The sequence below is a fragment of the Marivita sp. genome, from assembly GCF_965656765.1.
Lineage (GTDB): Bacteria > Pseudomonadota > Alphaproteobacteria > Rhodobacterales > Rhodobacteraceae > Marivita.
Map to the genome: position 1 here is coordinate 1 of NZ_CBFHLV010000007.1, position 56,261 is coordinate 56,261.

The following is a 56,261-nucleotide window of genomic DNA, read 5'->3' on the forward strand; positions in this document are numbered from 1 at the left end:
AAGGGTAACGGTGAACAAATGGCGAAATCTGCCTACGCCATGTCACTAGGAACAATCCAACATTGGCAGAACCGCGTGACGCGTCAATAAAAGATCCAATACAACCTATGGTATCGGCTTTTTCCCGCGCATACTGACGTGTGGTAAGCGGCATCATGCCCAATCCTCGTCCTCAAACGCCTCTGGGAACGACACACGCGCAACCGCTTCGTTGATGATCAACTGCGCCTCATAGCTGGCCGGATCAAAGGGATCGTCATGCGGCAGCACCTCGCGACCAAAAAGCCAGCTCAAACGCCCAGCATCAAGGTTGCCCCGCTCGAAAGGCTCATCCCCAAAATGCGCCCAGAGGGCTGCCATAAACGCGGCATCAGCCCGCTTATCGGGCGGACGCCGGTCGCGATAGCGTTCGCGCTTGATCAGCGGCGTCACCCCTTTGGGGTTGGGCCTGCGAATGACAAATTGGAAATCAGTACCGGGAAGCCGCCCCGGAAAGCCGCGATGCTTCAGCACGGGGCACCCCCGCTGCGCATCGTCCAAAAGGGGGCGAGCGCCTCGGCCCGCCCCGTTTTGAGTTTACTTGTACTTGCCTGTGTACACGGGCTCGTGGCTGATCGGCTCTGGGTCGATAACCACAAACTCTTCTTCAGCCTGTTTTTGTGCACACGCCGAAAGCGCTGCAAAAAGACCGACTGCGGCAAGAAGCTTGATGCTCTTTGACATCTAGTTCTCCTGTCAGGTTCAAAAAAGGACCCAACACGACCGGATGGTCCTGCCTGTCCTCGGTTCGAGGTAGTGACTGCTTGGGTGCAGTCCGTCCCAGAATACCCTGAAAACACGGCAAAAAGATATCCACAGCCGCCAACAACGCGACCCTGTGACTCAAAAGACTCAAACCGATCAAGGCCGGACCGGCGCGTCGCAACATGTGGTGGAAGCATCAGAAAAACTCCAAGATGCAGGTCTCGTTTTCGATGCGATATGCCTCAAAAAACTGCGTAACGTCTGCTGTGGCGACCCCGAATTCGGTCTCTTCCTGACTAAAGGAAATCACGATCTGGTTCGGTTGAGGCCCGACATCGGGTGACAGACGCGGGATCGCATAGGTCTCGCACAGATGGTGCATATCGACCTCGACATCCTCATATTCCCGACCTTCACTACCAATCTCGGGCGCAACAAACCGGAACCGATACACAAGCCCGTTGCCGGGCCTATCCCACAGCATCTCGTGAAACGTCACAGGTTGGCCAGAGGGGACATCCAGCGGTTCATTCGCAAAAACAGGCGGCGCTAGGAAAAGCGCAAAAACGCATAATACCTGCTTGCTCACAGAGGCCCAGTTCACCCAACGTGCCCGCGCCTTCGGATTGTGCAACACGTCTTCCAGACGCTGCCGTACCGACGCAGATTGGCTCGACGTGGGCAATCGCCCGCCCGCCGTCACGCGCATGCCATTGTCCATACGATCCACACGCACAACTGGGGAAAACCCCCGAACCCGTTGCAAGCTGCGCCACATATCCTGCCGCACCTGCCGCGCCAGACGGCCCGGATCACACAAAGGCACCTCGGCCTGCACCGACACATCAAAGCGCGCAGGAAGGTGCCGGGCCAAAGTCAGCCCGTCCTCATCACGCAGAATATGCCAGCCATTGCGAGCCATCAGGTCCCATCCGTTGGGTGCGTGATTTTACGCACCGCGCCTATTAAAGCGGAATATTGTCGTGCTTCTTCCACGGCATGTCTTGCTTCTTCGACCGAAGCGCAGCGAACGCCCGCGCGACCCGTTTGCGCGTGCTGCGCGGTTGGATCACCTCATCGATAAAGCCACGCTCTGCCGCCACAAACGGGTTGGCAAAGCGGTCTTCGTATTCTGCTGCATGGGCCGCGATCTTGTCCGGATCGTTCAGATCGGCACGGTGAATGATCTCTGTCGCCCCTTTGGCACCCATCACCGCAATCTCGGATGTGGGCCATGCATAGTTCACATCTGCACGTAGATGCTTGGACGCCATAACCACATAGGCCCCACCATAGCTTTTCCGGGTGATGACCGTCACCTTCGGCACAGTCGCTTCACCATAAGCAAACAGCAACTTTGCGCCATGCTTGATCACGCCGTTATATTCCTGCGACGTTCCGGGCAGGAACCCCGGCACGTCCACCAACGACAGGATCGGAATACCAAAGCAATCACAAAAGCGAACAAAACGCGCCGCCTTGCGGGCCGAGTCGATATCCAGAACACCGGCCAGGATCATGGGCTGGTTCGCCACCACACCGACAGTCTGCCCCTCGAGGCGAATAAACCCGGTGATGATGTTCTTGGCGAAGTCTTCCTGAATCTCGTAGAAATCGCCCTCATCTGCGATCTTGTGGATAAGCTCTTTCATATCATAGGGCGTGTTGGCGTTTTCCGGCACCAACGTATCAAGCGATTCCTCAACGCGGTCCACATCGTCAAAGAACGGCCGTGTCGGGCTGGGCTGACGATTGTTGAGCGGCAGGAAATCCACCAGCCGCCGCACTTCGGCCAATGCCTCCACATCGTTCTCAAACGCGCCATCCGCGACCGAAGATTTCTTGGTGTGGGTGGATGCACCGCCCAGTTCTTCGGCTGTGACCTGTTCGTTGGTGACTGTCTTCACAACGTCAGGGCCGGTGACAAACATGTAAGACGAATCCTTCACCATGAAGATGAAGTCAGTCATTGCCGGGCTGTAAACCGCCCCACCCGCGCAAGGCCCCATGATCACGCTGATTTGTGGCACGACGCCCGACGCCATGATGTTACGCTGGAACACTTCGCCGTAACCAGCAAGGCTGTCGACACCTTCCTGAATGCGCGCACCCCCGGAATCGTTGATCCCGACCACCGGAGCGCCGTTCTGCATCGCCATATCCATGATCTTGCAGATCTTCATCGCATGTGTGGCAGACACCGACCCACCCAGAACGGTGAAGTCCTGAGAGAACACATAGACCATGCGGCCATTGATCGTGCCCCAGCCGGTGACAACACCGTCGCCCGCAGGACGGTTCTTTTCCATCCCGAAATCGGTGCAGCGATGCGTGACGAACATGTCGTATTCTTCAAAGCTGCCTTCATCGAGCAGCAGTTCAACCCGCTCACGCGCCGTCAGCTTGCCACGGGCGTGCTGCGCGTCGATACGTTTTTGCCCACCACCCATGCGGGCATCCGCGCGGCGGGTTTCCAACTCTTGCAGAATATCTTTCATGGACCGTCCCTTTGTCGCTTTGCGGGGAACATACTGCGACATGGCACCATCTCAAGCGTTAAAGAGCAAATTTGCAAACTGTGGAAACGTGAAGAGTTGCAATTTGCAAAACTGCAAATTGTATCGTTACGCCTGTTCATATGGACATTCCCGCACACCGGGCGTAGCGATAGGTAATGAGTTACGCCTCTAAGGTCCGATTTCTCGACCGATCCACACCGCCGCATATTGTCACACTGATCCTGCTCGCAGGACTGTCGGCGCTGGTGATGAACATCTTCCTGCCGTCCCTGCCCAACATGACGGCGTATTTTCAAACCGAATACTGGCTGATGCAGCTGTCGGTGGCTGTCTACCTGGCCGTGAACGCGGTGCTGCAGCTGGTGATCGGTCCGATCTCGGACAAAATGGGCCGCCGCCCTGTGATCTTGTGGGGAATCGGTGGGTTTTGCGTGGCCACAGTTGGTTGCATCTATGCCCCAGATATCTACACATTCCTTGGCTTCCGTATGGCCCAAGCAGTGATCGTGACCGCCATGGTCCTCAGCCGTGCGGTGGTACGCGATTGCGTGCCCCAAGACCAAGCGGCCTCTATGATCGGCTACGTCACAATGGGCATGGCGGTCGTGCCGATGATCGGCCCCGCTTTTGGCGGCGTACTTGACCAGTATTTCGGCTGGCAGGCCAACTTCTGGCTCTTGCTGATCTTGGGGCTGGGCTTGTTCTGGCTCACATGGTCGGACCTTGGCGAAACGGCCGCTGTCAGCGGCCTGACCCTTGGGCAGCAATTCGCCCAATACCCGGAACTCTTGGCAAGCCCGCGCTTCTGGGGCTACGCCGTTGCAGCCGCTATGTCATCGGGCGCATTCTTTGCTTACCTCGGCGGCGCGCCTTACGTCGGCACCGAAGTCTTTGGCATGTCGCCCGCCATGCTGGGCTTTTTCTTCGGCGCGCCAGCCATCGGATACTTTTTGGGCAACTTCATCTCGGGACGTTATTCCGCCCGGATCGGTGTGAACCGAATGGTTTTGGTGGGCACGTTCATCAACTGCACCGGTATTCTGCTGTCCATGCTGGTCTTCTGGCTGGGCTATGGAACAGAATGGAGCTTTTTTGGGTTCATGACCTTCGTCGGCCTTGGCAACGGCATGACCATCCCCAATGCCACCGCAGGCATGTTGTCGGTGCGGCCTCATCTGGCTGGCACCGCATCCGGGCTTGGCGGATCAATCATGCTGGGTGGCGGTGCAGGGCTTTCGGCATTGGCCGGTGCATTGCTGGTCTCTGGGTCCGGCCCATGGCCGCTGCTTTGGATTATGCTGGTGACTGCGGTTTGCGCGATACTTGCGATTCAACTGGTGATCTGGCGCGCAGCGCAACTGGCAGGGCTGGACAGCGCGGGGTGAATTTGCAAACTCGGACCTGACAGGCTGCAAAGCTGCAAACACCCGAGGACGCAATGGCCACCCAGAAACTCTATGCCGGTGCCAAACTGCGCGAGATTCGCACCCGGCTGGGCATCACCCAACGCGACTTCGCCGCCAAGGTGGGGGTGTCCCTGCCCTACCTCAACCAAATGGAAAACAACAAGCGCCCACTGTCGACGACGGTCGTTTTGGCGCTGGCACAGGAATTTGGCGTCGATGTCACCGAACTTGGCCAAGGCGATGCAGAACGCATGATCTCTGACATGCGCGAGGCTCTGGCTGACCCCGTGTTTGCCGATATCTCGCCACCGATTGCCGACCTGCGCCTGACTGCATCGAACGCGCCGGGGCTGGCGCGGGCGTTTCTGGAGCTACACCGCGCCTATCGCCAAAACCATGAACGCTTGGCGTCGTTGGACGAAGCGTTGGGCCGTGAAGGCGCGCAATTGCAGCCTAGCCCGTGGGAGGAGGTGCGCGATTTCTTCCACTATTGCGACAACTATATCGACGCGGTGGACAAGGCCGCAGAGCGCGTGGCGACCAAGCTGACTGGCTCGGACCGCGTACGCGCTGCCATTCGCGGGCTCGAGGCCGAAGGACTGCACGTCCGCTTTACCAATATGCCGGAACTGCGCCGCTTTGATGAGCTGCGGCAGGAACTGACTTTGTCGTCGCTGGCCGCCCCCGAGACGCAGACTTTTCAAATGATGCTGCAACTGGCGCTGGCCCGGCATGGCAAGCTGTTGGATGCGACGCTTGATCTAGGACGGTTTCAGTCAGACGCAGCCCGTGACATCGCGCGGTTGGGGCTGGCGAATTATTTCGCGGGCGCTGCGGTCATGCCGTACGGTCAATTCCTACAAGCCGCCCATGATACACGCCACGATCTGGAACTGATGGCCCGCCGCTTTGGCGCGTCAATCGAACAAGTGGCACATCGCCTGTCCACGCTGCAACGGCCCGGCGCCAAGGGGATTCCGTTTTTCTTTGTCCGGGTCGATCAGGCCGGCACAATCACCAAGCGGCACTCAGCCACACGCCTGCAATTCGCGCGCTTTGGCGGGGCCTGTCCGCTCTGGAACGTGCACCGCGCCTTCGAAACGCCGGGCCGGTTCCTACGGCAGCTGGCCGAGACCCCGGACGGGGTGCGCTATATTTCACTTGCGCGGGATGTGTCGAAAACCGGCGGGCATTTTGGTGCGCCAGTGCGGCGCTATGCAATTGCCCTTGGCTGCGAAGTGAAACACGCAGGCGCTTTAATCTATGCCGATGGGCTGGATTTGAACCGCGATGGGGCGTTTGAACCGATTGGCATTTCCTGCCGGATTTGTGAGCGGTCGCATTGCCATCAACGGTCGGTTCCACCGCTAGAGCGGAAGCTGACGATCCAGACGCATCGGCGTGGCATTTTACCCTATGAACTGAATTGAGCGGCCGGACGATGCGTTGACGCATCGCGTATTTCCGTAAACGGAAATACTTGGGGGCTCTGCCCCCAAAAACCCCGAGGGTATTTGCAAACCAGAGAAGATCAGGATGCGGCGACGGGCCAGCGTTGTGCCAGATTGGCCATGATCGCACGGTCTGTATCATCAAGCGGACCTGAGGCGGACGGTCGGAACCGCAGGCGGACGCTGTGCAGCAGTGTTTCAAGGGGAACGTCGGCGGTGTATCCAAAAGTCTTGGCATTGGCTTCAAAATCGCCATCGCCCATGGCATCGGGCCAGATGGCAAGGCCTTGTCGTGCAAGACGTTGCCAGTCAAACCGCGCGCCGGGGTCGATCTTGCGACCCGGCGCCATATCGGAATGGCCGATCACCCGTTCAGGCGGGATCGCATGGCGATCCATGATCCCCGACATAAGCGCGTCGAGCGCATCCATTTGTTTTGCCGCAAAGGGTGTGCTGCCGGTGTTGGCGATCTCTATCCCGATGGACCGGGAGTTCACATCCGTGATCGGGCCCCACGACCCTGCCCCGGCATGCCAGGCGCGGTCTGCCTCATCGACGAGTTGCCAGACGGTGCCATCCGGCCCCAGCACGTAATGCGCTGAAACCTGCGCGTCGGTATGGCAAAGCCAGTCGCGCGCTTTTTCAGCGCAGTCCATTGCCGTGTAATGCAGAACGATCAGGTCAGGCCGCGCACCATCGCGGCGCGGCCCGCAATTGGGCGACGGATGCCAGAGCGGCGTCAGTTTCGCACCGCGCGGAACGGAGCCGGATCCCAGCTGCAGGCAAATCCATCGCCATCCGGATCCAGGTTCTGACGATCGCGTTCCGGGCCACCATTGGCGAGGAATTCCTCTTGAGCCAGGTCCGCCGAAGTGAACGCCGCGCAATTGCGCAGGTGGCGGTTTTCAGACGCCAGAGACGAGCGGCGGTAGATCGGCGCGCCTTTTGGATTTGTCGTTTGCAGCGCGTAAGCCACGATGTTGGGCGTGTTGCTGCCTGGGCGCGTTGGCAACGCTTCGGGGGCGATGATCTGATAACGCGCGCGGTTCTGAGCGATCAGGGCCGCGTCACCTTCGATTGAGCGGGTGTTAGAGACCGCGTTGAAATCGTTCTCGGACGAGATCCCGGCGGCGTTTTCAACGATCTGGGGCGCGGCATTGCCGGGCGAGGCCTGCACAGGATCAACCCCGGAATTGGCACGGCGCGCCTCAAGCGCGGCGGCGTCCAGTGGGCCTGTGGCGGACAGCGGTGCGCCGGTCACTGTCGGTGGTGCGCCGATGGTTGTTGGCGCCGCGCTCCCCTCAAGCACCGCCTCGCGGCGTTGTTGGTAGCTGTCGTATCGGTCAAAACCGACGCCTTGCGCGCTATCGGGCACGGGGCCCGCGCAAGCGGTGAGCATCGCTGCAGCAACGCCCACGGCAAGCAGTCGGAATACGCAATGTGTCTGGGTCATGTCCTGCCTCGTTTGGCGCGGTTTACCACCATTGGGAGGGCTTCGCCACAAACCCGGCCGCCTGTTCAAGCGCGTAGGCGGTATTCAGCAAATCACCCTCTTCCCAAGGGCGACCAATCAGTTGCAGGCCAAGCGGAAGACCTTGTTTGTCAACGCCAGTCGGCACCGAGATGCCCGGCAAACCGGCCAGGTTCACTGTGACAGTGAAGACGTCGTTGAGATACATCTCGACGGGGTCCGACACCTCTTTGCCCAGCTCGAACGCAGCGGACGGTGTGGCCGGTGTCAGGATCGCATCGACACCTTGAGCAAAAACGTCTTCGAAATCTTTCTTGATCAATGTGCGGACCTTACGAGCGCGGTTGTAATAGGCGTCGTAGAAGCCCGCCGACAGCACATAGGTGCCGACCATGACGCGGCGCTGCACTTCGGGACCAAAGCCTTCGGCGCGTGTTTTTTCGTACATATCGGTGATACCGTCGCCTTGCGCCAGTTTCGCACGGTGGCCGTAGCGTACGCCGTCATAGCGCGCGAGATTGCTCGACGCCTCGGCAGGGGCAATCACGTAGTAGGCCGGCAGCGCGTATTTGGTGTGCGGAAGCGAGATGTCTTTGATCACTGCACCTGCGTCTTCGAGCATCTTGCGGCCTTCGGACCAGAGCGTTTCGATCTCGTCGGGCATGCCGTCCATCGTGTATTCGCGTGGAATGCCAATGGTTTTTCCCTTGATGTCGCCGGTAAGCATCGCTTCGAAATTCGGCACCGCCAGATCGGCGCTTGTGCTGTCTTTCGGATCGTGGCCACACATCGCCTCAAGCATGATGGCGGCGTCGCGTACATCTTTGGTCATCGGGCCTGCCTGGTCCAGCGAGGATGCAAACGCGACGATGCCCCAGCGCGAGCAGCGGCCATAGGTTGGCTTGATCCCGGTGATGCCGGTAAATGCGGCGGGCTGGCGGATCGAGCCGCCAGTGTCGGTGCCGGTGGCGCCAAGGCAGAGGTCAGCAGCGACAGCCGAGGCAGAGCCCCCCGAGGAGCCCCCTGGGGTCAATGCAGTGTCATCATTGCCACGGCGCCATGGGTTGATTGCGTTGCCGTAAGTGGAGGTCTCGTTCGACGAGCCCATGGCGAATTCGTCCATGTTGAGCTTGCCCAACATAACAGCCCCCGCACCAAACAGTTGGCTTGTGACGGTGCTTTCGTATTCCGGCTTAAAGCCATTCAAGATCGCGCTGGCGGCTTGGGATGGCACACCTTTGGTGCAGAACAGGTCTTTGATGCCCAGCGGGATGCCGCAGAGGTCGGGCGCATCGCCTGCCTTGATCCGGTCATCGGCGGATTTCGCCTGCGCCATCGCCACTTCGGGCGTTTTATGGACAAACGCGCCCAAAGCGTCGGCAGCGTCGATGGCCGAAAGGCACGCTTCGGTCAATTCCACGCTGGTGACGTCGCCTTTGCGCAGCGCATCACGCGCGTCGGAGATTTTGAGTTTGGTCAGATCAGACATTATTCAACCACCTTCGGCACTGCGAAAAAGCCTTCACGCGCGTCCGGCGCATTCGCCAGAACCTTGTCCTGCATGCCACCATCGGTGACCACATCCTCACGCCGCTTGAGGCGCATCGGCTCCACGCTCACCATGGGTTCCACGCCATCGACATCAACCTCGTTCAGCTGTTCGATAAAGCCGAGGATATTGCTGAATTCCTGCGCCAAAGCCGGAAGTGCATCATCCTCGACGCGGATGCGCGCAAGCTTGGCCACGCGGGCGGCGGTTTCGATATCAATGGACATGAGGTGGGCCCCCTCGGTTTTGCTAAACGCTGATCTTTGGCAGCGTTTAGCGATACCTGTAGGTGGGTTCAAGTGGCCCGTCGGGTGCATCAAGACCACGTGACCTGTCCCGGTCGGTCAAACGTTGTAATGGCGTTTCCGGGATCACGGCGGCAGCTTTAGTCATTGCCGTCAAACACTGCACGCGGCACGGTCAAAGCGTGCGAGACACCCGCCTTGTTCCATTCGGTTTCCAAGCTGCCCTGCATTTGACGTGTTACAGTCAGATCAATCAACCGGCTGCCGAACCCTCGGTCAATCGGCGCACCTGCAATTTCGGGCCCACCAGTTTCGCACCAGTCGAGGTGCAGAGCATCGTCGGTCAGAGTGCCCGTGATACTGACGTGCCCGTCTGGAATGGACAAAGCCCCGTATTTTGCAGCGTTCGTGGCAAGTTCATGGATCACCAACGCCAGATCAGTCACTGCGCGCCCTGACAAGCCAAGGTCCGGCACATTGATCGCAACTTGAACGCGTCCCCCTGCCTGATGCGGTTGCAGCAGTCGGTCGATCAGCGCCGCAAGATCAATGCTGTGGGTCTTTGCATCCGGGTCTGCCAAGGCAGGACTGATCATGTCATGCGCCCAATCAAGTGCGGACAACCTGCCCTGCAGTGCCTGCGCCATCTCTGCCGGAGTATCAGAAGACCGGGCCGTCAATGAGATCATCCCGCCAACGATCGAGAACAGGTTTTTGACCCGATGGTTCAATTCGCGGGCTAAGGTTTGCATGGCATCGCGTTCATGGCGCAGTTGCAGTTCGGTTTCCAACATCGCCGCAAGATCGGTCAGCACCTCGACATCCTGATCGGTCCAGTCGCGCGGCCTGTCATTGATGGCGCAGAACGATCCGATGGGTTCGCCTTTCGGCGCGTGGATGGGCACCCCGAGATAGGCAATCACCCCCAGATCGGACACAGCCCCATTCGATTGAAGCAACGGATGATCGCGCGCGTCGCTGACGGCCAGCGTCATGTCATGCGCCACGACATATTGGCAAAATGAATGAGACAAGGGCGTTTCATACAAAGGGTCGCCATTCTGTGACAACCCACATTGCGCTTTGAAATACTGGCGGCGGTCATCGACAAACGACGCCAGTCCAACCGGAACACCCAGCATGTTCGTGGCAAGGCGCACTGTCCGGTCAAACACGTCCTCGGCTGCCGAATCCATTACACCGCTTTTATCCAGCGCCGCCAGTCGTACGGAATCTGACAGACGCGCGGCATGGTCAGGATGTGGCTGCTCTGGGAATGCAGCGCCGTCTTTCGGCTTATGAAAACTCACGCGTGCCGCCCTCCGTGGCGCAAAACGAAATGGCTTTGATTTACAACTGCCCACGCGCCTTTGGGCGCAGACAATGTGCAGCGGCCACGTGTTTTGGGATGCCAAAGACCCGCGACAGTCTTTGACTTTATCGTCCAAGCGGAACAGGGAAAACTGGTTTTTTATCGACAACGGGCAGCTTGCGCGATCTCACGCCTGATCAGCGGGCACGCTGTTCAGGCAGGATCAATCGTCAGCTCGAACGTGCAGACGTCATGTTGCGGCATCGCGCAACAGGCGACTTCGCGGCACGTCACACGGCTGTGGACCAATGTGCGGTACAGATGTTCGAAAACTGCAGCGTGCCAATGACAGAGCGGGACATCGCTGTGTTCGCCCTGCACAATTGGATTATGCGCAATCTCGAACCGCCAAGGCCCTTTGGCGACAAAAGCGCCGGACCCTGCAAAGGTCCAGGCGTGTTTGGTGATTGCTTTTGACAGGCTGCGCGCCGCCAGTTGGGCTGGCAGCGCCTTAAGCAACCATTGCACCGGCTGTGGAATACGGTGCGCAAGAATGTACTCCGCAGTCGCTTTGCCTGCCTCGGCAGCCAGTTCTGGTGCCATGTCCGGCTCATCGCGCCGCAACACCTGATGCAGGCGCGCGGCGTCACCTTCGGGGATCATCTGAGTTCCGTCAGGCACCTCGAATACCCCCGCCTCGGCCAGCATCTGCGCCACCCGGGCCTCACCGCCGATCCGTTCGATTTGCGGCAACAGTTGCAGGATGGCGTTCGGGCCGATCAGCGCGCCATGTTGGACTGCGGGGCGGGCATCCTCAGACGTCCTCCATTTGCTGGGATCCACCTCCGCAGGCTTTGACCTCGGCTCCGTTCGGCATCTTGAAGTCCTGCGTCCGTTCGGCTGACCGCTCTTTCATCTGCGCCTTGACCGCCTCGCGACGCTCCTTGGCCGCAGCGGCTTTGTCAGCAGAGGACACCCAATCCTCCATCTGTGCCTCGGCGATCGTGCGGCTGTCGTCAAAGTGGAAGTCCAGCTTATTCTTGGATTGCGGCCCGGTATAGCCGACCTTGCCCAGATCATAGAACGTGCGGCCGACACCTGCCTTGAGGAAGGCATAAAGACATCCCAGCAGGTACCGCCGGCGGAACCCGGTGCCGCGCCACGGATAATGGAACAGCGCCTTTTTCATGTAGAAGCGGCGGTAGTTGTTCATCACACCATCGAGCAATTCTCCCCGCTCCATCGCGGCAGGCTTCATGATCGGCGTGACGAAGTTATATCGACTGAAATCAAAGACTTCAACTTGATCCTTCAACTCTTGAAACAAGGGCGTAAAGGGCCACGGCGTGTACATCGACCAGTTCGCCAGATCGGGCTGCCAGTCCCACGCCATTTGGTAGGTCTCTTCGAGCGTTTCGGAGGTTTCGTTGTCCAGCCCCACGATGAACTGAGCCTCAACCAGAATGTCGGCTTCACGCAGCAGGCGGATCGCCTCCTTGTTTTCCTCGACCTTGGTTTCCTTGTTGAAGACATCGAGCTTCATCTGCGCGGCGGCCTCGGTTCCCAAGGACACATGGACCAGACCCGCCTTGCGATAGAACTTGAGCAGATCGCGGTCGCGGTAGATGTCGGTCACGCGGGTGTTGATCCCCCATTTGACCTTGTCCGGAAGACCCCGGTCGATCAGTTCCTGACAGAAGGCGACAAATTTCTTCTTGTTGATGGTGGGTTCTTCATCGGCAAGGATGAAAAAGCCCACACCATGGTTTTCGACCAAATCCTCGATCTCGTCGACCACGTCCTTGGGATCGCGGACACGATAATCGCGCCAGAACTTCCACTGAGAACAGAATGAGCAGGTGAACGGGCAACCGCGCGCAAGGTTCGGGATCGCAACCCGTGTGCCCAGCGGGATGTAGATATATTTGTCCCATTCTAGAACGGTCCAGTCGGGTTTGATCTTGGACAGGTCTTTGACCGTGCTCGCCGCCGGGGTTGCGACGATCTGGTCTCCGTCCAAGAACGCGAGGCCCTTGATCTTGTGCTTGTCGGCAGGCCAGCGCCCGTCTTCAATGGCCAGCATCAATTCGGTGCAGATTTCCTCACCTTCGCCCCGCACGATCACGTCGACCCAAGGGGCTTCAGAGAAAACCTGCTTGTACATGAAGGTCGCGTGTACGCCGCCCAGCATCCGCACGGCATCGGGCACCACTTCGCTAGCCACCTTAAGCACGTCTTCGGCGCGGTAGATCGACGGGGTGATCGCGGTCACGCCAACCACATCGGGTTTGATCTCTTCCATGCGTTTTGCCAAGTCGGCGTCAGAGACGTCATCTGTCATCGCGTCGATAAAGTGGATATCGTCGAATCCTGCCTGCCGCAGATGGCCTGACAAATACGCGACCCAAGCAGGCGGCCAAGTACCAGCGATTTCGGCCCCGCCAGAGCGGTAATTCGGATGGACAAACAAAATGCGCATGGCGACTCTCCCCGTGTATGTAAACTTACATTGACACATTGCATGTCCGCTTTGATTGACATGGATCAAAACAGTATCAACCCTTTCACACCGCGCCTACTGTGCTAGCCTTGTCTTGCAATTGAGGGGAGATCACAGATGAACATCATTTGGCTTGGACATGGCTCGTTTCGGATCGAAATCGGCGATCAAGTGCTGCTGATTGACCCGTGGATCAACGGCAACCCGATGATGGAAAATCAGGACAAAGACGCGGCCATCGCAGATGCGACGCATATCCTTGTTACGCACGGACATGGCGATCACACTGCCGATGTTGTTGAAATATCCGGCAAAACTGGTGCGCCCGTGTCGGGCATGGTCGAACTGGCCAAACACCTGCACGGGCTTGGCGCGAAAGAGGGCCACGCCTTCAACAAAGGCGGCACCATCACACTGGGCAATACAGCCGCAACGCTGGTTCCAGCCTCGCATTCGTCAACGATGCAGGTCGGAGACACACCGCGCTATATGGGGATGGAGACTGGGTTCATCTTGCGCGGCGATGGAAAGACGCTTTATTTTTCGGGCGACACGTCGATCATGGCCGACATGGATTGGATCGGGGATTACTACAAACCCGATATCGGCATCCTGTCAGCCGGCGGCTATTACACGATGGACATGGCCGGGGTCGCCTATGCCGCTAAGCGGTATTTTGATTTCAAAACGTTGATCCCATGTCATTACCGGACCTTCCCGGCGCTGGAACAATCAGCCGAAGGTCTGATCCGTGCGCTACCCGAGGTCGATGTGATCGAACCGCAGGTCATGCAGGCGATCAACATGTGATTGGCGCGGCAAGCCCGTTAACCGGGCTTGCCGCATTTTCAAACATGCGAATAGGCCCCCAATAGGGCCTTTCCGCTTACTTGACCGCATTCAGCGCTTTGTTCAGGTCGGCAATCAGATCCTTCGGATCTTCGATCCCAATAGAAATCCTTACGACGCTTGGGCCTGCACCCGCTGCTTCCTGTTGCTCCGGTGTCAGCTGACGGTGCGTCGTCGAAGCAGAGTGGATTACAAGGCTGCGTGTGTCGCCAAGGTTTGCCACGTGGCTGAAGATCTCGAGCGAGTCGACGAATTTCACACAAGCGTCATACCCCCCCTTGAGCTTGACCGTGAACAGGCCGCCTGCCCCTTTGGGACAGATCTTGTCGACCCGGTGGTTATAGGGCGAGGATGGCAGGCCAGCATAGGTCACCGCCTCGACCGCGTCATGGGTTTCCAGCCAGCCGGCCACTTCCATCGCGTTCTCGACATGCTTCTGCATCCGCAGCGACAGGGTTTCGATCCCCATCAGCGTGTAATGCGCGGCCTGTGGGTTTAGCGTCATGCCCAGATCGCGCAGACCGATGGCAATGCCGTGGAACGTGAAGGCCAAAGGCCCAAATGTCTCGGCAAACTTGAGACCATGATAGGCGGGCTCCGGTTCGCTCAGTGACGGGAACTTGTCGTTCGCGGTCCAATCGAACTTGCCGCTGTCGACCACTACACCGCCCGTAACAGTACCGTTGCCGGTCAGGTACTTGGTCATCGAATGTACAACCAGCGTCGCACCATGTTCAATCGGGCGGCACAGATACGGTGTGGCGGATGTGTTGTCCACGATCAGCGGAATGCCCGCCGCGTCCGAAATGGCCGAGATCGCATCAAGATCCGTGATGTAGCCACCTGGGTTGGCGATGGATTCGCAGAACACCGCGCGGGTGTCTTCGTTGATTGCTGCCTTGACGGCGTCGAGATCGTCGAAATCGACAAAGGTGGCAGACCAGCCAAAGCGCTTGATCGTCTGGCTGAACTGCGTGACCGTGCCACCGTAGAGACGCGTCGAAGCCACAACGTTCTTACCGGGCCCCATCAGTGGGAACAGCGCCATGATCTGCGCCGCGTGACCTGACGAACAGCAAACTGCGCCCACGCCGCCTTCGAGCGTGGCCATACGTTCCTGCAACGCTGCCACAGTCGGGTTGGTTAGGCGGGAATAAATGTAGCCGACTTCCTGAAGGTTGAAGAGCGCGGCGGCGTGATCGGCATCGCGGAACACATAGGCGGTTGTCTGGTAGATCGGCACCTGACGCGCCCCTGTGGCCGGATCTGGCCGTGCGCCTGCGTGGATTTGAAGCGTGTCGAAACCGTAGTCGGGTCCGTCTGTCATGGTTCTCTCCCCTTGGAACTGGTTGGTTGCGCACAGGATTAGGGCATCGCGGGGGTGCTCACAACTGCTGCCTTGCGCGAAAGAACAGAGCACCGCCTGTCAGTCATTCACCAAAGAACGGTGTTTCGGTTTCAGGCGCTGTCCGAAAACTCTGTTTCGCTGGGCTTGCAGTAGGGCCGCAATCTGCGACACAAGTAAGGCCAGTTTGACAGGAGACCTGATCGCCATGACCCTTCCCGCCACTATGACAGCAGTCGAAATCACCACCCACGGCGGACCGGAGGTTTTGCAGCCAGTTACGGTTCCGGTGCCGAGCCCCAAGGCGGGCGAGATCCTGATCAAAGTGGCTTATGCCGGGGTCAACCGCCCCGACGCCTTGCAGCGCGCAGGCCTTTATAATCCGCCGCCTGATGCGTCGCCCCTGCCCGGGCTTGAAGCAGCAGGCACGGTTGCCGCTATTGGTCCGGGCGTGTCACGTTGGCAGGTCGGCGATTCCGTGACGGCGCTGCTGCCCGGTGGTGGGTATGCGGAGTATGTAACCACCTTTGCCGACCACGCATTGCCCGTACCCGACGGCATGGCGATGGATCAGGCAGCGGCACTGTGCGAGACGTTTTTTACCGTTTGGTCAAATGTGTTCAAACGCGGTGGCCTACAGGCCGGAGAGCGGTTTTTGGTGCATGGTGGATCAAGCGGCATTGGCACAACCGCGATCCAACTGGCCAACTTGCGCGGTGCGCGGGTGTTTACCACCGCCGGGTCCGACGACAAATCTAAGGCTTGTATAGGTTTGGGCGCAGAGCAAGCGTGGAATTACCGAGAGGTGGATTTCGTTGATGCGATGCGCGCGGAAGGTGGCGCCAATGTGATCCTCGATATGGTGGGCGGCGACTACATTCCACGCAATGTAAAGGCTTTGGCCGATGACGGGCGATTGATACAAATCGCCTTTCTGCAAGGGCCAAAGGTCGAGATGAACTTCACCCAGATGATGACCCGGCGGCTGACCCTGACGGGATCAACCCTGCGCCCCCAATCGGTGGCAGCCAAAACCGCCATCGCGCGGGAGCTGGAGACCGAGGTCTGGCCGCATCTGGCATCCGGCCGGATCGGTCCGGTGATGGACAGCGAATTTGCGCTATCTGACGCGGCAAAGGCGCATGAGCGGATGGAAGGGTCGACGCATATCGGGAAGATCGTGCTGAAGGTCATTTAACGCCTGATCGAAACATTTCCCCAAACAAAGAAAAACGCCCCGAACGCGGTCGGGGCGTTTTGGTCTGAAAACCAGCTAAGATCACTCAGCAGGTATCTCCGCCGCCTGCCGCTCGCCAACAAGGTTGTCTGGCAGGACAAAAGCCACCAGAACAAAAACTGCCCCCAGCGCGATACCCAGAAGATCGCCCGAGATTGCCATCAGCCCGTCATAAGACGCACCCGGCACCGAGCCCAGTGTCACCTTGCCCCCTGCCAAATTTTCCAGCATGCCTGACGCCTTCCATGCCGGATAAGTCGCCATGTAAGCCGCGGCCCCTAGCAAGCCGCCAGCGATAAAAAAGAGCGCGTCCTTACGCCCTGAGGCGGCTGCGCAAACACCGGTGCCTGGGCAATAGCCAGATGCCGCCCAGCCTGCGCCAAGCATCAGCCCGCCAATGAACACACCGATATAGGCAGCCTTGACCGACATATGGCCAACATCGACCAGACCCAGCATTTGGCCACCGAACATCAGGATCGACCCGGTGCCGATGGCAAGAAGAATGGTCTTCATCAGGTGCAACCGCCGCAGCGTCAGCATGCCCCCGATCCAATTGGGGTTCGTCGCCCCGATCCGGTCCAGTACCGCACCGAAGGCAGCACCAATCAAGATTGCAAGAAGAATAGAGGTCATGGCTCAGCCCCTTTTGTACATAAGCATGGCAGTGGGAATAGCAGCGGCAAAGGCGCCAGCGGCGAAGATGTAGCCTGAAAGCGCGGTCTGCATCATACCGGACATCATATGTCCTGATGTGCAGCCCCCAGCCAGACGCGCGCCGTAGAGAACGATAAACCCACCTAGAAACGCCACCGCATAGCGCATCATCGGTGTGTCACCGAAGTTCTCCCGCCAGATCTCAGGCGCGGTCCGTTCCAGCTTGTCGATGCCGCCACGCAACCGGGCCGAGGCAAACGCCCCCAGCGCCATAGCGAGAACGAAAACAAAGCTGTAATTCAGAGGATTGGACGCATTGCCTGCGTATTTCCCATCCGATTTCGCCATATAGGCGTTGGTCGAGGTGTAACCTTCATCCGTTTGCGTGATGAAATCAGGTGAGACGACATCCGCCACGATCCCATCGAGGATCACGAATTGCGTCGACACCCCGATGGGTTTGACCAGCAGAACGGCGGCGAAAAACACCAGACCGAGCAGTAGTCCTCCGACCTTCCAATTGAGTACCATGTGTTGTGCTCCTTCATATTCTGAGTTCCGAATATCAAAGGAGCAACTACAGCGATTTGATCTGCATCAATCACATTCTGGAAGCGGAATTTGAAAATGCGAAAGGTGCTTTGGAAAGGCCAGCACTGCTTGGCGCGTTAACCCGCAAACCCAATAGTCGCATCAATTGCGCGTTTCCAAGAACCGTATTTGCGGTTGCGCACGTCCGCTGCCATGTCCGGCTCGAACCGGCCATCAACAGCCCATTGGGCGGCAAAAGCTTCCATGTTGGGCAGCACGCCCGCCTTGTACCCCGCGAGCCACGCGGCACCCATTGCTGTGGTTTCCAATACCTTGGGACGTTCTACCGGGGCATCGATGATGTCCGACAGGAACTGCATCGTCCAATCAGACGCGCTCATCCCGCCATCCACGCGCAGCGCAGTCTCAGATGTGCCGGACCAGTCTGCCTTCATCGCCTCAAGCAGATCGCGGGTCTGGTAGCCGACGCTTTCCAAAGCCGCGCGTGCGAATTCCTCTGGCCCCGAATTGCGGGTCAGACCGTAGATTGCGCCACGGCATTCGGCGTTCCAATAGGGTGCGCCAAGGCCGGTGAAGGCTGGCACTAAAACCACCTCTTGCGTGTCGTCAGCCTTTTCCGCCAGCGGCTGGGTCTCTTTCGCCTCGCGGATGATCTTGAGCCCGTCGCGTAGCCATTGCACGACGGCGCCCGCGATAAAGATCGAACCTTCCAGCGCATAGGTCGGCTTGCCGTCTAATTGATACGCAATCGTCGTCAAAAGACGGTTGGTCGACGTCACAGGCGTGTCGCCCGTATTTAACAGCGCGAAACAGCCCGTGCCATAGGTGGATTTCAGCATCCCCGGTTTGAAACACGCCTGCCCTACAGTCGCTGCCTGCTGGTCACCCGCAATGCCGCAGATCGGGATCGCACGGCCAAAGAGATCAGGGCGGGTTTCGCCAAAATCATCAGCGCAATCCTTGACCTCGGGCAGCATCGACATGGGGATCCCAAGCTTGTCGCAGATCGTCTTGGACCAACGGCCCTTTCGGATGTCGTATAGCATGGTACGCGCAGCATTGGTCGCATCAGTGACATGCACCTTGCCACCAGTGAGGTTCCAGACCAGCCATGTATCCACCGTGCCGAACACCAGCTCGCCAGCTTCGGCACGGGCACGCACGCCGTCTACGTTATCAAGGATCCAGGCCAGTTTTGTTCCACTGAAATACGGGTCTAGCAATAGGCCGGTGCGGTCGGTCACGACGTCTTCAAACCCTTCGGCCTTCAGGCTTTTGCAGACCTCGGACGTGCGGCGGTCCTGCCAGACAATGGCGTTAAACACGGGTTTGCCGCTGGCACGATCCCAGACCAGCGTGGTCTCGCGCTGGTTGGTGATGCCGATGGCAGCGATGTCTTCGGTCCCGGTGCCCGCCTTTTCGATGGCGGCACGACAGGTTGCAGCGGTCGTGGACCAGAGGTCTGACGGATCGTGTTCAACCCAACCACTGTTGGGGTAGTGCTGTTCAAATTCTTCCTGCGCCGACGCGACGGCAGTCAGGGTTTCATCAAACAGGATTGCGCGCGTCGATGTCGTGCCTTGGTCGATGGCAAGAATATGGGTCATGTGCGGCGGGCCTCCTGTGGTGACGTGTTCTGTCCGCCCACTGTTTCAGGACGGTGGCAAAGGATCAAATGGGAAAGGGACAAACGAAAATCGGGGCGCGGTCACCGCGCCCCAATCGTAAGGCAGCTTACTGCCAGGACTTGATCAGTTCGTCATATGCGACGGTCTGAGGTTCTTCGTCCTCGTTCTCGAGCTTGGCATACGGCGCACCGGGCTGGGCGAACCAGTATTCGGCATCACGCTCTTCGTTCATGACCGGACCGATATCGCCCTGAACACCTGCACGCTCAAGACGCTCGAGCACGCGCTCTTGGTCTTCGCACAATGCATCAAGCGCTTCCTGCGGGGTTTTCGAACCGGACATTGCATCGCCGATGTTCTGCCACCACAGTTGCGCCAGCTTTGGGTAATCCGGAACATTGGTACCGGTCGGCGACCATGCCACGCGTGCTGGCGAACGGTAGAATTCTACCAAACCACCCAGCTTGTCCGCACGCTCGGTGAAGCTGTCATGCTGCACAGTGCTTTCGCGGATGAAGGTCAGACCAACGTGGGACTTCTTCACATCAACAGTCTTGGACGTCACAAACTGCGCGTAAAGCCACGCGGCCTTTGCACGGTCCACCGGAGTGGACTTCATCAGCGTCCAGCTGCCTGCGTCCTGGTAACCGACCTTCTGGCCTTCTTTCCAGTAAACACCATGCGGGCTGGGCGCCATGCGCCACTTGGGTGTGCCGTCTTCGTTCATCACCGGCAGATCAGGCTTCACGGTGTCCGCAGTAAATGCAGTGTACCAGAACATCTGCTGTGCGATGTTGCCCTGTGCAGGGATTGGGCCTGCTTCGGAGAAGGTCATACCGGCCGCTGCGGGCGGTGTGTACTTTTCCAGCCATTCGATGGCTTTGGTGACAGCATAAACCGCTGCGGGCGCATTGGTTGCACCACCACGGGCAACGCAGGACCCGACGGGCTGCGAGTTTTCATTCACGCGGATGCCCCATTCGTCGACCGGAAGGCCGTTGGGTTCACCCACGTCTCCCATTCCAGCCATGGACATCCACGCGTCTGTGTAGCGCCAACCAAGGCTTGGGTCTTTCTTGCCGTAGTCCATGTTGCCAAAGACGTCGCCATCGACACCCATGTGGCTCAGGTCACGACCGGTGAAGAATTCGGCGATGTCCTCGTAGGCAGACCAGTTGACCGGAACACCCAGCTCGTAGCCGAACTGCTCTTGGAAGTCGGCTTTGTTCTTTTCGTCGTTGAACCAGTCATAGCGGAACCAATAGAGGTTCGCGAACTGCTGCGTGGGCAGCTGGTAGACCTTGCCATCGGGGCCCGTGGTAAAGCTAAGGCCAATGAAATCGTCCATGTCCAGCGTCGGAAGGGTTACATCCGCGCCCTCGCCCGCCATCCAGTCTGTCAGGTTGCGCACCTGCTGATAGCGCCAGTGCGTGCCGATCAGGTCAGAGTCGTTGATATAGCCGTCGTAGATGTTTTCGCCGGACTGCATCTGGGTCTGAAGTTTTTCAACCACGTCGCCTTCGCCGATCAGGTCATGCGTGACCTTGATGCCAGTGATGGCCTCAAACGCCGGTGCAAGAACCTGGCTTTCGTATTCGTGCGTGGTGATCGTCTCGGACACCACCTTGATTTCCATACCTTGGAACGGCTCGGCCGCGTCGATGAAGAACTGCATTTCCGCTTCTTGGGCAGCCCGGTCAATCGCCGACATATCGCCGATCTCGGAATCCAGGAACGCGCGCGCCGCGTCCATGTCGGCAAATGCCGGACCCGCAAGGATCAGCAACGCCGCTGTTGAGGATTTCAGGTTCAAGTTCATTAAGGTTCCTCCCAATTATTGAGAACTTGGATTAGATGGCGTCGCCCCTGATATCGGGATGACGCCGGGTTATTCGATTACACCCAGCGGAAGACCGCTGAGGCATAGAGCGCACAAACCGCCATCGCCCAAGGCTGGTTTTCGCCAACAAGCCCAAGCCATGCGAGGTTGATGAAAGCGCTGCCCAGAAGCGTGATGAACAACCGGTCACCGCGCGTCGTTTCGATCCGCAAGATACCCACGCGGGGCGTCTCGGGAAATTTGATTGCCAGGATCGTGAAGACGATCAGCAAGCTCGCGATCACCATGAAGAAGATCGCGGTCGGCCATGTCCATGCCATCCATGAGAGTTCCATCAGACGGTCCTCCGTGTGGTGTTGAGTGACATTCTGGGCGTATCAGCCGCAAACGCTCGGAAACGACGCGCTTCCATCACACCCTCCCCAGGGCAAAGCCCTTGGCGATGTAGTTGCGTACGAAGTAGATCACCAAAGCCCCCGGCACGATGGTCAGAATACCCGCCGCAGCCAGCACGCCCCAGTCAATGCCCGACGCGCCTTGGGTGCGGGTCATGATCGCTGCGATGGGTTTGGCATCAACCGTGGTTAGCGTCCGCGACAGCAGCAGTTCCACCCACGAGAACATGAAGCAGAAGAACGCCGCCACGCCGATGCCGCTTGAGATCAAGGGCATGAAGATACGGGTGAAGAAGCGACCAAAGCTGTAGCCGTCCAGATAGGCAGTCTCGTCGATCTCTTTCGGTACACCGCGCATGAAGCCTTCGAGGATCCACACGGCCAACGGCACGTTGAACAGGCAATGCGCCAAGGCCACGGCGATATGCGTGTCGAACAGGCCCACCGACGAATAGAGTTGGAAGAACGGCAGCGCGAACACGGCGGGCGGTGCCATGCGGTTGGTCAACAGCCAGAAGAACAGGTGCTTGTCGCCCATAAAATGATAGCGGCTGAACGCATAGGCTGCGGGCAAGGCCACGGCCAAGGAAATCACCGTGTTCATGACCACGTAGATGAGCGAGTTGACGTAGCCCATATACCAGCTTGGGTCCGTGAGGATCGTGCGGTAATTGTCCAGCGTCAGGTCACTGGGCCAGAGGGTGAACGAATTGAGGATCTCGGTATTCGTCTTGAGGCTCATGTTCAGCAGCCAGTAGATCGGCAGCATCAGGAACAGCAGGTACAGCCCCATCACGATGGCCGATCCATTGACCTTGGCGCGTTTCTTGGTGCCGCCCGCGGTCAGATCGCCGGGAATGCTGGTGGTGGTTGTCGCGTCAGCCATCGGATCAGCCCTCCCGCTTATCAAGGTTGGTCATCACGGTGTAGAACACCCATGAGATCAACAGGATCACGAGGAAATACATGATCGAGAACGCAGCCGCCGGACCAAGGTCAAACTGACCCAACGCCATCTTCACGAGGTCGATCGACAACAGAGTTGTGGTGCTTCCCGGGCCACCGCCGGTAACGACGAACGGCTCGGTATAGATCATGAAGCTGTCCATAAAGCGCAACAGGATCGCAATCATCAGAACGCCCATCATCTTAGGCAGTTCGATAAAGCGGAACACTTTCCAGCGTGACGCCTGGTCGATCTTGGCCGCCTGATAATAGGCGTCAGGGATCGATTGCAGACCAGCATAGGCGAGCAATGCAACCAGTGATGTCCAGTGCCATACATCCATCACGATGATCGTGACCCAAGCGGCAAATGGATCGCTGGTATAGTTATAATCGATGCCAATCGCGTCCAGAGTATAGCCCAGAAGGCCGATATCGACACGACCGAAGATCTGCCAGATTGTACCGACCACGTTCCACGGGATTAGGAGCGGCAGGGACATCACGACAAGACAAAAACTCGCCCAGAAGCCTTTCTTGGGCATATTGAGCGCGACAAACACGCCCAGCGGGATCTGGATCAGCAGAATGATGCCCGAGAACATCAACTGCCGCCCAAGCGCGCCCCAAAGGCGGTCGTCGTTCAGCATTTCCTCGAACCATTCAAGGCCCGCCCAGAAGAACTGGTTGTTGCCGAACGTATCCTGAACCGAATAGTTGACGACGGTCATCAAAGGGATCACCGCCGAAAACGCCACAAGGATGAGAACCGGCAGGACAAGGAACCACGCCTTTTGGTTGACTGTCTTGTCCATTACGCGGCCTCCCCAACCGGTTGCGATTGATCGGGCGCGACACGCCAGTCATTGACATAGATATTGGTCTGCGACGGGTCGAATGTGACGTGACTCATATCTGCTGTCACAACATCATCTTCACCAGCTATAGCGTTGATATCGTGACCGAAAAAATCCAAACGGATGATTTTGTGACGACCCACGTCCTCGATGCGCTTGACCTTGACGGGCAGGCCTTCCGATGCGCTGAGCCGAACAAACTCGGGCCGAACACCCAGTTCGACCTTGCCGTTCAAAGACCCGTATCCAGCGGCCAGCGGAATTTCGGCACCGCCGATATGCGCAGAGGCCCCGGCCACATCGACCGGCAGAACATTCATGCCCGGCGACCCAATGAAATAGCCGACAAAGGTATGTTCAGGCCGCTCAAACAACTCTTCCGGTGTTCCGATCTGAACAACGCGACCGTCATACATGACGACTACTTTGTCGGCAAAGGTCAGCGCTTCGGTCTGGTCGTGGGTCACGTAGATCATCGTGTGACCAAATTCGTGGTGCAGCGATTTCAGCTGCGTGCGCAATTCCCACTTCATATGCGGGTCGATCACCGTCAAAGGCTCATCGAACAACAGCGCGTTCACATCCTTGCGCACCATGCCGCGGCCCAGACTGATCTTCTGCTTGGCATCCGCAGTCAGGCCCCGCGCCTTTTTCTTCAGCATGTCTTCCATGCCGATCATACGCCCGATTTCCTGCACGCGGGCCGCGACGTAGGCTTCGTCATGGCCACGATTGCGCAGCGGGAAGGCCAGATTGTCCTGAACGGTCATGGTGTCGTAGACGACTGGGAACTGGAACACCTGAGCGATGTTACGTTCCGCCGTGGGCGCCTGGGTAACGTCCTGCCCATCGAACAGGATACGCCCCTGAGAGGGATGAAGAAGTCCCGATATGATATTGAGAAGTGTGGATTTTCCACAACCAGATGCGCCCAACAGCGCATAAGCCGCGCCATCGTCCCAATCATGGTTCAACTCTTTAAGGGCAAAATCGTCCTCTGAGGTCGGGTTGGGCAGATAGGAATGTGCCAGATTATCAAGTGTGATCTTTGCCATGTCCGTTCCCTCAAGCCGCCAGCGCGTAAGACGCGGGGGCGATCATTTTGCCCTGTTCGTCAAAGACATAAACATGGCGCGGGTCGAGCCACACAGTCAGGTCTTCGCCCAGTTTCAGGTCGTGGACACCGTGGATCAGTCCCACCCAGCGTTGACCGTGGTGATCAAGGTGCACAAAGGTTTCCGACCCAGTGAGCTCGGTCACAGTCAGATGTGTTGTGAACGACATAGCGTCCGGCGCGTGTTGGCCGATTTCGAGGTGATTTGGGCGGAACCCTGCGGTGTATTTGCCATCGGGCAACTCGGCTAAGCGACCCATCGCCTGTGTGGATTGGTTGTTGCCAAAGGTCAGTTTTGTGCCCGCCTTGGTGATCGGCAGGAAATTCATCGGCGGATCACTGAACACACGCGCGGTGGTCGCATCAACAGGCTGACGGTAGACTTCGGGTGTCAGGCCAAACTGTGTGACGCGCCCTTCCCAAAGCGCCGCTGTGTTGCCACCCAAAAGGAGCGCCTCTTCGGGCTCGGTGGTCGCATAAACAAAGATTGATCCTGAAGCTTCGAAAATCTTGGGGATTTCGATCCGCAACTCTTCGCGCAGCTTGTAATCGAGGTTGGCCAGCGGTTCGTCCAGCAGGACAAGCCCGGCATTCTTAACCAACGCCCGCGCCAGTGCACAGCGCTGTTGCTGACCTCCAGAGAGTTCCAACGGCTTGCGATCCAGCATCGGTGTCAGTTTCATCAATTCCGCAGTTTCGCGCACACGGCGGTCGATTTCGGACTTGTCGACACCCATCAGCTTCATCGGGGACGCGATGTTGTCGTAGACGGTCATCGACGGGTAGTTGATGAATTGCTGGTAGACCATCGCGACCTTGCGATCCTGTACGCGCATGCCGGTGACATCATTCCCCTGCCAGAAGATTTTGCCCGTCGCGGGGACATCAAGTCCGGCCATGATCCGCATCAAGGATGTCTTGCCCGACAATGTCGGCCCCAGAAGCACATTCATCGTACCTTTTTCCAGCGTGAGGTCTGTCGGGTAGATATGGGTTTGCCCCTCTACCACTTTGGACACGCCTTTAAGTTCGAGTGTCATGTCCAGCCCTTTATTCTGCAGCCTTGGACAAGGATTGACGGTGCTCTGCCATCCATGTGTCCAATGTAGTTATTTGCTCAGCGCTCAGTCGCAGACCAAGCTTGTTGCGGCGCCACACCACGTCTTCGGCGGTGTGCGCGTATTCGTGGGTCATCAACCAATGCACTTCGGCCTCGGTCAGGGTTGCGCCAAAATCGTGACCCAGCTCAGCGGCCTCCTTGGCAGTGCCAAGGATCGATGGTGCCTCTGTGCCGTAGGCTCGGACAAGCCGCCGGGCCCAAAAGGCGTCGAGGAACGGAAAGTTATTCTGCAACTCTGCGACCAGCGCGTCAAAGCCATCGACCGGAAAATCGCCACCGGGCAGCGTAACACCTGCCGTCCATGGGCCTTTGACGTTCGGCAATTGCTCAGCGATCTTTTCCAGCGCGCTTTCGGCAAGGCGGCGGTAGGTGGTGATCTTGCCGCCGAAGATGTTCAGCACCGGCGCGCCACCGTTGGTATCAACCTTGAGAGTGTAGTCACGGGTGGCCGCCGTCGCGCTGCTCGCCCCGTCATCATAAAGTGGGCGAACACCGGAATAGGTCCAGACCACATCATCGGCGGACAAGTCCTGCTTGAAATACTGGTTGGCGAAATTCAGTAGATAGGATTGTTCTTCCGGGGTGCAGACCGGCTTGTTCGACGGATCATCATGTTCGGCGTCCGTGGTCCCGATCAGTGTGAAATCAGTCTCGTACGGGATCGCGAAAATGATCCGGCCATCGGTGCCTTGGAAGAAGTAGCATTTGTCGTGGTCGTAAAGCTTGCGGGTCACAATGTGTGAGCCGCGGACAAGCCGAACGCCTTCGGTAGAATTAAGCCGCACTTTGGTCTGGATGATATCGCCAACCCATGGCCCACCGGCGTTCACCAGCATTTTTGCGAAATGAGTGCCGATCTCACCATTTTCGGTATTTTGCGTTTCGATGCGCCACAAATCACCTTCGCGGGCAGCTGACAGAACCTTGGTGCGCGGCAGGATCGTGGCACCACGTGCCTCGGCATCGCGTGCGTTCAGCATTACAAGGCGGGAATCTTCAATCCAGCAATCGGAGTATTCATAGGCCTTGGCAAACCGATCTTCGAGCGGCACCCCCTCGGGCGCGTTCTCGAGGTCAAGTGTTTTGGTGCCAGGCAGAATTTTCCGACCACCAAGATTGTCGTACAGGAACAACCCCAAACGGATCAGCCATGCAGGCCTACGCCCTTTCATCCACGGCATGACGAAACTAAGAACCCGGGACGTGGGCGTGTCCGATTCAAACCGCATATCTTCATGATATGGCAAAACAAATCGCATCGGCCAACTGATATGCGGCATCGCTTTGAGCAGCACTTCACGTTCGACCAACGCTTCTCGCACCAAACGGAATTCAAAGTACTCCAGATAGCGCAAGCCGCCATGGAACAGCTTGGTCGACGCCGATGATGTCGCGGAGGCCAGATCATTCATTTCTGCCAGCGTCACGGACAGGCCACGGCCCGCTGCATCACGTGCGATACCGCATCCGTTGATACCGCCGCCGATGACAAAAAGATCTGTAGGTTCGACGGACTGGTCGATCACAGTGCGCCACCTCCCAATGACACGAAATTCACCCGCAATGTATGCGGATTGAGTCGCTTTCACGCAAGGCGATTTTTTTCGTTTATGTTCGTTTTTGCCTATCTAACTGAAAGCAAACAAAATTTGACATTAGGAGTTCCAGACATCTCCCCGCTATGATCGAAAAACTGCGATCACCGATGCGCGATTAGTTGCGGAATCGACCCTTAACTTCGAAACCAGACCAGACTGAGACCTTCTATGTCCCACGCCTTTCGCCACCGTGATATTTTGGACATTGCGCGGAAGGAGGGAAAGGTCACCGTCGAAGGGCTTGCCCAGCATTTCGGAGTGACACTACAGACGATCCGGCGCGATCTGTCGGATTTGGCCGAGGATGGCCGGCTTGAACGCGTGCATGGGGGGGCGATGCTCCCTTCAAGTACGAGCAACATTGGCTATGAACAGCGCCAAACGCTCAACGCCAAAGCCAAAGCTTCGATGGCGCGGGCTTGTGCCAAGCGCATTCCGAACAACATCTCATTGTTCTTGAACATCGGCACCAGCACCGAAGCGGTGGCGCGGGAATTGCGCAATCACAAAAATCTGCTTGTCGTCACCAACAATATGAATGTCGCGAACATTTTGGCCGAAACGCAGGATTGCGAAGTTGTCGTAACCGGCGGCAACCTGCGCCGCGCTGATGGCGGGTTGGTGGGCAAACTGGCAACCGAGACCATTCTGCAATTCAAGTTCGATCTTGCCATCATCGGATGCTCGGCACTTGATCGCGACGGCGATCTGCTGGACTTCGACATTCAAGAGGTCAGTGTGAGCCAAGCCATCCTGCAACAATCGCGCAAGACTTATCTTGTTGCGGACGCCTCTAAACTCAAGCGCAACGCCCCTGCCCGCATCGCGTCCCTGTCCGAAATCGACACGCTGTTCACCGACGCTCCTCTGCCTGCCGATCTGCCAAATCATTGTGCCGAGTGGGGCACCGAAGTGGTGATCGCCTCTCAAACCTGATCAGAGTGTCAGGTCACGCAGGGACTCGCGTAGCTGAAGCGTGCTCTTAAGCTCAATCGTGTCGCCGGTGCTGCGTTTCTCGACCATGTCGATCAGGGCAATAGCCGCTTTGCGACCCATTTCGCGGTGTGGGACATGTACCGTTGTGATCTGCGGTGTGACGATGCGGGCCAGTTCGATATCGTCAAATCCCGTGATCGACACGTCCTGTGGCACCGACAGCCCCATGTCATGCGCCCCGCGCAGGGCGCCCACGGCCAGAACATCGTTACCACACATCACCACAGAGGGCGGTGATGCCGTTTTCATCAGGGTCTGGAACGCCTGCGCGCCTGTTTCAACCTCATAAGAGGTTTCGATGACAGGCATGGCGTGGGGATCGAGGCCGTTGGCGACCAACGCCTCGCGCAGCCCGGCCACACGTGCCGCGGCCCGGTCATTCCCTTTGGTAATCCCGGAAATGAAGCTGATCTGGCGGTGGCCATAGTCTATAACCTTTTGCGCCAAGGCACGCATCGACTGGTGATTGTCAAACCCAACCGTGGGTTGGCTGTTATCGGGAAGATAAACCCATGCCGACAAGACCGGAATCGCGCGGGCTTGCAGGTATTCATAGACCGCCGGGTCACGATCATGCCCGATCAACAGAAGCCCATCTGCCCCACGGGATACAAGCGCCCTGATCTGTTCTTCTTCTACCTTGGGCTGGTAAGCAGAACTTGAGACAAGCAGCGTATAGCCCCTGCGATGAAGTTCTTCCTGAAACGCCTGCAACCCACGTGCAAAGATGGCGTTTTCCATCGTCGGGATGATCGCACCAATGGTGAATGTCCGTTTGGCAGCCATCACTCGCGCGCCGAAATTGGGCGTATAGCCAAGCTGTTCAACGGCAGACAAAACGCGCTTGCGCGTCTGTTCCACCACCCGGTCCGGAGAGTTCAGGCAGCGCGACACCGTCGCCGTCGAAACGCCGGCCTGACGTGCAACGTCGTCCAATGTTGGCACGCTTCGCAGGTCTGACATGTCTCTCCTTTCGCGGACCTTCACGCGCAAGGGCGCGTTGATGAATAATCATAGAATAGACAACGTCCAAATGTAAGCGCTTGCAAGATTCAAATGTAAGCGCTTACACTGAGGTCAGAATCAATACGATTTCAGAGGGTCATTCATGTTTCTTGCAGCATCCGCCATCGTCTTTGTCGCGTATTTCGCCAATGTCGCGCTGGGTGCTTTTGCAGAGGCAGCGATCCTTTCCGACGTCGGGGAGATGTTGGTTCTGTTTGCGGCGTCGATCCTATTTGTCGTTGCCATTCTTCAAAAAGAGGCTGACCGAAAGAACAAAAACGGCAGCTGAGGTCAATTGGGAGGAGACCAGATGACTGACGAACGCAAGGAGCTCGCATCCGCGGAGCGCCGTAATTTCCTGAAACTGATGAGCACAGGTGGCTTTACCGCTGCGATGGTTGCAGGTGCCAGCGGCCTTCTTTGGTCGTCCGAGGCCGCAGCACAGACAGCAAACGAAGAACGCGACCGTGAAAACGCGGCCGAGCACACGATGGTCATTGCGACCGCTTATGTGCTGGGTGCATCGCGCAGCTATCCGATCATGCAGCTGGACCTGAAAGAAAACATCCAGAACGCAACGAACGGCAAAGTCTATGTCAAACTGGCGCCTGGTGGTCAGTTGGGCGCAGGCGGTGCACTGGTTCAGGCGGTCCAGGGTGGCACCATTCAGGCAGCACAGCATTCGCTGGCCAACTTTGCGCCCTTCGCGTCTACAGTTGACCTGATCAACATGCCGCATCTGTGCGGCTCGAACCAGCGGTTCACCAACCTTGTGAACTCCGACTTCTGGAACACCGAAGTCCATCCCAAAATCGAAGCCAACGGTTTCAAGGCGCTGTTCTATGTCAACATCGACCCGCGCGTCGTTGCTGTGCGCAAAGGTGGGGCCGGTGCGGTTCTTAGCCCAAGTGATTTGGGCGGCGTGAAATTCCGCGTGCCCGGGTCCAAGATGCTCCAGCAGTATTACCGGATGGTCGGTGCGAACCCGACGCCAGTGGCTTGGGGCGAAACCCCATCCGCGATCAAGCAGGGTGTGGCAGATGCGCTCGATCCATCCGTGGGCGCGCTTTACGTGTTCGGCTTCAAGGACATCCTGAGCCATGTGACCTTCACCCAAGCCGTGCCAGACAGTCAGGTTTATTCCTGTAACCTCGAATGGTTCAACTCCATGCCTGCCGACGTTCAGGAAGGCATCATGTGGGGGTCCGAGATGACCGCGCATCAGAACCTTGCCAAGGTTCCGTCCGCCCGCGCCTACGCCATGGCGGAACTGGCCAAGGCCGGTGTTGAATTCCACTCGCTCAGCGACGATCAACTTGGTGAGTGGCAAGAGGCCGGTGGCTACCAGCGGTCTGAATGGGACGAGTTCAAGGTCGAACTTGCCGGGTCCATGGACGCTTTTGCCAAGATGGAAGAAGCGGCTGGAACGCAGGGCAAATACTACGTCCACGACGCGTAAAGACTCTGGCGGGCGCTGCATTGCGCGCCCGCCCCAAATTTTCTTTCCAAGCACAGACTTTCAGGCACGCCATAAGCGTGATCTGTCGGCCTGTGCCCTTTGAAAGGACGCCCCATGTCTATCTGGCGCAAAGTAGACCGCGATGCGGAACGCTGGCTGCTTCTGATCTTTTACGTGATGCTGGTCGTCACAATGGCCATCGAGGTGCTACGGCGCGAAATCTTTTCCTATTCCTCGATCTGGGGCGAAGAGATCGTGCGCTACTCGTTCATCTACCTTGCGTGGATCGGCGCTGCAGCTGCCGTCAAGGAACGCGCACATATCCGGATCGACGTGGTGATGCACTACCTCGGGCCACGCGCCAAAGCTCTCCTATACATCTTCGGTGATCTGGTGATGTTCGGCGTGGCCATAATCGCTTTCTATTGGTCGCTTGAGACAGTGCATGTGTCCTGGACCTTTGGTTCTGTGACCCACGGGCTGCGGATTTCAAACGTATGGTTCCTGATGGCCGTACCGTTGGGCTTTGCCCTGATGATCTGGCGTCTTTTGCAATCTTTCGTCCGTGATTGGCGATCCCTTCGTGACGGCACGCCCGTCTACGAAGGCGATAAGCTGTTTGATTAAGGGGACGCGCTGATGCTTTGGCAAACCATGAATCAGACGGTGGAACTTGGCTGGGATTTTTACCTGCCGGTTATCATCTTCGTTGGCCTCATTGCTTTGGCCGTGCCTGTTTGGGCCGCCATAGGCACCGCTGCAATCGCCATGCTGGTGATGTCCGGTGATCTGCCGCTGAGCCTTGTGGGTGAAAAGCTGTTCACCGGGATCGACGCCTTCGCACTGACGGCTGTTCCGTTGTTCATTCTGACGGGCGACGTGCTGGTGCGCACTGGGCTCAGCCGCAAATTCCTAGACGTGGCCGAGGCGCTGACGCAATTCGCCAAGGGCGGTTTTGGATCGGCCACGGTGCTGGTCTGCGGTATGTTCGCGGCCATTTCGGGCTCGGACGCGGCGGGCGCCGCGGCGGTAGGTCGGATGACCATCGCGCGGCTTGTGGAATCGGGCTACCCCCGTCCCTATGCCTGTGCGTTGGTGGCCGCTGGCGCATGTACTGGCATCCTGATCCCGCCCTCCATCGCTTACATCATCATCGGTCTAGTGCTGGGCATATCTGCCTCGACGCTTTTCTTGGCCGCGTTGATCCCGGGTCTGGCCATTCTGATTTCGATCCTTGTCACCAACCTCATCGTCAACCGCATCCATGGTTACGAAGGTGGCGGCAATATCTCGATGGGTGAATATTTCGCCAACTTAGCCGCGGCGCTCAAGTCGGGCTGGTACGCGTTCATCGTGCCTGGGATCATTTTCTACGGAATTTTCTCGGGTCGGCTAACTCCGACAGAGGCAGGCGCCACGGCTGTTGTCGTGACCATCATCATGGGTTTCATCCTGCGCACGCTGTCCTTTGCCGACTTCCCGGCAATGCTGGTCAGTTCCGCCAAGGTGAACGGTGTTATCCTGCCGATCATCGCCTTTTCGGCCCCGCTGGCCGAAGCGCTGGCGATCATGGGTGTTCCCCAAGGCTTTGTCACCGCCGTGACTGGGCTGACGGACGAGCCTTGGATCCTGATCCTTCTTATGATCGGCATTCTAATTGCCGCAGGCTGCGTCATGGAAACGACCCCTAACATCGTTATCCTTGCGCCTATTCTTAAGCCGCTTGCCGACAATATCGGCATGAATGAGATCCAGTTCTGTATCATGATGATCACCGCGCTTGGTGTCGGGTTCATCACCCCTCCACTCGGACTTAACCTATTCGTGGTTTCGGGGATCACCGGGGAATCAATCCTCAAGATCGCCGCCCGCGCCATACCCTTCGTTTTGGGCATGTTCGTCGTGGTCCTGCTGATCGCCTATGTGCCGGCGGTGTCCACCACGCTCTTGCCAGAAATCTACAAGTAGGACTCTCTGAAAGATGACACGCGAATACCTGAAGAAAGCGACCCTGACGGCCAAATCGGATGCCTCCGAAGTGCACGAAACGGTTAAGACTATCCTCTCGGATATCGAAGCGGGTGGCGACGACAAGGCGATGGAATACGCCAAGAAGTTCGACAAATACGAAGGCAATGTCCTGCTGACCGCAGAAGATATCGCAGCCGCCAGCGCTTTGGTCCCGGAAAAGCTCAAGCGCGACATCGAATTTGCGCATGATAATGTCAGACGTTTTGCTGAAGCGCAAAAATCAACTGTCTCGGATGTCGAAGTCGAGATCGTGCCGGGCATGATTGCCGGTCAGAAGGCGATCCCGGTGGATGCTGCGGGCTGCTATGTCCCCGGTGGGCGCTACAGCCACATCGCGTCTGCGATCATGACCGTAACAACCGCCAAGGTAGCGGGATGCCGTCACATCACCGCCTGTTCGCCCCCGCGACCGGATGTCGGCGTGGCCCCCGCCATCGTTTACGCCGCGCATATCTGCGGCGCAGACAAGATCATGGCGATGGGTGGCGTGCAGGGTGTCGCGGCAATGACCTTTGGCCTATTCGGTCTGCCCAAGGCCAACATTCTTGTCGGTCCGGGCAACCAGTTCGTTGCCGAAGCCAAGCGCATCCTCTTTGGCCGCGTCGGCATCGACATGATTGCAGGTCCGACCGACAGCCTGATCCTTGCCGACAGCACAGCCGATGCGCATATCGTGGCGACGGACCTCGTGAGTCAGGCCGAGCACGGCTACAACTCGCCCGTCTGGCTGGTGACAGACGACCGTGATCTGGCCGTCAAGGTGATGGACATGGTGCCGGGCCTGATCGAAGACCTGCCCGAGGTTAACAGCCAGAACGCCGCCGCGGCATGGCGCGACTATGCCGAGGTGATCGTCTGTTCAGATCGTGAAGAAATGGCCGCCTGTTCTGATGAATACGCGCCAGAACACCTGACTGTACAAGCCGACGATCTGGATTGGTGGCTTGACCGTTTGACCTGCTATGGCTCGCTTTTCCTGGGCGAAGAAACCACCGTATCCTACGGCGACAAAGCCACCGGCACGAACCACGTTCTACCGACCTCGGGGGCTGCCAGCTATACAGGCGGGCTTTCGGTCCACAAGTATATGAAGATCGTCACTTGGCAGCGCGCCACGCGCGAAGGGTCCAAGGCTGTGGCCGAAGCGACAGCGCGAATTTCCCGGCTTGAGGGGATGGAGGGCCATGCCCGCGCGGCAGATGTGCGTCTGGCCAAATACTTCCCCGGGGTGAATTTCGACCTGACCGCAGATGGCTGATCCAGAAGACCTTTTCCAGCTTGGCGGCAAGGTGGCCCTTGTCACCGGGGCCAGTTCTGGCCTTGGCCGACGCGCGGCGATCACACTTGCCAAAGCCGGAGCAATGGTTGTGGTCGTTGCCCGGCGGCAAGATGCGCTTGAAGCATTGAGCCGCGAAATTGGCTTTGCAGTGGCGTGGGTGACGGCTGACGTCGCTGATCGTGACAATATCGCGACGCTGGCCGAGACCGTGTCCACGCCCTTTGGCCCACCGGACATCATCGTGCATGCTGCGGGGCTTAACACACGTGAACCCGCTGATGATGTGACAGTCGAAGGCTGGGACGCAACGCTTGCAGTCAACCTGTCGGCACCGTTCTTTCTGTCTCAGGCTTTGGTACCAGCAATGAAGAAAAAGGGGTGGGGCCGGATCGTCAATTTCGCCTCGCTCCAGTCGTCCCGCGCCTTTCCCGGCGGAATCGCCTACGGCGCAACAAAAGGTGGGGTCGCACAATTGACCCGCGCGATGGCCGAAGCATGGTCACCGCACGGGATCACCGCCAACGCCATCGGCCCGGGATTTTTCCCGACTGAACTGACCGAAGCAGTGTTTGCAGACCCTGACCGCGCGGCCCGCAATGCCGCGCAAACCTGCATCGGTCGCAATGGCACGATGCAGGATATCGACGGACCGATCCTGTTCCTGTGCTCTGATGCATCGGCTTACGTGACGGGACAGGTTCTCATGGTGGACGGAGGGTTTACCGCGAAATGAAGGCGTTGGTTTACGAAGGCGTTGAAACGCTGGCTTTCCGCGATGTCCCCGACATCACGGCGCGCGAGGGCGAACACCTCATCCGCATCGAAGCAGTCGGCATTTGCGGGTCCGACATGCACGCTTATCTGGGTCATGACGCGCGCCGCCCTGCCCCGCTCATTCTTGGCCACGAGGCGGCAGGTGTGGTTCAGGGCGGGCCGAAGGATGGGACCCGCGTGACGGTCAATCCGTTGGTCACCTGCGGCACCTGTTCGGCATGCACAAGCGAGCGGGAAAACCTCTGCCCGGTTCGCCAAATCATTTCGATGGAGCCAAGACCAGGCGCCTTTGCGCAATACGTGTCGATGCCCGCGTCGAACCTGGTCGAAGTGCCCGACGGCGTCCCACTGGACAAGGCATCGCTGGCCGAACCTTTGGCAGTCAGTTGGCATGCCGTACGTTTGGCGCTGGCATCACTGCACCCGTCCATGGAACGCAAAGCTTTGGTGCTGGGTGGTGGGGCCATTGGACTTGCCGCTTCATTGGCGCTTAAGGCGATGGGGATCGAACAGGTCACAATAGTCGAGCCAAACCCAGCCCGCTGTGCGTTTCTGATCAACACTTGTGGCGAAGCGGCTGTGGAACAACCTGAAGGGTTTTATCCCGTCGTCATTGACGCCGTGGGCTATGCGGCGACCCGCGCCGCCGCCTCGGCCCATACAATGCCCGGCGGTGTGATCGCCCATGTGGGCCTTGGCGAAGACACCGGCGGCCTGGACGTGCGGCGCATGACGTTGCAGGAAATCACTTTTATCGGCACGTACACCTACACCGCGCAGGATTTCCGGGAGACGGCACAAGCAATCTTTGACGGGCGGCTTGGTTCGCTCGACTGGTTTCAAAAACGACCCTTAAGCGACGGTGCCGTCGCGTTCCGCGCGTTGCGCGAAGGGGCTGTGGCGACCCCAAAAATTGTTTTGGAGCCCTGGGTCTAACCCCGCCCACAATCGGATGGAGAGCTGAGATGTATAACAAAATCCTCGTTCCAATGGCATTGGATCACGATATTTCGCCCCAGACTTTGGAAGTCGCGCGTGTGTTGTCGTCCAGTGCGGGCGAGATCATTGCCCTGCATGTGTATGAAGCGCCTCATGGGGCTGTCAGCGCCTATCTTGACGAAGACGTGGTCAAGGCCGGGTACGAAACTGCCCGCACGCGGCTGCAGGAAAAGATTGCAGGGCTCGAAGGCGTGACCCCTGCTCTGATCAAAGGCCACTCGTCCCGCACAATCATCGACTATGCTGCGCAGAACAAAGTAGATTGCATTGTGATCGGCTCACATAAACCAGGACTCAGCGACTTTTTCCTCGGCTCTACCGCTGCCCGTGTTGTGCGCCATGCGCCCTGCGCAGTTCATGTGCATCGCAACGGCGACTGACATTACTCAGCGACGAGCGGCTGACTGCCCTTGTCTGATGTATCACTATCGCTTTGCATAAACACAGTGCGCGTCGGGAACGGGATATCGACACCCGCGGCATCCAACGCTTCTTTGACATTGCGCTTCATATCCGCCTGATACTGAAAGTAATCCCCGGAAGCACACCAGACACGGACAAGAAAATCCACACTACTACTATTCAGGTTATTGACCTGAATGAACGGCTCGGGATCAGTGTGTGACCGGGGATCGGACATGATCGTATCGCGGATGACATCTTCGGCTTGCGCTAGGTTCGCGCCATATCCAACACCAAATTCCCACTCTGCGCGACGGGTTCTGTAGCCCGAATAGTTCTTGATGGTATTTCCCCAAACCTCTGAATTCGGAACGACGACTTTGACATTTCCAATGTCCGCGATCTCCGTATAGTTCAGCGTGATCTCTTTCACCGTACCGACAACATCGTTGACCTGTACGAAATCGCCATTCTTCAAAGGCCGGAACAAGATCAACATCACACCCGCAGCCACATTGGACAACGTGCCCTGCAAGGCCAGACCGATCGCGAGGCCCGCCGCACCGATCACCGCGATGATCGACGTCGTCTGTACCCCGAACGTGTTGAGAACAAACAGGCCGGTGAAGGCCAAAATTGTGTAGCGTACGATATTGCCAAAGAACACGAACAGCGTGTCGTCTAAGCTTTCATGCATCGTCCCGACGCGCGCGATCCGACGGCTAAGGATGCCCGAGATCAAAAATCCAAGGATCAGGATCACTGTCGCGCCAATGGCATTCCCCAGAAGCGACAGCAATGTTTCAAGCGTCAACAGATCAGCCAGCGACCGCCCGTTGTAAATTTCCATCGTGACAACGGAATTGATATTGTCCCAAACGGTGTTTGCAACGGTTTCGACGTCTTCCATTCTGTTCTGCCCTATTGTCCACGAGTGCTGCGCGGCGCGTAGCCACGTTGTGACGTGAACGCATGGCCAAGCCTGAGGTTCCTGAATGGTCTCAGCTTTTGCAAACAAACACGGCCCGACCATTTGGCCGGACCGTCTACGCCAATCGGTGGGTTCGTCTTAGGCTGCCTCTGGCGCATCTTTCGCGCCGGTCATAAAGGCCACGGCATCCGACATCGTGTAATCCTTGGGATCAATCACACACAGGCGCTTGCCCAAACGGTGCACATGGATGCGGTCCGCCACTTCGAACACGTGCGGCATGTTGTGGCTGATCAGGATGATCGGTATGCCACGCGATTTCACGTCCTGGATCAATTCCAATACTTTGCGGCTTTCCTTGACGCCCAATGCCGCTGTCGGTTCATCTAGGATAATGACCTTTGATCCAAACGCCGCCGCGCGGGCCACGGCCACGCCCTGCCGCTGACCACCAGACAGTGTTTCCACCGCTTGATTGATGTTCTGAATGGTCATCAGACCCAATTCAGTCAGCTTATCCCGCGCCATTTTTTCCATGGCTGCCCGATCCAGTTGCCGCAGCCACTTGCCTCGCCAGCCGGGTTTTCGGATTTCACGGCCCATGAACATGTTGTCGGCAATCGACAATGCGGGCGACATGGCCAGCGTCTGGTAGACGGTCTCGATGCCCGCTTCACGCGCTTCAATCGGAGAGGTAAAGCGCACGTCCGTCCCCTCGAGTGTTACGGTCCCTTCATCCGGGATAACCGCACCAGACACCGCTTTGATCAAAGAGCTTTTGCCCGCCCCGTTGTCGCCGATCACAGCAAGGATTTCCCCCGGCATCAGATCGAAGTCACAGTGATCCAGAGCGGTCACACGACCATAGCGTTTGACCAACCCGCGGCCTTTCAAAATCGGTTCCATTATGCTGCCACCTTTCTGATCCACTGGTCCACGGCAACGGCGGCAATGATCAGCACACCAATAAGCAGGAAGGTCCATTGCGCGTCAGCACCGGCAAGGCGCAGACCAAGGGTGAACACCCCAACGATCAGCGCGCCAAAGAACGTGCCAAGGATCGATCCCCTGCCCCCAAAGAGCGAAATCCCCCCAATCACCACAGCAGTGATGCTCTCGATGTTCAAAAGCTGCCCAGATGTCGGAGACACAGATCCAATCCGACCGATCAGGGCCCAACCCGCAAAGGCGCAGATCAAGCCTGCCAAGGCATAGACCGAAATGAGTGTGCGCGAGACATCGACGCCCGACAGCTCTGCAGCCTCGGCATCGTCGCCAACCGCATAAACGTGCCTACCCCAAGCTGTGTGTTTCAGCACGTAGGACAGAACCACCACCAAAAGCACCATGAACACGACGCCAAAAGTAAAGACGGCCCCACCGATATTGAATTTTGCACCCATCACTTGCAGCAACGGAGCTTGTTCCGCGATCTCTTGCGACCGGATGGTTTCATTCTGCGAATAGAGAAAATTCGCCGCCAGCACGATTTGCCACATGCCCAGAGTCACGATGAAAGGCGGCAGCTTCATACGAGCGACAAGCCAGCCATTCAGCGCGCCGATCGCCGTTCCGAATGCCAAACCGCAGACCACAGCGACACTGGGCGGCAAGCCATACCGGAAAGTGAACTGCCCCATTACCACAGACGAGATCACCGCGATGGCCCCGACGCTCAGGTCGATCCCGGCAGTCAGGATGACCAAAGATTGCGCGGCTGCGACGATGCCGACGATTTGCACCTGTTGCAGGATCAATGTCAGTGCGAAGGGGGAAAAGAACCGCGAACCCAGCGCCAGACCGAATACGACAATGGCTGCGACCAAAACGATCAGCGGCACCAGCGCCGGTGTGGTGTGCAGGGCATGATGAAACCGGTCAATCAAGCCTTTGTCGCGCGTGGCAAAGGATGCGACTTCCGCATTTGCCTTGCCGACCACGGATTCATAATTGTCTGATGATGGCATGAGAACCCTCCCTCACGAACAAGCTGGATGTTCTTGTGAAAAGGGCGGGTCGATCCCCGCCCTTTTCATAACTGTTTAGACTGACGTGAGTCGGATCAACCCCAGCAGAGGTTCATGCCTTCATCAGTGTCGATGGAGTCGACACCATCAACCGGCTGATCAGTGACCAGAGCCACACCCGTATCAAAGAAGTCCTTGCCTTCGGTTGCCGACGGCTTTGTGCCATCAGCGGCCCATGCAGCAATCGCTTCGATGCCCTTGGAGGCCATGAGCAACGGATACTGCTGCGACGTCGCGCCAATTACACCGTCTTTGATGTTCTGAACACCCGGGCAACCGCCATCGACAGACACGATCAGTACGTCATTTTCACGACCGATGGACTTGAGCGCCTCGTATGCGCCAGCCGCGGCTGGTTCGTTGATGGTGTAAACAACGTTGATCATCGGGTCTTTGGCAAGCAGGTTTTCCATCGCACGACGGCCACCCTCTTCGTTGCCGGCAGTTACGTCGTTGCCGACGATACGCGGATCATCTTCGTCGCCGTTCACATTCGGGTCTGCAAGGTCGATCCCAAATCCCTGAAGAAAGCCCTGGTCGCGCAGAACGCCAACAGTTGGCTGGCTGACAGCGAGATCGAGCATGGCAATCTTGGCATTTGCCGCTTCGTCACCCAGAGCTGCTGCGGCCCATTCGCCGATCAGTTCGCCCGCGAGGAAGTTGTCGGTTGCAAAGGTCATGTCAGCCGCGTCAATCGGATCAAGCGGTGTGTCCAGAGCGATCACAAGGATGCCCGCATCACGCGCCTGCTGAACCGCAGGAACGATGGACGATGTGTCAGATGCAGTAAGCAGGATGCCCTTGGCGCCATTGGCGATGCAGGTCTCAATGGCTGCGACCTGTGTCTCGTGGTCACCGTCGATCTTGCCAGCATAGCTGTTGAGAGTGATACCCAGTTCTTCGGCCTTGGCGGTGGCACCTTCACGCATCTTAACAAAGAACGGGTTGGTGTCTGTCTTTGTGATCAGGCATGCGCTGACGCCGTGACCTGCGGCGAAGGCCGCACCGGACATGGACGCGAGTGCAATCGCCGAGCTCAGCAGTAGTTTCTTCATGGTTTCCTCCCAGAAATATGCAATTTCAAGCCTTTCGGACTGATAACAGCCCGCTCCCCCTGCCTGCGTTAGCGCTGCAGGTTGAAGCAGAAAAGGCCAGATATCAGAGCCGCTGTCAATAAATAAATAAACTTTATTTATTAAATACGATCTGCCATCTTATCCAAACGAATTTCCTGGACTAAGGTCGCCTTTATGGACGGTGGCAAGATCAGAAGCGCGAGTGGCGGCGTCAACCAAAGCGGTGTGCGCAACTACAATGAACGCTTGCTTCTTTCCATGTTGCAACGCCGAGGCGGCATGGCCGGGATCGACCTTGCCCGGCTCACTGGTCTATCCCCACAAACCGTCTCTGTGATCTTTCGCAAACTTGAACAGGACGGATTTCTCAGGCGTGGTGACCCGGTTCGGGGCAAGGTCGGAAAGCCGTCTATCCCGATGGAACTATCTCCAGACGGGGTTTTGTCACTGGGTCTCAAGATCGGTCGGCGCAGTGCTGAACTTCTTCTCCTCGATTTCACGGGCAACGTGCGGGCACAGATTTCGACAGCCTATAAGTACCCTCTCCCCAACGAGGTGTTCGCCTTCCTGGAAAGCGGGATTAACAGTTTGCTCCAAGACCTGCCCGATGACGCGCAAGACCGACTTTGCGGTATCGGCATCGCGGCCCCGTTCGAGCTATGGAAATGGAACGATTTAATCGGCGCTCCCTCTCAGGAGTTCAAATCATGGAAAGACATCGACTTTTCCGAAATGGTCGCCCCCTTCAGCGACCTCCCGGTCTTTGCGGTCAATGATGCAACCGCTGCCTGCCGCGCAGAGCATCTCTATGGCAGCAATCATGGGTTTCGCGATTACGCGTATTTCTTCATCGGCTCTTTTGTTGGCGGAGGTGTCGTGGTCAATGACACCGTGTTCGAAGGCAACCAAGGCAACGCAGGCGCGCTGGGGTCGCTGCGCAGCACCGGGCCCTTGGGTGAAAGTCAGCAATTGATCGACGTGGCCTCAATCCATCTGCTTGAGGAGCGGCTTGTCCAAGCGGGTATCGATCCACGCGTGCTGTGGAAGCAGCCACAAGACTGGAGCGAACTGTCGCGATACGTCGAACCGTGGATTGGGGAAACCGCGCAGGAACTGGCCAAAGCTTCGCTGTCGGTATGTGCGGTAATCGACTTTGAAGCGGTGTTGATCGACGGCGCTTTTCCAGCGGCGGTAAGAACCGAACTGGTAGAACGAGTGCGGCGATACCTTGTCAATCAGGACACCCGGGGACTGATCGCACCAAAGATCGAACCGGGCAGCGTCGGCGGCAACGCGCGCGCCATAGGTGCGGCCAGCAGCCCCATTTTTACGCAGTTCCTGTTGAACACAAATGCCGGGTTAGCCGCTTTTTGACCATTTGGTCAAAAAAACCGTTTGCGGATCAATACATCGGCAAGGCCAGCAGGTGGCTGCAAACCGAACACGTCTTGCAGACAGGTGCACACGGCATCAGGAGTTTGCAAAGTTTCGACATGTGGTGCCCTGCCCTTTGCAAACTTGCGAAGCTCGGTTCCATCCAACACCAAGCGCAGATCGCCGCTTTGGCGGGCCACGACAAGCGTTCGGGCAAAAAGCGACCCCGGCAAAGTTGCAGCGAGCCAGTTGCCCGCCTCAAGGTCACTCATCGCGGTCGGCTCTTCAGTGAACGCATACAGATCACGCCGCTGACCATCGTCGGTCCGACGGCTGAGCACTATGCCCAGCCCCGAGCGATCTTCCGTGTGCAGATCACCAGTGTGGCCATTTAGCCGAACTGGCTCAGTTGGCCCCGGCCCACCGAAGCCCACATCGACAAGGTACTCGCCACCGTTCAACCTCACGATGCAAACGCAATGAGTGCGCGGCCCCGGGACGTCGCGCTGCCACATCACGCGAGCCATGCGCAGGCGGGCGTCAAAGCCCAACCCAAGTAATCCGGCACAAAGAAGTGTGTTCACCTCAAAGCAATAACCACCCCGTTGCTGGTGCAGCATCTTTCTTGCCAAAGCGTCAAGGCCAAGGTCTGGAACAGCGCCGCAAAAGACCGAAAGGTTTTCGAACGAAATACAGTCCAGATGCGCTAGTGTGACGGCAGTCAGAGTGCCTGACGTCACTGGCAGACCTGCAGTTAATCCCAACCGGCCCAGCCAAGCGGCAACCACTTCTTCAGACGCAGCTTCCACCGATAGTTCTTTAGGTTTGATCGACAGGCGGCGTGCCGTGGGTGTGGAATGTCTCAATAGTTTTGAGCCCCCACGCCTGCCCTTTCTTGCGTTCATCCTCGGTCCAGGTGACGGTTTCCCAATCGGGCTGCAGGATCAACCGGGCACCCGCATTCGCCAATTCAACCCGGTTGCCTGCGGGTTCCCAGACATACAGGAAAAACGTGCCCTGAATAGCGTGTTTGTGCGGGCCAGTTTCGATATGGACGCCATTTTCGAGAAAGATATCAGCGGCGCGAAGGATGTCTTCGCGCTGATCCGTAGCATAGGTGACGTGGTGCAATCGATTTTCGCCGCGCCCATGTTCCTCGGTGCAGGCCAGATCGTAAGTTTTATTGTTGATCGTAAACCAGCAGCCGCCAAGCCGCCCGTTGTTCAAACGAATTTGTTCGGTCACCCGACTGCCAAGGCAGGTCTGCATGAAGTCACGAAACTGGGTGACGTCTTCGGCCAAAAGATTCAAGTGGTCGATCCGGCGCGGAGAGACTCCCTGCGCGTGAAAGCGGCTCGACATGTTCTTCAGCGCCGGTTTGTCATCTTCGGGTGGGTCGTATTTCACGGTGTCCCAATAGAGCTCGAACACATGACCAAACGGGTCTTCGAACCGATAGGCGCGTCCATGGCCCAGATCGCCATCGACCCAACCGTGGGTCTTGTATCCGGACGACTCGATCGCTTTGACTCGTCGCTCCAGCGCTGCCTCGGACGACACGCGGTAGCCAATATGGGCAACCCCGGTCGTGTCGGACTTGGTGAGCTTGAGCGTGTGGAATTCATAGTCATCCCACGCCCGCAAATACGCGCTGTCACCGTCTTGCGCCGATAGCTTGAGGCCATAGACCCGCGTGAAGAAATCAAGGCTTTCATCAAACTTGTTGGTCAGAACCTCGACATGGCCAAGGTGCGCGACATCGAAACAGGGTTCAGTCATAGGGGCCTCAATTGAACATAGTGTTTGGCAGGAACAGCGAGATTTGCGGAAAGGCAACAAGGATCGCCAGCGTGATCAGCATCATGACCCAGAACGGAATGACGCCAATAAAAATCCGACCCAGCGGAACACCCGGGGCAACCGATTTCACAATAAATACGTTCAGGCCCACTGGCGGAGAGATCAGTCCCATTTCCAGAGACAAAACGACCAAAACACCAAACCAGATCGGATCAATGCCCAGTTCTAAGATGATGGGAAAAAAGATGGGCAAGGTCAGTACCAGCATGGCGAAACCTTCGAGGAAACATCCCAGCACAAGGTAGATAGAAAGGATCAACAGAAGACTGCCCATTGGCCCAAGGTCGAGCGCGACAAAGGCCTGCGCCACCAGATCGGTCATATGGCTGAGCGCAAGGAACGGGTTGATCATATGCGCTGCAATCAGGATCAGCATCACCGTGGCCGTGGTCACAACGCTGTCCTTGGCGGCAGCCCAAAGCATGGTCAGCTTGAGTTTGCGCGTCACCCATCCAATCAGGATCACGGCCCCTGCCCCGACTGCGGCCGCCTCTACTGGCGAAAAGAAACCGCCATACATGCCGCCAATGGTCACGAAGATTACAAGCACGATGGGTCCTGCACGGCCAATCGCGGTGATCTTTTCGTTGAATGCGGTCTTTGGTCCCGCAGGTCCGAATTCAGGACGAAAGACGCATAGAAGCGTCACAGCCAGCACAAACATCGACAGCAACAGAAGGCCCGGCAAAACGCCTGCAAGAAACAGTCGCCCAATGGATTGCTCGGTCAGGATGGCGTAAATCACAAAGCCTGTGGATGGCGGGATCAGGATGCCCAGCGTGCCACCAGCCGCAACAACGCCAGTGGATAGACGATCATCGTATTTGAACCGCTCCATCTCGGCCAAGGCAACTTTGCCCATCGTCAGGGCGGACGCAACAGACGACCCCGAGAGCGCGGCGAACCCACCACAGCCGATCACCGTTGCGGATGCCAGCCCACCCCGGATCGAACCGATCACGGCATAGGCTGCGTCAAATAATTGGCGGCTCATTCCGGTATGCGACGCCACGTTGCCCATCAAGATGAAGAGCGGGATCACCACGAGTTCCGGTGATGATGCAAGCGTAAACGCCTCGGATGCCAAAAGCGACATAGATGCGTTCAACCCGTTGAGCGCCCAGATGCCCAGAAAGCCGATAACGAACATCGAAAATGCGACAGGAACACGCAGAATAAGCAGCACGAACAGTGCGACGATCCCGACAACTCCGGCGACTGAGGCGGTCATTTATGGCGCTCCACGCGAATATCCCGCCCCGTAAAGGTCAGTTCCAGCGCGCGCAGAGCAAGGCCTAGGGCGGCAATACACATGAACCCGATCGCGGCCCATTGGAAATAAGCCTTGGGCAAATACAGAAGATTGGTGGACAGGTTCAGCATGATCGACAATTTCGCGCTGGACCAAGTGGCCCAAGCAAGCGTGGCAAAGATCACAGCCCCCGTTATGGCAACGACGATGTCGATGATGCGGTTCATCGCACCCGGAAAGTGGCGTTCGAACAGATCGACCGAAATGTGCCCCCCCAGCCGGTCGCAAAGCGCCATAGGCGCGAAGACAAGGATCACTGTTGCCATCGTGGTGATATCCTGACCGCCATACAACGGACTGCCAAAGGCGCGGCCCACAACGTCAATCAGGATCACAACCACCACCACCAGCAAAGCGGTCGATCCAATAGCAGCGGACAGGCCAATCAGCCTGTCCGCCAGTGTGCGCATTCGCTCCAACACTTAGTTCTGCATCGCAGCCAAGGCTGCATCGCCTCCGACGCTGGAGACATATTCTGCGACGACATTTGCGACGGCATCCTCGAAGGCCTGCGCCTCTTCATCGGTAAGATCCACGAAGGTGTTACCCGCATCGCCACGCGCTGCTTCCAGCGCGGCTTCGGCCGTCGCGTTCCAAGCGGTTTCCGCGTTATTGCCAAGCGCGCAGCCCCGCGCTTCGTCCAGTGCAGCTTTGGCGTCATCGGACAACGCGTCGTAGGAGCCCTGCCCCATGACGGCAAAGAAGGCCAGACGCCCAAGCGGTGCATTGAGAGTGAAGGCATCGGCAACTTCATCAAGTTTGAAATCGCTCAAGGTCGAGGCACCAGTAAAGACGCCGTCAATCAAACCGGTCTGCAACGAGTTATAGACCTGGTTGATCGGCATCTGCACCGGGGTTGCACCCAACGCTTCGGCCACCTTGCCCGCAGTTGCACCCGCGACGCGGATCTTGAGGCCCGCCAGATCAGCAGGTGTGCGGATCACCTTGTCTTTCATGATCATGATATTCGGTTCAGAGGTCCAAAGCGCCACCGGCACAGTGCCTGGGAATTCGCCCGAAATTTCGTCCATCGCATCACAAAGGGCGTCAGAGCCCGATTTGCCTGCCGGCACAACGCCCGGAAGCTCAACGATCATGGTCTTTTCGAATTGCTGCGAGGTATAGCCCGGCAGGCCCCATGTCATATCTGCCACGCCCTGAACGGCACGCACATATTGTTCGACCGGGCCTGCGCCCAACTCACCACCGTGATAGCCGCGCACTGTCAGGCTACCGCCGGTCGCATCGGACAGATCAGCGTTCAGCTTTTCGATCACGCTTGCATTCACCGTGTGAAATGGCGGTGTGAAATTGGCGAATTTCAGTTCTTGTGCGGACAGCGGTGCGGCGGCTGCCACAGCCAAAGCGGCCCCGATAAATGTTGTTCTGAGTGTCATAACGTCCTCCCATGAATGGTCCGGCATCTACCGGACCGCTTGTGATGGGCGGCGATCCTTCTGTGTGACCGCCGTCCAAAAATCGTGCCGATCAGACCGCTTTGGCCCGCCAGCTGTTTTCAGCATAGCTCTCGCGCACCTCATTTGAATACGGTGTCGGCGACACACGCACACGAATTTCGGCCTGCTTGTGCTTTTCTGCAGATGTTTTCTGCGTTTCGTCGGATTCACCCCAACGCAAGGTCAGAACGTCACCCACCTCGACGCTTTGATCCACGACGCCCAGCGACAACACACACCGTTCGTTATAGCTATAGCCGTTGAACATGCTCATGCCGACCATCTTGTCGCCGTGCATGATCATGTCGGCCGAGCTTGATGCGTAGTTCGGCTGCGGGAAGTCGATCCATTTATAGGGCGTGCCCTCGTCGAAGGCCGAGGCGATGACCTTAAGCACGTCTTCCTTGTTCCATTCGAACGTGACCTTCTTTCGGTTGGTCTTGCTCTCTTTCATTTTGAGAAGCGCGTCTTTGCCGATGAAATCGTCTTTCTTCCAGCCGATATAAAAATCGTAGCCCAACTCGAACGGGTTGACATAGTAGTCTTCGATATTGTCCGAAACAAAGCTGCCGCCAATGGCGCCTGCCGCTTCGTACATGTCGGTGCCCAGCCAATCGCGATAATCGGCCATCATGCCGTCACCTGTGTAGATGCCCGGCAGGGGCGACGGAATCCAGCCCGATTCCAATGTGTTGGTTGAATAGGCACGGCTTCCGCACTGAACCAGATCAACGCCAGCGTCTTTGGCTGCCTGCAGAATGGTCGAATGGATGTAGTGCTTGTCCTCATACGGCCCCCACACTTCGAGACCCGGCGCTCCTGACATGCCGTGGCGCAGCGCTTGCACCTTTTTGGAGCCAATGTTGATCCAATCAACATGAAAGAACTTGATGTCTTGAACCGGGCCACCGTTCATCTTTTCAAAGATCTTTGGCGCGTCAGGGCCCTGGATCTGGTAGCGGTAGTGTGTGCGCAAAACGCGTTCGCCTTCGGGGCGCGAGGTCGAACGTGGGTCGTGCTTGATCCGTACGTTCCACTTGCCCCAAGCAGCGGCAAACATCAGCCAGTTTGACGTCGGCGCCCGGCCCACGAGGATAAACTTGTCCTCACGCTCGCGGAAAATGATGTGGTCGCCGATCACGTGACCTGCCGGTGTGACGGGCACGTAATGCTTAGCGCGGTTCAGGCTAAAGTTCCCGAACGCATTGATGCCGTGGTAGGCCAGAAATTCCTCAGCCTGCGGGCCTTCGACGATCAGTTCGTCCATATGGTGAGATTGGTCGAACAAAACAGCACCGTGGCGCCAGGCTTCCTGCTCAACGCGCCAGTTGCGGAATTCCGGCGTCACGACCGGATAGACATACATCCCGATCTGGGAATTTCGAAGCATTTCAACGGGGTTTCCCCATTCCTTCATCTTGTCTGACAAGCTGGGCATAGACGTGATCTCCTCCTAGGATTTTAATCTGCAGATAGTAGTGACAGGCCCGGCACGCGTGTTGCGACCCCCGGTCCGGCATTAGCAAGGTAATCAAGATTGCGTCGCGCAAGGCGGGCGTGTTCGCGGGCCAGATGTTCGGCGCGTGCGCCTTCTCGGGCACAGATTGCCTCAAGAATAGCGCGATGCTGGTGTTGCGCCCGCACGAGCGACGCATTGAAATCCGGGATCAATTCTTGTTCGCGCAAGAACGCACTGGGCGACGCCAATGGCAAAAGGTTGACCCGATCCGCTTCGCGCTGCATCAGCTGACTGTCTGACAGACGCGACAAAAGCTGATGAAAGGCTGCGTTTTCAGAGATATATGCGTCGAAGTCAATGTGATCCGGATGGGCAAGCGCGGTGTCAATGCGGTCAAGAACGCGTTCGGCGTCTGCCATTTTGGCAGGGTCTGCCCCGCGTTCCGCCGCAAGCCGCGCCGCAGTGCCTTCGATCACGCCGCGCAGTTCTATGGCATCGTTGATATCATCGAGAGTAAAGCGCGCAGCCCGGCAACCGCCGGTTTCGATCCGCTCCAGCAATCCTTCGGCAACAAGCCGGTCCATTGCCTGACGCAGAGGCGTGCGCGACAACCCCAGGCGTTCGGCCAAAGCCACCTCTGGCAAGCGCGTGCTGCCAGCGAATTCGCCGCTCATGACAAGCGACCGAAGACCAAGCAGCGCTTTGTCGAACTGTGTCTTGCGATCAGACATGCACCCCCCTCAGAGCGCCCGCCGCTCTCCCCTGGGGCGTTCTGTCGTTTGGGATAAATTGTATACAGAAACCTGTCAATCACTGATTTTTGTGCCAACTATTGGAAAATTAGACCCACAATGTATACAGAACTACCTCACGGCCAATCAAAAGGCCGAGCCGGGTCAGACACACCGGCCTCCAGCCCCTTAAGAAAAGCAACACGATAAGAACCCGGCGGCTGCCCCGCGTGACGCACGAAATACCGGCTAAATTGCGCTGCCGATCCAAAGCCCAGCGCGGTCGCAATTTCGTTCACAGAACGCCCCGACGTTTCCAGCAGCAGACGCGCTTCAATCATCACCCGACGATCGATAATGTCTTTGGGTCCAAGCCCCCGCACCCGCCGACACATATCACCCAAGCGGTCGCGGGTCAGACCGAGTGTTTCAGCATACAGCGACACCGACCAGCGGTCGCGGAAATGCCTTTCAACCAATGTGCTAAACCGGGTGAAGCTGCGATGCGATGGGCTGGCGCCTTGCGGCCCCCCGGAATAGGATGGTGCCGCGCGCAGCAGTTCGATCAAGATCACGCGAAGGTAGGCTTCGACGACCACATGCGCAGCGACGGCATCTTCCTCGAGCTCGCGACGAATACCACCGAAGGCCGTGCGCAAAGCAAAGCGCGTTTCCGACCCGGCGGACAGTGGCACAGTCAACTTGTGATCCGCCACATCGCGCAGATCGCGCGCTTCGGGCAAATGGCCGATGGTGTTGCCCAACGCACTTGCGCTAAGCAGCACATAGGTACCGACTGCGCCCGCATCAAAACGCAAACGCGATGTTTCTTGCCACGGTCGCCACGCCAGGACTGGCGCTTCGATCCGGGCGTCCTCACCGGCCAAAACGGCACCGCCATCTTCAAGCAGAATCGCGCACCATGACGGGCCACGCAGGCTTTCGGCAAGGCCCACAATGCGGCTGCGCAAATCGCCGGTCAAAGCCCCGGCGCGCACAGTGGCAGAGTCATGAAACCGCAGATCAGGCATCGCTATTCCCACAAAATGTAAATTTTTTACCGCAAAATATCATTTACGAAACGTAATTCCGAGCTTTTTTATAAATTGTGCCGTGAGGAGTCGGCCTACGTTCAGTGAGCCTGGGGAGGAGCATCTGTACGAAACCCGCTTGATAATTGCCGGGCGACATGTTGCGCCTGACCCGGTTGTGGCGTTCGAGAGACGCCATCCCGTGTCTGACGCCATTGTCACCCGTGCCGCAGCCGGACGCGCTGTTGAGGCCCGGGCTGCTGCCGCGGCGGCTGCCAATGCCTTTGCAGGTTGGGCAGCCACGCCGGTCCGTACGCGAATTGCCCTATTGCAGGACGCCGCAGCAGCCTTGATTGCGCATGCCGATGAGGTGGTCGAGATCGCCTCCGCCGAAGTCGGCTCTGCCCCCGATTGGGTACGATTCAACGTTGATCTGGCCGCACAGATGCTACGCCAGACAGCTGATCTGGCCGACGTGATCGACGGCATTGAGACACCGATCGACGGTCACACCCTGCGGCGACGGCCTGCGGGCGTCGTGCTGGGTGTCGCCCCTTGGAACGCCGCTGTTACCTTGGCGACGCGTGCCGTTGCGGCCCCCTTGGCCTGTGGCAATACCATCGTCCTCAAAGGGTCGGAGCTTTGTCCCAAAACCCATGAGTGGGTGGCCGACACGATCTGCCGCGCCGGACTGCCTGCGGGTGTGCTGAACTACATCACCAACGCACCGGATCACGCCGAAGAGGTGGTTGAGGCGCTGATTGCGCACCCGGCCGTGCGGCGCGTGAACTTTACCGGATCGACCCGCGTAGGACGCGAGATTGCGGTTACGGCAGCGCAGCATCTCAAACCCTGCTTGTTGGAGTTGTCGGGTAAAGGCACGGCAGTTGTATTGGCGGATGCTGATCTTGACCACGCCGCCCGCGCCATCGCACATGGCAGCTTTTTCAATCAGGGCCAGATCTGCATGTCGACTGAACGGGTTATCGTCGATACCTCCGTCGCGGATGATTTTGTCGCGCGGCTGGCGCAAGAGGCCGAAGCGCTGCGCTTTGCCCCCGGTCAGGCCAGCCCATTGGGGGCGTTGATCAGCCCAGCAGCAGCGGTTCGAGTGCGTGCGATGATCGACGACGCGGTCTCCAAAGGCGCGGTTTTGGTGACGGGCGGCGACCTTTCAGGCGGCGGGTTACAGCCAGCGGTTCTGGACCGTGTTGCCCCGGGCATGATGCTCTACGACGAAGAAGCGTTCGGCCCGGTCACAGGCGTGATCCGCGTGGCCGACGCCGAAGAAGCGCTCGCCATCGCCAATGATACTGATTTTGGCCTCGTGGCGTCAGTCTTTAGCAGGGATACAAACGCGGCGCGCGACATGCTGTGCCAGATCGAAACCGGGATTGGCCACGTAAATGGCTCCACCGTTTATGACGATCCACGGATGCCGTTCGGCGGGGTCAAGGCGTCGGGGTATGGCCGCTTTGGAGGGCGCGATGCGGTTTCGGAATTCACTGAATGCCAATGGATCGCAATGCACGATCTGCCAACTGCAGAAAACGACAACGACAATCAATAAGGGAGGAAGACACATGAAACGCAGAGAGATATTCGGAATGGCGGCGGCCCTGACCGTGGCAGCCGGTCTGGCAGGCCCGGTTGCGGCGCAGGACATGCTCAAGATCGGCGCGGTTGGCCCGAAAACCGGCCCATTGGCTGGTGGGGCGGCGGTCACGTTCTGGCCAAACGTACAGCTTTGGGCGCATGACGTGAACGAGGCTGGTGGCATCGACGTTGGCGGCACCAAGATGATGGTCGAGATCATCGAATATGACGACCAGACAAATCCCGGCGAAACCATCAAGGCGGTGCAGCGCCTGGCGACCCAGGACGAAGCGGATTTCATCCTCGCGCCGTATGGTACGGGTCTGAACATCGCATCCGCGCCGATCTTTGAGCGCTATGGCTATCCAATGGTCACGCACACGGCGATTTCCGACCAAATCAAAGATTTGTCTGACAAATTTCCCAACATGTATTTTCTGTTGGGTGGGGCCACAGGCCTTGCAGGCGGTGTGGTCGATGTTCTGACCCAGATGCGTGAAGCAGGTGAGATTGGCAATAGTGTTGCAATGGTCAATGTGGCCGACGCCTTTGGCATCGAACTGGCCGAAGCGGCGCGCCCCCAATTCGAAGAAGCCGGATTCGAGATCGTTTACGACTCGTCCTACCCGCTCGGCACACAAGACCTGTCGCCCGTCATCAATGGCGCGCGGGATTCCAACCCTGATGCGTTTGTCGCGTGGTCCTATCCGCCTGATACGTTCGGTCTAACCGAGCAGGCACAGATCGCGGGTCTTGCGCCCAAGGCGTTCTACACCGCTGTGGCAACCGCCTTCCCAGCCTACGCGGGCCGCTTTGGCGCTGCTGCCGAAGGTGTTCTGGGTGCCGGTGGCGTTTTTGCCGATGGTGACGCGTTCAAGGACTATGCCGCGCGGCACGAGGCCGTGACCGGGGCCAAGCCGGACTTCTGGGCCTCTGCCCCGGCCTATGCGACGTTCCAAATCTTGCATCAGGCAATCGAAGGCGCTGGCACAACCGACAAGGCGGCTGTGGCGGAATACATCGCAAGCAATGACTTCGACACTGTCATCGGCCCGATCACATGGGACGAAAACAATTCCAACGCAGAATACTGGACCGTTGGTCAGTGGCAGGACGGCGTCTTCAAAGGCGTAGCCTCGACCGGTCGCGAAGGGGCCGTTGCAGCACAGCCAAAGACCGGCTGGGAATAAACCGTGATCGGCCCCGGGCACTGTTCGGGGCCACCAACCATAGACCGGAGACCGCATGGATATTCTGATCACAGGGCTGTTGCTGGGCGGCACCTATGCGCTGATTGCGATGGGGCTGAACCTGCAATACGGCATGGCAAGGATTATGAACCTCGCCAATGGGGAATTCCTTGTGGCAGGCGGCTTTGCGGCCTTCTGGTTCTACACCGCCGGGCAAGTCAGCCCACTTTTGACGATCTTCATCGTGGCGCCTTTGGCGTTTGGGTTGAATTGGTTGGTCTATGTGGTGATGTTGCGTCCGCTGGTCAAACGCGCCAAGTCACAAGGCCAGCTTGAAGTCGACGCCATCCTAACAACGTTCGGACTGGCTTTCGTCTCAGTCGGCATCATGCTGGCGCTGTTTGGCGGTGACTATTTTTCTTATTCCTACCTGGCACGACCTATCACCTTGATCGGCGACACCTATGCATTGAACCGTGTGACGGCGGCAGTTGCGGCGGTGGTTATCTGTGGTGGTTTGTGGCTTTGGCTGAACCGCACCCGTGCGGGCATGTCGATCCGTGCTATCGCGGTTGATCCCAAAAGTGCGCGGCTGGTGGGCATCGACGTGCCCAAGCTGTCGGCGCTGGCCTTCGCGCTTGGTGGCGCAGTGACGGCGGTCGGTGGTGCATTGATTTCCACCTTCCTGACGCTTGATGCATCAACGGGTGTGCTTTTCACGCTCAAAGCTCTGGTGATCGTGATCATGGGTGGCGTCGGTGACGTGCGCGGCACCATCACAGCGGCCCTTCTTCTGGGCATACTTGAGACATTTGTCGCAACGCTGATTGATCCCGGCCTGACCTTGGCGGCGGCATATCTTCTGTTTGTCCTGATCCTGCTTTTCCGTCCGCAGGGCCTGTTCGGGAGGCGCACGACATGACCAAGCGCGACTGGCAATCCATCACGCTGTCGGCGGTTCTGCTGGCGGTCGCCGCATGCCTGCCGCTGACCGGCGACGCCTACATGCTGTCCATCGGCATCACCATCGCGATGTATGCAGTTCTGGCCACCAGCTGGGCGCTGTTTTCAGGCCCGACACATTACATCTCGCTCGCCACGGCGGCGTTCTTTGGTCTGGGCACCTACACCACCGCCATCGGGATCGAGAACGGACTGAACTACTGGGTCACGCTGCCCATCGCGGCCATTCTGGGCGCGGTTCTGGCAGCCTTAGTAGGCCTTGCCACACTACGCCTGTCAGGCGTCTACTTCGTCATCTTCACGCTGGGTCTGGCCGAACTGGTGCGACAGGTGGTGACTTGGGGGCAGAACGTGTCGGGCCAAAAGGGCCTTTACGTGTTGACCGACATCACCGAAGTGCACATCTACTGGCAACTCTTGGCCTTGGCCGGGATCGTGTACCTCACCGGTTGGGCCATCGGACGGTCACGCCTCGGTTTTGCGCTGCGCATCATTGGCGACGATGAAGAGGTCGCGCGCCATTCCGGCATCAACACATCGCGCGCCAAGATCCTGTTGTTCATGGTGTCGGGGGCAACCGCGTCTGTGGTCGGGTCGATGCTGGCACCCCGGTATATTTATATCGAACCCGCGTTGGCGTTCACGCCGATGTTGTCCTTCCTCGTGGTGATCATGGCACTCTTGGGCGGCACGGGCCGCCTTTGGGGGCCGCTGGTCGGCGTGATCCCCTTCACCCTGTTGTGGGAGGCGATCTCGGCCAGTTTCCCGAACCAGACGACGCTTCTTCTGGGTCTTAGCTTCCTGGTCATCGTCTACCTTCTGCCTCGCGGCTTTGTCGGGCTGATCGAAAGCGGCAAGCGCAAGATGCGGGAACGGGAGGCGTTTGCATGACCACCGGACCCACCGTTCTGTCCCTTCGCGGGGCCACCAAACGCTTTGGCGGATTGGTCGCTGTGAATGACATGGATTTTGACGTGACCGAGCACGAAGTGCTAGGCTTGATTGGCCCCAACGGGTCAGGCAAATCCACCACACTGAACTTGATCTCGGGCGCGTTAAAGCCAACCGAAGGCACGATTTCCCTGCGCGGCACGCCCATCTCGCACCTATCCGCCGCCGATATCGCCAGACGTGGCATTGCACGGACATTCCAGTTGGTCCGGCTGCTGCCATCCATGACGGTTCTGGAGAACGTCCGCGCCGGTGCCGTGTTCGGCCATCGCCGCCGTTGGGGGGCCGAAGCGGATGCCCATGCGCTGCGGATGCTTGCTCTTGTGGGGCTGGACCGTCGTGCCAATGCCCATGTCGGAGAGCTGACCTATATCGACACCAAACGCGTCGAGCTGGCCCGCGTTCTGGCATCGGAACCCAAGGTGCTGCTGCTGGACGAATGGTTGGCGGGGCTGAATCCGACCGAGCTTGAGGAAGGTATCACCCTCATCAAGCGACTGCGCGACGAGGGTCGCACGATCATTCTGGTCGAGCACGTGATGGATGCCATCCGATCGCTCTGTGATCGATGCGTGGTCATGTCCACCGGCACCAAGATCGCCGAAGGCACGCCCGAAGAGGTGCTGTCTGATCCCGAAGTGATCCGTGCCTATCTGGGGGATGACGATGCTTGAGGTCCGCAATCTGGCCGTCAACTACGGCAAACACCGCGCATTGGACGGCGCATCGCTGCGCGTCGGAAAGGGTGAAATCGTCGTCATTCTGGGCGCGAACGGTGCTGGTAAATCGACACTTCTCAAAGCCGTTTGCGGAATCTGCGAAGGACATGTCACCGGGGATGTTCATCTTAAGAACGCACAATTGGTTGGCGAGAAGCCCCACAAAATCGTCGAGGCCGGGATCGCGTTGGTCCCAGAAGGACGCGGCGTGTTCGGGGATTTGACGGTCGAGGAAAATCTGACCCTTGGGGCCTATGCCGAACGCGCACGGGATGAAGAGGCCGGCAATCTGCAACGGGTGCTGTCGCTGTTCCCAAAGCTGGGCGAACGCCGCAAGCAAACCGTGCGCACAATGTCGGGCGGCGAACAGCAGATGGTCGCCATCGGTCGCGCCATGATGTCGAACCCGTCAATCCTCGCTTTGGACGAGCCATCGCTCGGCCTATCGCCACTATTGTGCAAAGACCTTTTCGAAAGTCTGCGCGTGGTGAAACAGGCGGGGCTGGGTATCTTGCTTGTCGAACAAAACGCCAAGCAAAGCCTGCGCATCGCGGATCGCGGCTATCTCTTGGAGAACGGAGAAATCGTGCACGAGGATGACGCAGAACGGCTGGCCAGTGACCCAGCCGTGCAAAAAGCTTATCTGGGCGGCAGCGGAACGGCGACTGGGGCCAAGCGCCCTGCCCCGGCAGCCATGCCAAAACCGGCAAGCCCACGACCTGCGGCTGGGCAGAAGCCCAGCGACATTGCGGCAGCGGCTATGAAATCGGTTGGCGCTCCGGCGCGACCTACCCCACCCACACATCCTGCTGCACCGGTACCAAAGCCGACACCAGTGACAAACGAAGCGGCTTCTGCACCCAAAACAAACGCACCGAACATCGAGGATATGGTCGCCAAAGCCAGCGCCGCGTCGTCCCGTCGAAACGGGGCGACGCCCAAATCGCGCGCTCCTACACAACCACCACCAAATGCGCCCACCCGGCCGTCGCAGCCCACCATTCCCGACTTTGCCTCGTCCTCAGACCGGCTCCGCGCCATGATCGAAGACATCGAAGCGGCAGCTCGCCGCGCCGAAACCTACAAGCCAAGGAGATAAAGCCATGCTCGATACGACCTCCTCTGCTCCGACCGTCCGAGGCCTGTATATCGGAGGAAGCTGGGTGCCCGCCGCCCGCACATTTGATGACCTCAATCCGTCTGACAATTCGCTTTATGCCCGTATCCCCGATGGCAGCGCCACGGACATGGATCGTGCCATTTCCGCCGCCCAGGCGGCATTCCCCGACTGGGCCGCGCGCAGCT

Annotated in this window: 56 protein-coding genes (1 of these 56 running past the window's edge); 21 read left to right on the forward strand and 35 right to left on the reverse strand. The window is 58.1% G+C overall.

All coding sequences use genetic code 11. The annotated features are described in order from the left end of the window. Positions 1-153: 153 nt before the first annotated feature. The 4 genes from ACTG4M_RS03565 to ACTG4M_RS03580 all read right to left on the reverse strand — a co-directional run bounded on the left by ACTG4M_RS03565 (position 154) and on the right by ACTG4M_RS03580 (position 3,242). Entirely contained in the window at positions 154-513 is a 360-nt protein-coding gene (locus ACTG4M_RS03565) for a hypothetical protein (RefSeq protein ID WP_439122259.1), read from the reverse strand. 63 nt (positions 514-576) lie between these two features. Continuing rightward, entirely contained in the window at positions 577-723 is a 147-nt protein-coding gene (locus tag ACTG4M_RS03570; RefSeq protein ID WP_439122260.1) for a hypothetical protein, read from the reverse strand. Between the two features lie 217 nt (positions 724-940). Further along, complete coding sequence (locus ACTG4M_RS03575; protein ID WP_439122261.1) at positions 941-1,666, reverse strand: DUF6497 family protein; 726 nt, start codon at positions 1,664-1,666, stop codon at positions 941-943. Positions 1,667-1,709: 43 nt separating this feature from the next. Beyond that, complete coding sequence (locus ACTG4M_RS03580) at positions 1,710-3,242, reverse strand: acyl-CoA carboxylase subunit beta (RefSeq protein WP_439122262.1); 1,533 nt, start codon at positions 3,240-3,242, stop codon at positions 1,710-1,712. Positions 3,243-3,418: 176 nt separating this feature from the next. Between ACTG4M_RS03580 and ACTG4M_RS03585 the strand changes: the two genes are divergently transcribed. Together ACTG4M_RS03585 and ACTG4M_RS03590 are read left to right on the forward strand one after the other, a co-directional pair. Further along, positions 3,419-4,648, forward strand: a complete 1,230-nt coding sequence (locus ACTG4M_RS03585) for a multidrug effflux MFS transporter (protein ID WP_439122263.1) — start codon at positions 3,419-3,421, stop codon at positions 4,646-4,648. Between the two features lie 53 nt (positions 4,649-4,701). Beyond that, positions 4,702-6,099: a helix-turn-helix domain-containing protein gene (locus ACTG4M_RS03590; RefSeq protein WP_439122264.1), complete on the forward strand. Its 1,398-nt coding sequence runs from the start codon at positions 4,702-4,704 to the stop codon at positions 6,097-6,099. 101 nt (positions 6,100-6,200) lie between these two features. On the opposite strand, the gene ACTG4M_RS03595 is transcribed toward ACTG4M_RS03590, so the two are convergent. From ACTG4M_RS03595 to bchE, 7 genes are all read right to left on the reverse strand, one after another. After that, positions 6,201-6,896 (reverse strand): N-acetylmuramoyl-L-alanine amidase, encoded by a 696-nt coding sequence (locus ACTG4M_RS03595; RefSeq protein ID WP_439122335.1) that lies wholly within the window; start codon positions 6,894-6,896, stop codon positions 6,201-6,203. Then, positions 6,860-7,573, reverse strand: a complete 714-nt coding sequence (locus ACTG4M_RS03600) for a hypothetical protein (protein ID WP_439122265.1) — start codon at positions 7,571-7,573, stop codon at positions 6,860-6,862. The genes ACTG4M_RS03595 and ACTG4M_RS03600 overlap by 37 nt, the downstream gene beginning before the upstream one ends. A gap of 22 nt (positions 7,574-7,595) precedes the next feature. Next, positions 7,596-9,080 carry an Asp-tRNA(Asn)/Glu-tRNA(Gln) amidotransferase subunit GatA gene (gatA, locus tag ACTG4M_RS03605; protein WP_439122266.1) on the reverse strand — a complete coding sequence of 495 codons (1,485 nt, stop codon included), beginning with the start codon at positions 9,078-9,080 and terminating at the stop codon, positions 7,596-7,598. Further along, complete coding sequence (gene gatC, locus ACTG4M_RS03610; RefSeq protein WP_439122267.1) at positions 9,080-9,367, reverse strand: Asp-tRNA(Asn)/Glu-tRNA(Gln) amidotransferase subunit GatC; 288 nt, start codon at positions 9,365-9,367, stop codon at positions 9,080-9,082. The genes gatA and gatC overlap by 1 nt, the downstream gene beginning before the upstream one ends. A 158-nt stretch (positions 9,368-9,525) precedes the next feature. After that, the gene (locus tag ACTG4M_RS03615) at positions 9,526-10,695 is read right to left on the reverse strand and encodes a GAF domain-containing protein (RefSeq protein ID WP_439122268.1); all 1,170 of its coding nucleotides are present in this window, start codon (positions 10,693-10,695) and stop codon (positions 9,526-9,528) included. A 215-nt stretch (positions 10,696-10,910) separates the two neighbouring features. Further along, the gene (gene bchJ / locus ACTG4M_RS03620; RefSeq protein ID WP_439122269.1) at positions 10,911-11,540 is read right to left on the reverse strand and encodes a bacteriochlorophyll 4-vinyl reductase; all 630 of its coding nucleotides are present in this window, start codon (positions 11,538-11,540) and stop codon (positions 10,911-10,913) included. After that, a complete protein-coding gene (gene bchE / locus ACTG4M_RS03625; protein WP_439122270.1) occupies positions 11,512-13,176 on the reverse strand; it encodes a magnesium-protoporphyrin IX monomethyl ester anaerobic oxidative cyclase in 1,665 nt (554 codons plus the stop codon). Before bchE ends, bchJ begins: the two co-directional genes overlap by 29 nt. Before the next feature lie 138 nt (positions 13,177-13,314). Between bchE and ACTG4M_RS03630 the strand changes: the two genes are divergently transcribed. Beyond that, positions 13,315-14,007, forward strand: coding sequence for a metal-dependent hydrolase (locus tag ACTG4M_RS03630; RefSeq protein ID WP_439122271.1), 693 nt, complete (start codon positions 13,315-13,317; stop codon positions 14,005-14,007). Positions 14,008-14,083: 76 nt separating this feature from the next. Here the strand turns inward: ACTG4M_RS03630 and ACTG4M_RS03635 are convergent, their stop codons facing one another. Next, positions 14,084-15,373, reverse strand: coding sequence for an O-acetylhomoserine aminocarboxypropyltransferase/cysteine synthase family protein (locus ACTG4M_RS03635; protein ID WP_439122272.1), 1,290 nt, complete (start codon positions 15,371-15,373; stop codon positions 14,084-14,086). 226 nt (positions 15,374-15,599) lie between these two features. Here ACTG4M_RS03635 and ACTG4M_RS03640 point away from each other — a divergent pair, with 226 nt between their 5' ends. Next, entirely contained in the window at positions 15,600-16,589 is a 990-nt protein-coding gene (locus tag ACTG4M_RS03640; RefSeq protein ID WP_439122273.1) for an NAD(P)H-quinone oxidoreductase, read from the forward strand. A gap of 81 nt (positions 16,590-16,670) precedes the next feature. On the opposite strand, the gene ACTG4M_RS03645 is transcribed toward ACTG4M_RS03640, so the two are convergent. The 10 genes from ACTG4M_RS03645 to glpD all read right to left on the reverse strand — a co-directional run bounded on the left by ACTG4M_RS03645 (position 16,671) and on the right by glpD (position 27,262). Further along, positions 16,671-17,264 (reverse strand): YeeE/YedE thiosulfate transporter family protein, encoded by a 594-nt coding sequence (locus ACTG4M_RS03645; protein ID WP_439122274.1) that lies wholly within the window; start codon positions 17,262-17,264, stop codon positions 16,671-16,673. Between the two features lie 3 nt (positions 17,265-17,267). After that, positions 17,268-17,816, reverse strand: a complete 549-nt coding sequence (locus ACTG4M_RS03650) for a YeeE/YedE thiosulfate transporter family protein (RefSeq protein ID WP_439122275.1) — start codon at positions 17,814-17,816, stop codon at positions 17,268-17,270. A gap of 137 nt (positions 17,817-17,953) precedes the next feature. Next, a complete protein-coding gene (gene glpK / locus ACTG4M_RS03655; protein WP_439122276.1) occupies positions 17,954-19,444 on the reverse strand; it encodes a glycerol kinase GlpK in 1,491 nt (496 codons plus the stop codon). A gap of 127 nt (positions 19,445-19,571) precedes the next feature. Beyond that, complete coding sequence (locus ACTG4M_RS03660; RefSeq protein WP_439122277.1) at positions 19,572-21,284, reverse strand: ABC transporter substrate-binding protein; 1,713 nt, start codon at positions 21,282-21,284, stop codon at positions 19,572-19,574. A gap of 77 nt (positions 21,285-21,361) precedes the next feature. Further along, positions 21,362-21,640 (reverse strand): DUF2160 domain-containing protein, encoded by a 279-nt coding sequence (locus ACTG4M_RS03665; protein WP_439122278.1) that lies wholly within the window; start codon positions 21,638-21,640, stop codon positions 21,362-21,364. A gap of 76 nt (positions 21,641-21,716) precedes the next feature. Continuing rightward, a complete protein-coding gene (locus ACTG4M_RS03670; RefSeq protein WP_439122279.1) occupies positions 21,717-22,586 on the reverse strand; it encodes a carbohydrate ABC transporter permease in 870 nt (289 codons plus the stop codon). A 4-nt stretch (positions 22,587-22,590) separates the two neighbouring features. Then, the gene (locus ACTG4M_RS03675; protein ID WP_439122280.1) at positions 22,591-23,460 is read right to left on the reverse strand and encodes a carbohydrate ABC transporter permease; all 870 of its coding nucleotides are present in this window, start codon (positions 23,458-23,460) and stop codon (positions 22,591-22,593) included. Continuing rightward, positions 23,460-24,557 (reverse strand): ABC transporter ATP-binding protein, encoded by a 1,098-nt coding sequence (locus ACTG4M_RS03680; protein ID WP_439122281.1) that lies wholly within the window; start codon positions 24,555-24,557, stop codon positions 23,460-23,462. Before ACTG4M_RS03680 ends, ACTG4M_RS03675 begins: the two co-directional genes overlap by 1 nt. A 10-nt stretch (positions 24,558-24,567) precedes the next feature. Further along, positions 24,568-25,656 (reverse strand): ABC transporter ATP-binding protein, encoded by a 1,089-nt coding sequence (locus ACTG4M_RS03685; RefSeq protein ID WP_439122282.1) that lies wholly within the window; start codon positions 25,654-25,656, stop codon positions 24,568-24,570. 10 nt (positions 25,657-25,666) lie between these two features. Next, entirely contained in the window at positions 25,667-27,262 is a 1,596-nt protein-coding gene (glpD, locus tag ACTG4M_RS03690; RefSeq protein ID WP_439122283.1) for a glycerol-3-phosphate dehydrogenase, read from the reverse strand. Between the two features lie 240 nt (positions 27,263-27,502). Between glpD and ACTG4M_RS03695 the strand changes: the two genes are divergently transcribed. Then, the gene (locus tag ACTG4M_RS03695) at positions 27,503-28,270 is read left to right on the forward strand and encodes a DeoR/GlpR family DNA-binding transcription regulator (RefSeq protein WP_439122284.1); all 768 of its coding nucleotides are present in this window, start codon (positions 27,503-27,505) and stop codon (positions 28,268-28,270) included. On the opposite strand, the gene ACTG4M_RS03700 is transcribed toward ACTG4M_RS03695, so the two are convergent. Beyond that, complete coding sequence (locus ACTG4M_RS03700; protein WP_439122285.1) at positions 28,271-29,293, reverse strand: LacI family DNA-binding transcriptional regulator; 1,023 nt, start codon at positions 29,291-29,293, stop codon at positions 28,271-28,273. 145 nt (positions 29,294-29,438) lie between these two features. On the opposite strand from ACTG4M_RS03700, the gene ACTG4M_RS03705 reads away from it, so the two are divergent. From ACTG4M_RS03705 to ACTG4M_RS03740, 8 genes are all read left to right on the forward strand, one after another. After that, positions 29,439-29,624 (forward strand): hypothetical protein, encoded by a 186-nt coding sequence (locus ACTG4M_RS03705; RefSeq protein WP_439122286.1) that lies wholly within the window; start codon positions 29,439-29,441, stop codon positions 29,622-29,624. A 21-nt stretch (positions 29,625-29,645) separates the two neighbouring features. Further along, the gene (locus ACTG4M_RS03710) at positions 29,646-30,794 is read left to right on the forward strand and encodes a TRAP transporter substrate-binding protein (RefSeq protein WP_439122287.1); all 1,149 of its coding nucleotides are present in this window, start codon (positions 29,646-29,648) and stop codon (positions 30,792-30,794) included. A gap of 114 nt (positions 30,795-30,908) precedes the next feature. Further along, entirely contained in the window at positions 30,909-31,421 is a 513-nt protein-coding gene (locus ACTG4M_RS03715) for a TRAP transporter small permease (protein WP_439122288.1), read from the forward strand. A gap of 12 nt (positions 31,422-31,433) precedes the next feature. Next, positions 31,434-32,762: a TRAP transporter large permease gene (locus ACTG4M_RS03720; RefSeq protein ID WP_439122289.1), complete on the forward strand. Its 1,329-nt coding sequence runs from the start codon at positions 31,434-31,436 to the stop codon at positions 32,760-32,762. 13 nt (positions 32,763-32,775) lie between these two features. Then, positions 32,776-34,083: a histidinol dehydrogenase gene (gene hisD, locus ACTG4M_RS03725; RefSeq protein WP_439122290.1), complete on the forward strand. Its 1,308-nt coding sequence runs from the start codon at positions 32,776-32,778 to the stop codon at positions 34,081-34,083. Further along, positions 34,076-34,837 (forward strand): SDR family NAD(P)-dependent oxidoreductase, encoded by a 762-nt coding sequence (locus ACTG4M_RS03730; protein WP_439122291.1) that lies wholly within the window; start codon positions 34,076-34,078, stop codon positions 34,835-34,837. The genes hisD and ACTG4M_RS03730 overlap by 8 nt, the downstream gene beginning before the upstream one ends. Beyond that, positions 34,834-35,814 carry a zinc-dependent alcohol dehydrogenase gene (locus ACTG4M_RS03735; RefSeq protein ID WP_439122292.1) on the forward strand — a complete coding sequence of 327 codons (981 nt, stop codon included), beginning with the start codon at positions 34,834-34,836 and terminating at the stop codon, positions 35,812-35,814. The genes ACTG4M_RS03730 and ACTG4M_RS03735 overlap by 4 nt, the downstream gene beginning before the upstream one ends. A 29-nt stretch (positions 35,815-35,843) precedes the next feature. Beyond that, positions 35,844-36,257 carry a universal stress protein gene (locus ACTG4M_RS03740; RefSeq protein WP_439122293.1) on the forward strand — a complete coding sequence of 138 codons (414 nt, stop codon included), beginning with the start codon at positions 35,844-35,846 and terminating at the stop codon, positions 36,255-36,257. A 2-nt stretch (positions 36,258-36,259) separates the two neighbouring features. On the opposite strand, the gene ACTG4M_RS03745 is transcribed toward ACTG4M_RS03740, so the two are convergent. From ACTG4M_RS03745 to ACTG4M_RS03760, 4 genes are all read right to left on the reverse strand, one after another. Continuing rightward, the gene (locus ACTG4M_RS03745) at positions 36,260-37,189 is read right to left on the reverse strand and encodes a mechanosensitive ion channel family protein (RefSeq protein WP_439122294.1); all 930 of its coding nucleotides are present in this window, start codon (positions 37,187-37,189) and stop codon (positions 36,260-36,262) included. A 159-nt stretch (positions 37,190-37,348) separates the two neighbouring features. Next, positions 37,349-38,116, reverse strand: a complete 768-nt coding sequence (locus tag ACTG4M_RS03750; RefSeq protein ID WP_439122295.1) for an ATP-binding cassette domain-containing protein — start codon at positions 38,114-38,116, stop codon at positions 37,349-37,351. Then, positions 38,116-39,177, reverse strand: a complete 1,062-nt coding sequence (locus ACTG4M_RS03755) for an ABC transporter permease (RefSeq protein ID WP_439122296.1) — start codon at positions 39,175-39,177, stop codon at positions 38,116-38,118. Before ACTG4M_RS03755 ends, ACTG4M_RS03750 begins: the two co-directional genes overlap by 1 nt. Positions 39,178-39,272: 95 nt before the next feature. Continuing rightward, entirely contained in the window at positions 39,273-40,292 is a 1,020-nt protein-coding gene (locus ACTG4M_RS03760) for a sugar ABC transporter substrate-binding protein (protein ID WP_439122297.1), read from the reverse strand. A gap of 195 nt (positions 40,293-40,487) precedes the next feature. Here ACTG4M_RS03760 and ACTG4M_RS03765 point away from each other — a divergent pair, with 195 nt between their 5' ends. Then, positions 40,488-41,687 carry an ROK family transcriptional regulator gene (locus ACTG4M_RS03765; protein ID WP_439122298.1) on the forward strand — a complete coding sequence of 400 codons (1,200 nt, stop codon included), beginning with the start codon at positions 40,488-40,490 and terminating at the stop codon, positions 41,685-41,687. A gap of 8 nt (positions 41,688-41,695) precedes the next feature. Here the strand turns inward: ACTG4M_RS03765 and ACTG4M_RS03770 are convergent, their stop codons facing one another. From ACTG4M_RS03770 to ACTG4M_RS03805, 8 genes are all read right to left on the reverse strand, one after another. Continuing rightward, complete coding sequence (locus ACTG4M_RS03770) at positions 41,696-42,553, reverse strand: arylamine N-acetyltransferase family protein (protein ID WP_439122299.1); 858 nt, start codon at positions 42,551-42,553, stop codon at positions 41,696-41,698. Continuing rightward, positions 42,507-43,466 carry a catechol 2,3-dioxygenase gene (locus ACTG4M_RS03775; protein WP_439122300.1) on the reverse strand — a complete coding sequence of 320 codons (960 nt, stop codon included), beginning with the start codon at positions 43,464-43,466 and terminating at the stop codon, positions 42,507-42,509. The genes ACTG4M_RS03770 and ACTG4M_RS03775 overlap by 47 nt, the downstream gene beginning before the upstream one ends. Positions 43,467-43,473: 7 nt before the next feature. Then, on the reverse strand, positions 43,474-44,778 hold the full coding sequence (locus tag ACTG4M_RS03780; protein WP_439122301.1) for a TRAP transporter large permease: 1,305 nt from the start codon (positions 44,776-44,778) through the stop codon (positions 43,474-43,476). After that, positions 44,775-45,269: a TRAP transporter small permease gene (locus tag ACTG4M_RS03785; RefSeq protein ID WP_439122302.1), complete on the reverse strand. Its 495-nt coding sequence runs from the start codon at positions 45,267-45,269 to the stop codon at positions 44,775-44,777. The genes ACTG4M_RS03780 and ACTG4M_RS03785 overlap by 4 nt, the downstream gene beginning before the upstream one ends. 12 nt (positions 45,270-45,281) lie before the next feature. Further along, on the reverse strand, positions 45,282-46,256 hold the full coding sequence (locus ACTG4M_RS03790; RefSeq protein WP_439122303.1) for a TRAP transporter substrate-binding protein: 975 nt from the start codon (positions 46,254-46,256) through the stop codon (positions 45,282-45,284). Between the two features lie 91 nt (positions 46,257-46,347). Then, entirely contained in the window at positions 46,348-47,754 is a 1,407-nt protein-coding gene (ligM, locus tag ACTG4M_RS03795; RefSeq protein WP_439122304.1) for a vanillate/3-O-methylgallate O-demethylase, read from the reverse strand. Between the two features lie 23 nt (positions 47,755-47,777). Beyond that, positions 47,778-48,506, reverse strand: a complete 729-nt coding sequence (locus ACTG4M_RS03800; protein ID WP_439122305.1) for a GntR family transcriptional regulator — start codon at positions 48,504-48,506, stop codon at positions 47,778-47,780. Between the two features lie 137 nt (positions 48,507-48,643). Then, positions 48,644-49,537, reverse strand: coding sequence for a helix-turn-helix domain-containing protein (locus tag ACTG4M_RS03805; RefSeq protein WP_439122306.1), 894 nt, complete (start codon positions 49,535-49,537; stop codon positions 48,644-48,646). A 178-nt stretch (positions 49,538-49,715) separates the two neighbouring features. Here ACTG4M_RS03805 and ACTG4M_RS03810 point away from each other — a divergent pair, with 178 nt between their 5' ends. The 7 genes in view from ACTG4M_RS03810 to ACTG4M_RS03840 are tightly spaced (at most 55 nt apart) and all read left to right on the forward strand, a layout consistent with a single transcriptional unit that may run on beyond the window. Further along, positions 49,716-51,107, forward strand: coding sequence for an aldehyde dehydrogenase family protein (locus ACTG4M_RS03810; RefSeq protein WP_439122307.1), 1,392 nt, complete (start codon positions 49,716-49,718; stop codon positions 51,105-51,107). A 13-nt stretch (positions 51,108-51,120) separates the two neighbouring features. Further along, a complete protein-coding gene (locus ACTG4M_RS03815) occupies positions 51,121-52,323 on the forward strand; it encodes an amino acid ABC transporter substrate-binding protein (RefSeq protein WP_439122308.1) in 1,203 nt (400 codons plus the stop codon). Between the two features lie 55 nt (positions 52,324-52,378). Further along, the gene (locus tag ACTG4M_RS03820; RefSeq protein ID WP_439122309.1) at positions 52,379-53,245 is read left to right on the forward strand and encodes a branched-chain amino acid ABC transporter permease; all 867 of its coding nucleotides are present in this window, start codon (positions 52,379-52,381) and stop codon (positions 53,243-53,245) included. Then, complete coding sequence (locus ACTG4M_RS03825) at positions 53,242-54,177, forward strand: branched-chain amino acid ABC transporter permease (RefSeq protein WP_439122310.1); 936 nt, start codon at positions 53,242-53,244, stop codon at positions 54,175-54,177. Before ACTG4M_RS03820 ends, ACTG4M_RS03825 begins: the two co-directional genes overlap by 4 nt. Continuing rightward, entirely contained in the window at positions 54,174-54,911 is a 738-nt protein-coding gene (locus tag ACTG4M_RS03830) for an ABC transporter ATP-binding protein (protein WP_347200844.1), read from the forward strand. The genes ACTG4M_RS03825 and ACTG4M_RS03830 overlap by 4 nt, the downstream gene beginning before the upstream one ends. Further along, positions 54,898-56,055: an ATP-binding cassette domain-containing protein gene (locus ACTG4M_RS03835; protein WP_439122311.1), complete on the forward strand. Its 1,158-nt coding sequence runs from the start codon at positions 54,898-54,900 to the stop codon at positions 56,053-56,055. Before ACTG4M_RS03830 ends, ACTG4M_RS03835 begins: the two co-directional genes overlap by 14 nt. 4 nt (positions 56,056-56,059) lie before the next feature. Beyond that, on the forward strand, positions 56,060-56,261 hold the 5' portion of the coding sequence (locus tag ACTG4M_RS03840) for an aldehyde dehydrogenase family protein (protein WP_439122312.1). The gene runs 1,274 nt beyond the window's last position; 202 of the gene's 1,476 nt are visible here — the first part of the coding sequence; it begins with the start codon at positions 56,060-56,062; its stop codon lies off the right edge, out of view.

Excerpts from the sequence above, each read along its gene's own strand:
- ACTG4M_RS03635 (WP_439122272.1), bottom strand. The coding sequence starts at position 15,373 with ATGACAGACGGACCCGACTACGGTTTCGACACGCTTCAAATCCACGCA.
- ACTG4M_RS03735 (WP_439122292.1), top strand. The coding sequence starts at position 34,834 with ATGAAGGCGTTGGTTTACGAAGGCGTTGAAACGCTGGCTTTCCGCGAT.
- ACTG4M_RS03790 (WP_439122303.1), bottom strand. The coding sequence starts at position 46,256 with ATGACACTCAGAACAACATTTATCGGGGCCGCTTTGGCTGTGGCAGCC.
- ACTG4M_RS03825 (WP_439122310.1), top strand. The coding sequence starts at position 53,242 with ATGACCAAGCGCGACTGGCAATCCATCACGCTGTCGGCGGTTCTGCTG.
- ACTG4M_RS03660 (WP_439122277.1), bottom strand. The coding sequence starts at position 21,284 with ATGAACTTGAACCTGAAATCCTCAACAGCGGCGTTGCTGATCCTTGCG.
- ACTG4M_RS03750 (WP_439122295.1), bottom strand. The coding sequence starts at position 38,116 with ATGGAACCGATTTTGAAAGGCCGCGGGTTGGTCAAACGCTATGGTCGT.
- hisD (WP_439122290.1), top strand. The coding sequence starts at position 32,776 with ATGACACGCGAATACCTGAAGAAAGCGACCCTGACGGCCAAATCGGAT.
- ACTG4M_RS03710 (WP_439122287.1), top strand. The coding sequence starts at position 29,646 with ATGACTGACGAACGCAAGGAGCTCGCATCCGCGGAGCGCCGTAATTTC.
- ACTG4M_RS03665 (WP_439122278.1), bottom strand. The coding sequence starts at position 21,640 with ATGGAACTCTCATGGATGGCATGGACATGGCCGACCGCGATCTTCTTC.
- ACTG4M_RS03695 (WP_439122284.1), top strand. The coding sequence starts at position 27,503 with ATGTCCCACGCCTTTCGCCACCGTGATATTTTGGACATTGCGCGGAAG.
- gatA (WP_439122266.1), bottom strand. The coding sequence starts at position 9,080 with ATGTCTGATCTGACCAAACTCAAAATCTCCGACGCGCGTGATGCGCTG.
- ACTG4M_RS03780 (WP_439122301.1), bottom strand. The coding sequence starts at position 44,778 with ATGACCGCCTCAGTCGCCGGAGTTGTCGGGATCGTCGCACTGTTCGTG.
- ACTG4M_RS03685 (WP_439122282.1), bottom strand. The coding sequence starts at position 25,656 with ATGACACTCGAACTTAAAGGCGTGTCCAAAGTGGTAGAGGGGCAAACC.
- ACTG4M_RS03570 (WP_439122260.1), bottom strand. The coding sequence starts at position 723 with ATGTCAAAGAGCATCAAGCTTCTTGCCGCAGTCGGTCTTTTTGCAGCG.
- ACTG4M_RS03670 (WP_439122279.1), bottom strand. The coding sequence starts at position 22,586 with ATGGCTGACGCGACAACCACCACCAGCATTCCCGGCGATCTGACCGCG.
- ACTG4M_RS03630 (WP_439122271.1), top strand. The coding sequence starts at position 13,315 with ATGAACATCATTTGGCTTGGACATGGCTCGTTTCGGATCGAAATCGGC.
- ACTG4M_RS03575 (WP_439122261.1), bottom strand. The coding sequence starts at position 1,666 with ATGGCTCGCAATGGCTGGCATATTCTGCGTGATGAGGACGGGCTGACT.
- ACTG4M_RS03645 (WP_439122274.1), bottom strand. The coding sequence starts at position 17,264 with ATGACCTCTATTCTTCTTGCAATCTTGATTGGTGCTGCCTTCGGTGCG.
- gatC (WP_439122267.1), bottom strand. The coding sequence starts at position 9,367 with ATGTCCATTGATATCGAAACCGCCGCCCGCGTGGCCAAGCTTGCGCGC.
- ACTG4M_RS03820 (WP_439122309.1), top strand. The coding sequence starts at position 52,379 with ATGGATATTCTGATCACAGGGCTGTTGCTGGGCGGCACCTATGCGCTG.
- ACTG4M_RS03805 (WP_439122306.1), bottom strand. The coding sequence starts at position 49,537 with ATGCCTGATCTGCGGTTTCATGACTCTGCCACTGTGCGCGCCGGGGCT.
- ACTG4M_RS03800 (WP_439122305.1), bottom strand. The coding sequence starts at position 48,506 with ATGTCTGATCGCAAGACACAGTTCGACAAAGCGCTGCTTGGTCTTCGG.
- ACTG4M_RS03650 (WP_439122275.1), bottom strand. The coding sequence starts at position 17,816 with ATGGTACTCAATTGGAAGGTCGGAGGACTACTGCTCGGTCTGGTGTTT.
- glpK (WP_439122276.1), bottom strand. The coding sequence starts at position 19,444 with ATGACCCATATTCTTGCCATCGACCAAGGCACGACATCGACGCGCGCA.
- ACTG4M_RS03720 (WP_439122289.1), top strand. The coding sequence starts at position 31,434 with ATGCTTTGGCAAACCATGAATCAGACGGTGGAACTTGGCTGGGATTTT.
- ACTG4M_RS03830 (WP_347200844.1), top strand. The coding sequence starts at position 54,174 with ATGACCACCGGACCCACCGTTCTGTCCCTTCGCGGGGCCACCAAACGC.
- ACTG4M_RS03765 (WP_439122298.1), top strand. The coding sequence starts at position 40,488 with ATGGACGGTGGCAAGATCAGAAGCGCGAGTGGCGGCGTCAACCAAAGC.
- ACTG4M_RS03700 (WP_439122285.1), bottom strand. The coding sequence starts at position 29,293 with ATGTCAGACCTGCGAAGCGTGCCAACATTGGACGACGTTGCACGTCAG.
- ACTG4M_RS03755 (WP_439122296.1), bottom strand. The coding sequence starts at position 39,177 with ATGCCATCATCAGACAATTATGAATCCGTGGTCGGCAAGGCAAATGCG.
- bchE (WP_439122270.1), bottom strand. The coding sequence starts at position 13,176 with ATGCGCATTTTGTTTGTCCATCCGAATTACCGCTCTGGCGGGGCCGAA.
- ACTG4M_RS03715 (WP_439122288.1), top strand. The coding sequence starts at position 30,909 with ATGTCTATCTGGCGCAAAGTAGACCGCGATGCGGAACGCTGGCTGCTT.
- ACTG4M_RS03785 (WP_439122302.1), bottom strand. The coding sequence starts at position 45,269 with ATGCGCACACTGGCGGACAGGCTGATTGGCCTGTCCGCTGCTATTGGA.
- ACTG4M_RS03590 (WP_439122264.1), top strand. The coding sequence starts at position 4,702 with ATGGCCACCCAGAAACTCTATGCCGGTGCCAAACTGCGCGAGATTCGC.
- ACTG4M_RS03585 (WP_439122263.1), top strand. The coding sequence starts at position 3,419 with ATGAGTTACGCCTCTAAGGTCCGATTTCTCGACCGATCCACACCGCCG.
- ACTG4M_RS03740 (WP_439122293.1), top strand. The coding sequence starts at position 35,844 with ATGTATAACAAAATCCTCGTTCCAATGGCATTGGATCACGATATTTCG.
- ACTG4M_RS03680 (WP_439122281.1), bottom strand. The coding sequence starts at position 24,557 with ATGGCAAAGATCACACTTGATAATCTGGCACATTCCTATCTGCCCAAC.
- ACTG4M_RS03600 (WP_439122265.1), bottom strand. The coding sequence starts at position 7,573 with ATGACCCAGACACATTGCGTATTCCGACTGCTTGCCGTGGGCGTTGCT.
- ACTG4M_RS03640 (WP_439122273.1), top strand. The coding sequence starts at position 15,600 with ATGACCCTTCCCGCCACTATGACAGCAGTCGAAATCACCACCCACGGC.
- ACTG4M_RS03730 (WP_439122291.1), top strand. The coding sequence starts at position 34,076 with ATGGCTGATCCAGAAGACCTTTTCCAGCTTGGCGGCAAGGTGGCCCTT.
- ACTG4M_RS03580 (WP_439122262.1), bottom strand. The coding sequence starts at position 3,242 with ATGAAAGATATTCTGCAAGAGTTGGAAACCCGCCGCGCGGATGCCCGC.
- ACTG4M_RS03675 (WP_439122280.1), bottom strand. The coding sequence starts at position 23,460 with ATGGACAAGACAGTCAACCAAAAGGCGTGGTTCCTTGTCCTGCCGGTT.
- ACTG4M_RS03705 (WP_439122286.1), top strand. The coding sequence starts at position 29,439 with ATGTTTCTTGCAGCATCCGCCATCGTCTTTGTCGCGTATTTCGCCAAT.
- ACTG4M_RS03775 (WP_439122300.1), bottom strand. The coding sequence starts at position 43,466 with ATGACTGAACCCTGTTTCGATGTCGCGCACCTTGGCCATGTCGAGGTT.
- ACTG4M_RS03745 (WP_439122294.1), bottom strand. The coding sequence starts at position 37,189 with ATGGAAGACGTCGAAACCGTTGCAAACACCGTTTGGGACAATATCAAT.
- ACTG4M_RS03760 (WP_439122297.1), bottom strand. The coding sequence starts at position 40,292 with ATGAAGAAACTACTGCTGAGCTCGGCGATTGCACTCGCGTCCATGTCC.
- ACTG4M_RS03815 (WP_439122308.1), top strand. The coding sequence starts at position 51,121 with ATGAAACGCAGAGAGATATTCGGAATGGCGGCGGCCCTGACCGTGGCA.
- ACTG4M_RS03835 (WP_439122311.1), top strand. The coding sequence starts at position 54,898 with ATGACGATGCTTGAGGTCCGCAATCTGGCCGTCAACTACGGCAAACAC.
- ligM (WP_439122304.1), bottom strand. The coding sequence starts at position 47,754 with ATGCCCAGCTTGTCAGACAAGATGAAGGAATGGGGAAACCCCGTTGAA.